Annotated in this window: 58 protein-coding genes and 1 other RNA gene (1 of these 59 cut by a window edge); 25 read left to right on the forward strand and 34 right to left on the reverse strand. The window is 41.1% G+C overall.

Features of this window, described 5'->3' with window-relative positions:
• Window positions 1-160: 160 nt before the first annotated feature.
• Both ppk1 and ppx read left to right on the forward strand, forming a co-directional pair.
• Window positions 161-2,227: a polyphosphate kinase 1 gene (gene ppk1, locus J3L16_RS01075; protein ID WP_207611018.1), complete on the forward strand. Its 2,067-nt coding sequence runs from the start codon at window positions 161-163 to the stop codon at window positions 2,225-2,227.
• A 4-nt stretch (window positions 2,228-2,231) separates the two neighbouring features.
• Entirely contained in the window at window positions 2,232-3,761 is a 1,530-nt protein-coding gene (gene ppx, locus J3L16_RS01080; RefSeq protein ID WP_242698581.1) for an exopolyphosphatase, read from the forward strand.
• 18 nt (window positions 3,762-3,779) lie between these two features.
• On the opposite strand, the gene J3L16_RS01085 is transcribed toward ppx, so the two are convergent.
• From J3L16_RS01085 to tkt, 4 genes are all read right to left on the reverse strand, one after another.
• Window positions 3,780-4,679 (reverse strand): fructose bisphosphate aldolase, encoded by a 900-nt coding sequence (locus J3L16_RS01085; protein ID WP_207611019.1) that lies wholly within the window; start codon window positions 4,677-4,679, stop codon window positions 3,780-3,782.
• Window positions 4,680-4,716: 37 nt separating this feature from the next.
• Window positions 4,717-5,892, reverse strand: coding sequence for a phosphoglycerate kinase (locus tag J3L16_RS01090; RefSeq protein ID WP_207611020.1), 1,176 nt, complete (start codon window positions 5,890-5,892; stop codon window positions 4,717-4,719).
• An 82-nt stretch (window positions 5,893-5,974) separates the two neighbouring features.
• Complete coding sequence (epd, locus tag J3L16_RS01095; protein ID WP_207611021.1) at window positions 5,975-6,979, reverse strand: erythrose-4-phosphate dehydrogenase; 1,005 nt, start codon at window positions 6,977-6,979, stop codon at window positions 5,975-5,977.
• 8 nt (window positions 6,980-6,987) lie between these two features.
• Entirely contained in the window at window positions 6,988-8,979 is a 1,992-nt protein-coding gene (tkt, locus tag J3L16_RS01100) for a transketolase (protein WP_207611022.1), read from the reverse strand.
• 225 nt (window positions 8,980-9,204) lie between these two features.
• On the opposite strand from tkt, the gene metK reads away from it, so the two are divergent.
• On the forward strand, window positions 9,205-10,350 hold the full coding sequence (gene metK, locus J3L16_RS01105; protein WP_207611023.1) for a methionine adenosyltransferase: 1,146 nt from the start codon (window positions 9,205-9,207) through the stop codon (window positions 10,348-10,350).
• A 46-nt stretch (window positions 10,351-10,396) separates the two neighbouring features.
• On the opposite strand, the gene J3L16_RS01110 is transcribed toward metK, so the two are convergent.
• The 7 genes from J3L16_RS01110 to zapE form a co-directional block, all read right to left on the reverse strand.
• Window positions 10,397-10,912, reverse strand: a complete 516-nt coding sequence (locus tag J3L16_RS01110; protein ID WP_207611024.1) for a hypothetical protein — start codon at window positions 10,910-10,912, stop codon at window positions 10,397-10,399.
• A gap of 209 nt (window positions 10,913-11,121) precedes the next feature.
• A complete protein-coding gene (gene yghU, locus J3L16_RS01115) occupies window positions 11,122-11,970 on the reverse strand; it encodes a glutathione-dependent disulfide-bond oxidoreductase (RefSeq protein ID WP_207611025.1) in 849 nt (282 codons plus the stop codon).
• A 99-nt stretch (window positions 11,971-12,069) separates the two neighbouring features.
• Window positions 12,070-12,516 carry a DUF2721 domain-containing protein gene (locus tag J3L16_RS01120; RefSeq protein WP_207611026.1) on the reverse strand — a complete coding sequence of 149 codons (447 nt, stop codon included), beginning with the start codon at window positions 12,514-12,516 and terminating at the stop codon, window positions 12,070-12,072.
• A gap of 253 nt (window positions 12,517-12,769) precedes the next feature.
• A complete protein-coding gene (locus tag J3L16_RS01125) occupies window positions 12,770-14,677 on the reverse strand; it encodes a putative glycoside hydrolase (RefSeq protein WP_207611027.1) in 1,908 nt (635 codons plus the stop codon).
• Window positions 14,678-14,868: 191 nt separating this feature from the next.
• Window positions 14,869-15,218, reverse strand: an RNA gene (gene rnpB, locus J3L16_RS01130) — RNase P RNA component class A.
• Window positions 15,219-15,258: 40 nt separating this feature from the next.
• A complete protein-coding gene (locus J3L16_RS01135; RefSeq protein WP_207611028.1) occupies window positions 15,259-15,981 on the reverse strand; it encodes a YebC/PmpR family DNA-binding transcriptional regulator in 723 nt (240 codons plus the stop codon).
• 61 nt (window positions 15,982-16,042) lie between these two features.
• The gene (gene zapE / locus J3L16_RS01140) at window positions 16,043-17,137 is read right to left on the reverse strand and encodes a cell division protein ZapE (RefSeq protein WP_207611029.1); all 1,095 of its coding nucleotides are present in this window, start codon (window positions 17,135-17,137) and stop codon (window positions 16,043-16,045) included.
• Between the two features lie 150 nt (window positions 17,138-17,287).
• Here zapE and J3L16_RS01145 point away from each other — a divergent pair, with 150 nt between their 5' ends.
• The 3 genes from J3L16_RS01145 (at window position 17,288) to J3L16_RS01155 (ending at window position 20,413) form a co-directional block, all read left to right on the forward strand.
• Window positions 17,288-17,749, forward strand: coding sequence for a DUF1043 family protein (locus J3L16_RS01145; RefSeq protein ID WP_207611030.1), 462 nt, complete (start codon window positions 17,288-17,290; stop codon window positions 17,747-17,749).
• A 107-nt stretch (window positions 17,750-17,856) separates the two neighbouring features.
• Entirely contained in the window at window positions 17,857-19,221 is a 1,365-nt protein-coding gene (locus J3L16_RS01150) for a DegQ family serine endoprotease (RefSeq protein WP_207611031.1), read from the forward strand.
• Window positions 19,222-19,429: 208 nt separating this feature from the next.
• Complete coding sequence (locus J3L16_RS01155; RefSeq protein WP_207611218.1) at window positions 19,430-20,413, forward strand: trypsin-like peptidase domain-containing protein; 984 nt, start codon at window positions 19,430-19,432, stop codon at window positions 20,411-20,413.
• On the opposite strand, the gene murA is transcribed toward J3L16_RS01155, so the two are convergent.
• The 7 genes from murA to J3L16_RS01190 are packed head-to-tail and all read right to left on the reverse strand — an operon-like array spanning window position 20,410 to window position 24,997.
• On the reverse strand, window positions 20,410-21,675 hold the full coding sequence (gene murA / locus J3L16_RS01160) for a UDP-N-acetylglucosamine 1-carboxyvinyltransferase (RefSeq protein WP_207611032.1): 1,266 nt from the start codon (window positions 21,673-21,675) through the stop codon (window positions 20,410-20,412). The two genes, J3L16_RS01155 and murA, sit on opposite strands and share 4 nt — an antisense overlap.
• Window positions 21,676-21,692: 17 nt before the next feature.
• Complete coding sequence (locus tag J3L16_RS01165; protein ID WP_207611033.1) at window positions 21,693-21,950, reverse strand: BolA family protein; 258 nt, start codon at window positions 21,948-21,950, stop codon at window positions 21,693-21,695.
• Between the two features lie 12 nt (window positions 21,951-21,962).
• Window positions 21,963-22,268: an STAS domain-containing protein gene (locus J3L16_RS01170; RefSeq protein WP_207611034.1), complete on the reverse strand. Its 306-nt coding sequence runs from the start codon at window positions 22,266-22,268 to the stop codon at window positions 21,963-21,965.
• A 2-nt stretch (window positions 22,269-22,270) separates the two neighbouring features.
• Window positions 22,271-22,921: an ABC transporter substrate-binding protein gene (locus tag J3L16_RS01175; RefSeq protein WP_207611219.1), complete on the reverse strand. Its 651-nt coding sequence runs from the start codon at window positions 22,919-22,921 to the stop codon at window positions 22,271-22,273.
• Between the two features lie 21 nt (window positions 22,922-22,942).
• Complete coding sequence (gene mlaD / locus J3L16_RS01180) at window positions 22,943-23,410, reverse strand: outer membrane lipid asymmetry maintenance protein MlaD (protein WP_207611035.1); 468 nt, start codon at window positions 23,408-23,410, stop codon at window positions 22,943-22,945.
• 10 nt (window positions 23,411-23,420) lie between these two features.
• The gene (mlaE, locus tag J3L16_RS01185; RefSeq protein ID WP_207611036.1) at window positions 23,421-24,200 is read right to left on the reverse strand and encodes a lipid asymmetry maintenance ABC transporter permease subunit MlaE; all 780 of its coding nucleotides are present in this window, start codon (window positions 24,198-24,200) and stop codon (window positions 23,421-23,423) included.
• Window positions 24,194-24,997, reverse strand: a complete 804-nt coding sequence (locus J3L16_RS01190; protein WP_207611037.1) for an ATP-binding cassette domain-containing protein — start codon at window positions 24,995-24,997, stop codon at window positions 24,194-24,196. The genes mlaE and J3L16_RS01190 overlap by 7 nt, the downstream gene beginning before the upstream one ends.
• A gap of 272 nt (window positions 24,998-25,269) precedes the next feature.
• On the opposite strand from J3L16_RS01190, the gene J3L16_RS01195 reads away from it, so the two are divergent.
• The 11 genes from J3L16_RS01195 (at window position 25,270) to mgtE (ending at window position 33,600) form a co-directional block, all read left to right on the forward strand.
• Window positions 25,270-26,253, forward strand: a complete 984-nt coding sequence (locus J3L16_RS01195) for a KpsF/GutQ family sugar-phosphate isomerase (protein ID WP_242698583.1) — start codon at window positions 25,270-25,272, stop codon at window positions 26,251-26,253.
• Window positions 26,253-26,804 carry a 3-deoxy-manno-octulosonate-8-phosphatase KdsC gene (kdsC, locus tag J3L16_RS01200; RefSeq protein ID WP_207611039.1) on the forward strand — a complete coding sequence of 184 codons (552 nt, stop codon included), beginning with the start codon at window positions 26,253-26,255 and terminating at the stop codon, window positions 26,802-26,804. Before J3L16_RS01195 ends, kdsC begins: the two co-directional genes overlap by 1 nt.
• Window positions 26,801-27,367 carry an LPS export ABC transporter periplasmic protein LptC gene (lptC, locus tag J3L16_RS01205; RefSeq protein WP_207611040.1) on the forward strand — a complete coding sequence of 189 codons (567 nt, stop codon included), beginning with the start codon at window positions 26,801-26,803 and terminating at the stop codon, window positions 27,365-27,367. The genes kdsC and lptC overlap by 4 nt, the downstream gene beginning before the upstream one ends.
• Window positions 27,318-27,884 carry a lipopolysaccharide transport periplasmic protein LptA gene (gene lptA, locus J3L16_RS01210; RefSeq protein ID WP_207611041.1) on the forward strand — a complete coding sequence of 189 codons (567 nt, stop codon included), beginning with the start codon at window positions 27,318-27,320 and terminating at the stop codon, window positions 27,882-27,884. Before lptC ends, lptA begins: the two co-directional genes overlap by 50 nt.
• Window positions 27,885-27,886: 2 nt before the next feature.
• Complete coding sequence (gene lptB, locus J3L16_RS01215) at window positions 27,887-28,612, forward strand: LPS export ABC transporter ATP-binding protein (RefSeq protein ID WP_207611042.1); 726 nt, start codon at window positions 27,887-27,889, stop codon at window positions 28,610-28,612.
• Between the two features lie 72 nt (window positions 28,613-28,684).
• Window positions 28,685-30,178 (forward strand): RNA polymerase factor sigma-54, encoded by a 1,494-nt coding sequence (locus J3L16_RS01220; protein WP_207611043.1) that lies wholly within the window; start codon window positions 28,685-28,687, stop codon window positions 30,176-30,178.
• Between the two features lie 26 nt (window positions 30,179-30,204).
• Window positions 30,205-30,492 carry a ribosome hibernation promoting factor gene (gene hpf / locus J3L16_RS01225; RefSeq protein WP_207611044.1) on the forward strand — a complete coding sequence of 96 codons (288 nt, stop codon included), beginning with the start codon at window positions 30,205-30,207 and terminating at the stop codon, window positions 30,490-30,492.
• A 9-nt stretch (window positions 30,493-30,501) separates the two neighbouring features.
• Complete coding sequence (gene ptsN / locus J3L16_RS01230) at window positions 30,502-30,945, forward strand: PTS IIA-like nitrogen regulatory protein PtsN (RefSeq protein ID WP_207611045.1); 444 nt, start codon at window positions 30,502-30,504, stop codon at window positions 30,943-30,945.
• Between the two features lie 26 nt (window positions 30,946-30,971).
• On the forward strand, window positions 30,972-31,817 hold the full coding sequence (gene rapZ / locus J3L16_RS01235; RefSeq protein ID WP_207611046.1) for an RNase adapter RapZ: 846 nt from the start codon (window positions 30,972-30,974) through the stop codon (window positions 31,815-31,817).
• The gene (locus J3L16_RS01240; protein WP_207611047.1) at window positions 31,817-32,089 is read left to right on the forward strand and encodes an HPr family phosphocarrier protein; all 273 of its coding nucleotides are present in this window, start codon (window positions 31,817-31,819) and stop codon (window positions 32,087-32,089) included. The genes rapZ and J3L16_RS01240 overlap by 1 nt, the downstream gene beginning before the upstream one ends.
• A 149-nt stretch (window positions 32,090-32,238) precedes the next feature.
• Window positions 32,239-33,600 (forward strand): magnesium transporter, encoded by a 1,362-nt coding sequence (gene mgtE / locus J3L16_RS01245; RefSeq protein WP_207611048.1) that lies wholly within the window; start codon window positions 32,239-32,241, stop codon window positions 33,598-33,600.
• Window positions 33,601-33,635: 35 nt separating this feature from the next.
• On the opposite strand, the gene J3L16_RS01250 is transcribed toward mgtE, so the two are convergent.
• The 7 genes from J3L16_RS01250 to rplM all read right to left on the reverse strand — a co-directional run bounded on the left by J3L16_RS01250 (window position 33,636) and on the right by rplM (window position 38,474).
• On the reverse strand, window positions 33,636-34,100 hold the full coding sequence (locus J3L16_RS01250; protein ID WP_207611049.1) for a ClpXP protease specificity-enhancing factor: 465 nt from the start codon (window positions 34,098-34,100) through the stop codon (window positions 33,636-33,638).
• Window positions 34,097-34,729, reverse strand: coding sequence for a stringent starvation protein SspA (gene sspA / locus J3L16_RS01255; RefSeq protein WP_207611050.1), 633 nt, complete (start codon window positions 34,727-34,729; stop codon window positions 34,097-34,099). Before sspA ends, J3L16_RS01250 begins: the two co-directional genes overlap by 4 nt.
• A gap of 72 nt (window positions 34,730-34,801) precedes the next feature.
• Entirely contained in the window at window positions 34,802-35,536 is a 735-nt protein-coding gene (locus tag J3L16_RS01260; protein WP_207611051.1) for a cytochrome c1, read from the reverse strand.
• Window positions 35,533-36,798 (reverse strand): cytochrome bc complex cytochrome b subunit, encoded by a 1,266-nt coding sequence (locus tag J3L16_RS01265; protein ID WP_207611052.1) that lies wholly within the window; start codon window positions 36,796-36,798, stop codon window positions 35,533-35,535. The genes J3L16_RS01260 and J3L16_RS01265 overlap by 4 nt, the downstream gene beginning before the upstream one ends.
• Before the next feature lies 1 nt (window position 36,799).
• Window positions 36,800-37,426: a ubiquinol-cytochrome c reductase iron-sulfur subunit gene (gene petA, locus J3L16_RS01270; protein WP_347564628.1), complete on the reverse strand. Its 627-nt coding sequence runs from the start codon at window positions 37,424-37,426 to the stop codon at window positions 36,800-36,802.
• 214 nt (window positions 37,427-37,640) lie between these two features.
• On the reverse strand, window positions 37,641-38,033 hold the full coding sequence (gene rpsI, locus J3L16_RS01275) for a 30S ribosomal protein S9 (RefSeq protein WP_207611053.1): 393 nt from the start codon (window positions 38,031-38,033) through the stop codon (window positions 37,641-37,643).
• Window positions 38,034-38,045: 12 nt separating this feature from the next.
• Window positions 38,046-38,474 carry a 50S ribosomal protein L13 gene (gene rplM, locus J3L16_RS01280; RefSeq protein ID WP_207611054.1) on the reverse strand — a complete coding sequence of 143 codons (429 nt, stop codon included), beginning with the start codon at window positions 38,472-38,474 and terminating at the stop codon, window positions 38,046-38,048.
• A 332-nt stretch (window positions 38,475-38,806) separates the two neighbouring features.
• Here rplM and J3L16_RS01285 point away from each other — a divergent pair, with 332 nt between their 5' ends.
• Window positions 38,807-39,337, forward strand: a complete 531-nt coding sequence (locus tag J3L16_RS01285; RefSeq protein ID WP_207611055.1) for a hypothetical protein — start codon at window positions 38,807-38,809, stop codon at window positions 39,335-39,337.
• A 54-nt stretch (window positions 39,338-39,391) separates the two neighbouring features.
• On the opposite strand, the gene relA is transcribed toward J3L16_RS01285, so the two are convergent.
• The 8 genes from relA to djlA all read right to left on the reverse strand — a co-directional run bounded on the left by relA (window position 39,392) and on the right by djlA (window position 48,154).
• Window positions 39,392-41,551, reverse strand: a complete 2,160-nt coding sequence (gene relA / locus J3L16_RS01290) for a GTP diphosphokinase (protein ID WP_207611056.1) — start codon at window positions 41,549-41,551, stop codon at window positions 39,392-39,394.
• Between the two features lie 8 nt (window positions 41,552-41,559).
• Window positions 41,560-42,903 carry a 23S rRNA (uracil(1939)-C(5))-methyltransferase RlmD gene (gene rlmD, locus J3L16_RS01295; protein ID WP_207611057.1) on the reverse strand — a complete coding sequence of 448 codons (1,344 nt, stop codon included), beginning with the start codon at window positions 42,901-42,903 and terminating at the stop codon, window positions 41,560-41,562.
• Between the two features lie 2 nt (window positions 42,904-42,905).
• Window positions 42,906-43,280, reverse strand: a complete 375-nt coding sequence (acpS, locus tag J3L16_RS01300; RefSeq protein ID WP_207611058.1) for a holo-ACP synthase — start codon at window positions 43,278-43,280, stop codon at window positions 42,906-42,908.
• A complete protein-coding gene (gene pdxJ / locus J3L16_RS01305) occupies window positions 43,280-44,032 on the reverse strand; it encodes a pyridoxine 5'-phosphate synthase (protein WP_207611059.1) in 753 nt (250 codons plus the stop codon). The genes acpS and pdxJ overlap by 1 nt, the downstream gene beginning before the upstream one ends.
• 49 nt (window positions 44,033-44,081) lie before the next feature.
• Window positions 44,082-44,756: a DNA repair protein RecO gene (gene recO / locus J3L16_RS01310; RefSeq protein WP_207611060.1), complete on the reverse strand. Its 675-nt coding sequence runs from the start codon at window positions 44,754-44,756 to the stop codon at window positions 44,082-44,084.
• Window positions 44,750-46,471: a single-stranded-DNA-specific exonuclease RecJ gene (gene recJ / locus J3L16_RS01315; protein WP_207611061.1), complete on the reverse strand. Its 1,722-nt coding sequence runs from the start codon at window positions 46,469-46,471 to the stop codon at window positions 44,750-44,752. Before recJ ends, recO begins: the two co-directional genes overlap by 7 nt.
• A 7-nt stretch (window positions 46,472-46,478) precedes the next feature.
• A complete protein-coding gene (gene dsbC, locus J3L16_RS01320; RefSeq protein ID WP_347564624.1) occupies window positions 46,479-47,198 on the reverse strand; it encodes a bifunctional protein-disulfide isomerase/oxidoreductase DsbC in 720 nt (239 codons plus the stop codon).
• A 134-nt stretch (window positions 47,199-47,332) separates the two neighbouring features.
• A complete protein-coding gene (gene djlA, locus J3L16_RS01325) occupies window positions 47,333-48,154 on the reverse strand; it encodes a co-chaperone DjlA (RefSeq protein WP_207611062.1) in 822 nt (273 codons plus the stop codon).
• Between the two features lie 139 nt (window positions 48,155-48,293).
• On the opposite strand from djlA, the gene lptD reads away from it, so the two are divergent.
• The 7 genes from lptD (at window position 48,294) to J3L16_RS01360 (ending at window position 57,009) form a co-directional block, all read left to right on the forward strand.
• A complete protein-coding gene (lptD, locus tag J3L16_RS01330; RefSeq protein ID WP_207611063.1) occupies window positions 48,294-50,528 on the forward strand; it encodes an LPS assembly protein LptD in 2,235 nt (744 codons plus the stop codon).
• A 41-nt stretch (window positions 50,529-50,569) separates the two neighbouring features.
• Window positions 50,570-51,883, forward strand: a complete 1,314-nt coding sequence (gene surA, locus J3L16_RS01335) for a peptidylprolyl isomerase SurA (RefSeq protein WP_207611064.1) — start codon at window positions 50,570-50,572, stop codon at window positions 51,881-51,883.
• 1 nt (window position 51,884) lies between these two features.
• A complete protein-coding gene (pdxA, locus tag J3L16_RS01340) occupies window positions 51,885-52,868 on the forward strand; it encodes a 4-hydroxythreonine-4-phosphate dehydrogenase PdxA (protein ID WP_207611065.1) in 984 nt (327 codons plus the stop codon).
• Complete coding sequence (gene rsmA, locus J3L16_RS01345; RefSeq protein ID WP_207611066.1) at window positions 52,865-53,668, forward strand: 16S rRNA (adenine(1518)-N(6)/adenine(1519)-N(6))-dimethyltransferase RsmA; 804 nt, start codon at window positions 52,865-52,867, stop codon at window positions 53,666-53,668. The genes pdxA and rsmA overlap by 4 nt, the downstream gene beginning before the upstream one ends.
• Window positions 53,669-53,680: 12 nt before the next feature.
• Window positions 53,681-54,052 (forward strand): Co2+/Mg2+ efflux protein ApaG, encoded by a 372-nt coding sequence (gene apaG / locus J3L16_RS01350; protein ID WP_207611067.1) that lies wholly within the window; start codon window positions 53,681-53,683, stop codon window positions 54,050-54,052.
• 27 nt (window positions 54,053-54,079) lie between these two features.
• A complete protein-coding gene (locus J3L16_RS01355) occupies window positions 54,080-54,883 on the forward strand; it encodes a symmetrical bis(5'-nucleosyl)-tetraphosphatase (protein WP_207611068.1) in 804 nt (267 codons plus the stop codon).
• Window positions 54,884-54,984: 101 nt separating this feature from the next.
• On the forward strand, window positions 54,985-57,009 hold the full coding sequence (locus tag J3L16_RS01360) for a methyl-accepting chemotaxis protein (RefSeq protein ID WP_207611069.1): 2,025 nt from the start codon (window positions 54,985-54,987) through the stop codon (window positions 57,007-57,009).
• On the opposite strand, the gene J3L16_RS01365 is transcribed toward J3L16_RS01360, so the two are convergent.
• Window positions 57,006-57,671 carry the 3' portion of a glycosyltransferase family 9 protein gene (locus J3L16_RS01365; protein WP_207611070.1) on the reverse strand. It continues 453 nt past the right edge of the window, so only the last 666 of its 1,119 coding nucleotides appear in the window; its start codon lies beyond the right edge, outside the window; the stop codon is at window positions 57,006-57,008. The two genes, J3L16_RS01360 and J3L16_RS01365, sit on opposite strands and share 4 nt — an antisense overlap.

A 57,671-nucleotide genomic window follows, 5' to 3' on the forward strand; every position in this document is an offset into this window, starting at 1 on the left:
ATTCATTGAAATGTCATCCTAGAATGACATTATTAAGGTGTGTTGATATCTCGTGTCTATTCTTGCAGCGCTTGTAAGACCCTGTATATATGCACAAAATATCAACACGCTCTAGTGACTTAAGTACTTAAAATTACCCTGCGAACAAATTAAGAAAATTATGGATTCACAAACACTTTATTTTCCAAAAGAACTAAGCTGGCTATCATTTAACGAACGCGTACTTCAAGAAGCCGCTGATACAAATAACCCAGCGGTTGAGCGATTACGCTTTTTAGGTATTTATTCCAACAACCTTGATGAGTTCTTTAGGGTAAGAGTGGCGGACGTTCGTCGTTTAATCTATTTAGCCAAACAAGAAGGCAATGAAGAGCTTGCCTCAGCTCAAATTCATTTAATGGAAAAAATTCAAGATAAGGTAGAACAGCTGTCGAAGAAATTCGATGTCATTCTTAAAGACATATTAAAAGCCCTAGCTCGATACAATATTCACTTGTGTAGTAAAGACGACTTAAACCCGTACCAAACTCAATGGGTTACGTCTATTTTTGTGAACAAGATTCTTCGCCATATAGCCCCTATATTAATCGACAAAAAAACAGACTTAGTGAGTCGCTTAAACGGCGCATGTTTTTATTTTTACGTGGCGATTAGAAGAGAAAATAAATCACCTAAATTTGCGGTTATCCAAGTTCCTTCACAAGAAATGTCGCGCTTCATTGTGATCCCTCCAGAAAAGAGTCGTAAAAAAAAGCACATCATATTGGTGGATGACATTATTCAGTTGTGTCTGGAAAACATTTTCAAAGGTTTTGTAAAATACGACAGTCTCGAAGCTTATTCATTTAAGATGACACGAGACTCTGAATATTCAATAAACGACGAAATCGATGAAAGCTATGTAGAGAAAATGTCGGAAAGTGTAAAGCAACGTCTAATAGCAGAACCTGTGCGCGTGATCTACGACTCAGGTATGCCCCAAGATATGGTAGAAGACTTGTTTAAGCGTTTAAAAATTCGCTCGTTAGACACCCTTAATCCAGCAGGGCAATACAGAAACTTTAAAGACTTTATCGGGTTTCCAAATGTAGGTCGTGCGTATTTAGAAAATCCACCATTACCAGCATTAAACGCAAAAGCCTTTTCCGAACACGACACTGTATTCGATGCAATAAATCAACACGATATATTATTGTATTATCCGTATTATCGCTTCTTGCACGTTACCGAATTTATACGTCAAGCTGCCTTCGATCCCAATGTCAGATCGATAAAAATCAACATCTATCGAGTTGCCTCTAAATCTCGTATTATCAATTCGTTAATTGATGCCGTAGACAACGGCAAAAAAGTCACTGTTGTCGTTGAGCTACGAGCACGATTTGATGAAGAAGCTAATATCGAGTGGTCAAAGCACATGACTGACGCAGGTATCCATGTTGTGCTCGGTGTTCCTTCTCTTAAAATTCACAGTAAACTCTGTATTGTGAACCGAGAAGAAAAAGGTAAATTGGTGCAATACGCCCATATTGGCACAGGTAATTTCAACGAAAAAACGGCAAAAATATACACGGATTACAGCTTATTCACCTGCAACCAAGAAATGACTCAAGAAGCGGAAAGTGTATTCGATTTAATTCAATATCCTTACCGAAAATACAAATTTCAGCATCTACAAATATCACCGTTAAATGCTCGAACAAAAATACAATCATTAATTAGACAAGAAATTCAATTCTTAAAAGAAGGCCATAAGGCTGGGATTACCTTTAAAGTCAATAATCTTGTAGATAAAGAGCTCATTGATGATTTATATCGCGCTAGTCAAGCGGGCGTTAAAATTCGCGCTATTGTGCGTGGTATGTGTGCATTAGTACCTGGAGTTCAAGGTGTTAGCGACAACATATCAATTATTTCTATTGTTGACCGCTTTTTAGAGCACCCTAGGGTTATGGTTTTTGAAGGGGGTGGCGACAAAAAAGTGATCATTTCTTCCGCTGATTGGATGACGCGAAATATGGATAACCGTATCGAAGTAGGATGCCCAGTCTACGACAGAAAATTGCAAAAACAAATTGTAGATATATTAGATCTTCAGTTTAACGATACAATAAAAGCCCGTATTATCGACAGTACGCAAAGTAACAAGTATGTAAAACGAGGCAATCGCAAAAACCTCCGATCTCAGCATGAAATATATGACTACTTTAAAAAATTAGAAGGCTAATCGTTTGAATCAAGATATTACACAAGCCCTAGAAGAAGCCGATACAAGAGAGTGTAGCCAAATAGCGGCCCTTGATTTAGGATCAAACAGCTTCCATCTTGTTGTGGCAAGGATAGTTGCCGATTCGCTACAAATTGTACATAAAGTAAAGCAAAAAGTACGCCTTGCTGATGGCTTAAGCAGCGAGAACATTTTGTCTGAAGAAGCAATTGAAAGAGGCTTAGAAACCTTAAGAGTTATGGCTCAAAGCTTAAAAGGGTTTGAGCCTGATACCGTCCGTATCGTTGCCACTCATACCCTGCGAAAAGCAATCAATGCCAAACAGTTCATCAAACGTGCAAAAACCATACTTCCCTACCCCATCGAAGTCATTTCAGGAATAGAGGAAGCTCGCCTGATATACAATGGTGTTGCGCACACCCATCACGACCGAGGCCAACAGCTAGTTATTGATATTGGTGGAGGCTCGACCGAGTTTATTATTGGTGATGGAATAAAACCCAAGCTTTGTCGAAGCTTGCAAATGGGCTGTGTAAGTTACACTAATCGCTTTTTCAGTAAAGGCGAGATCAAAGCAAAATATTTCGAAAAGGCCATTACCTCAGCAGAACAAGAATTAGAACTAGTAGAGGCTAAATATCGCAAATTAGGTTGGGTAGAGTGTATTGGTACCTCTGGAACAATACGCACGCTGGTGGCCTTGTGTAACGCTGAATCTGAAAGTAGCGACAACACAATTACATTAAAACAACTTAGACATTTAATGAAACAATGCATCAGTGCAGGTCATGTAGATAAGCTAGACTTCCCTGAGCTTGTTGAAGACAGACGGCCTGTCTTATGTGCAGGTTTAGCCGTTTTAATTGCAGCGTTTGAAGCTTTTGATATTGAGAGCCTTCAATTATCCGCTGCAGCACTAAGAGAAGGCGTGCTGTACCAGATGGAAGACGCCTTAGAGCATGCTGATATTAGAGAGCGTACAGCCAAAAGCTTAGTTGCCCGTTATGATGTAGATACGCCTCAAGCCCTTCGTGTGTTAAACACCTGCATGTCGTTTTGTGATGCCGTTCGAAAACCTTGGAAACTAAACTGTAAAAACGAACACAGTTTGTTGTCATGGGCGGCCATGTTTCACGAAGTTGGATTGCAAATTAACTCTAGAGGTGTGCAGCGTCATTCGGCTTATATTATCCACAATGTCGACATGCCTGGCTTTAATCAAGAAGAACAAGAACTTTTAGCCACGTTAGTTAGGTTTCAACGGAAAAAAATAAAACTCACTGAATTCCCTGAATGGTCACAATTCGAACAAGGAGATGTTGCCAAACTGCTCTGTATTCTTCGTTTATCTGTTTTATTAAATATAAAGCGCCAAGAAGATTTAGTGCCAGACATGGGCATAACAGTATCGAAAAAAGATATCACGCTAACCTTCCCAGAAGGTTGGTTAAGTAAAAAACCCATTATTACAGCAGATTTAGAGCGGGAACAAACTTATTTACAAGCATTAGATCTAAGGTTAATCATTGATTAACCTTAGATGCGATAAAGACTAGGTTAGCGACGCTTGGTAAATACCTTCAATAGCGTCATTTAACATAGCGTCAAACTCTTCGTCGGTCTGCTGGGCAGACGAACCTTGAGTTAGCGCGCGCGAGAAGCTCGCTATCATGCCTTTGTTGTTTGTTAGCTTTTGATTTGCGTCATCACGAGAATAACCGCCAGATAAAGCTACAACCTTAAGTACATTTGCATGGTCAACTAGCTCTTGGTAGAAACCAGCAACTTCTGGTAACGTCACTTTAAGCATAACCACTACGCCGTCATCAAGAGCATCGAGTTCGGCTAAAATAGCCGCTTTCAACAAGGCTTCCGCTTCTGCTTTTTCTGCACTGTGAATATCAACTTCAGGTTCAATAATAGGCACTAAACCCGCAGCCAAAATTTGCTTTCCAATTTCAAATTGCTGTTTAACAACGGCAGAAATTCCTTCCGCATTAGCTAGCTTAACAACAGAACGCATTTTAGTACCAAACACGTCTTGAGCGACTGCTTTGTTTAACAATTCATCTAGACCTGGAATTGGCTTCATTAATTGAACGCCGTTTTCCTCATCTGCAAGCCCCTTATCGACTTTAAGAAAAGGAACAACATCTTTGCTTTTCCACAAATAGTGAGAAGAAGACTGGCCTTCAATTTCTCTGTCTAAGGTGTTCTCGAACAGAATTGCACCTAAAACACGCTCTCCATTAAACACTTTACTGGTAACGATGCGTGTACGCATGGCATGAACCATACCAAACATTTCTTCATCATTACTGTATTCGCTTTCTTCAACGCCATACAATTTCAACGCTTTAGGGGTACTTCCACCACTTTGATCAAGTGCAGCAATAAACCCAGATTGTGCTTTAATTTTTTCTAACATGGCTTGCTGAGCTGCTGATGCCATTTATCTCTCCTTTGCGTGAATGCTTAACTTAAGTTCGCTACTTATTTTTCTGTTCTAGAATTGCTACTGCAGGAAGTGTTTTACCTTCTAAAAATTCAAGGAACGCACCGCCTCCAGTAGATATATATGAAACTTTATCCGCTATTCCATACTTATCTACAGCCGCTAGCGTATCACCACCACCGGCAATTGAAAATGCACTACTTTGCGCAATTGCGTGAGAAAGCGCTTTCGTACCCGCACTAAATTGCTCAAATTCAAAAACACCTACAGGGCCATTCCAAACAATGGTACCTGCATTTTTCAACACGTCTTCTAGCGCTGCAATTGAGTCAGGGCCAATATCAAAGATCATATCATCTTCGCTTACCTCTGAAACATGCTTTAACTCTGCTGGCGTGTTTTCATCAAATGCTTTTCCAGTCACAACATCGGTAGGTACAGGAATATCACCACCACGAGATTTGGCTTGCGCCAATAAGCGATTTGATTCGTCAATTAAATCGTCTTCGTAAAGAGACTTACCAACAGGGTTCCCTGTCGCCGCTACGAACGTGTTTGCAATACCGCCGCCCACAATCAACTGATCTACTTTTTCTGCTAATGATTTTAATACCGTTAGCTTAGTTGATACTTTCGAACCACCAACAATGGCTACTAAAGGACGAGCTGGATTATCAAGTGCCTTACCTAATGCACTAAGTTCGCCTGCTAGCAAAGGGCCAGCTACTGCTTCTGCGGCATATTTTGCCACACCGTGAGTAGATGCCTGCGCTCTATGAGCGGTACCAAAAGCGTCCATAACGAATACGTCACATAGCGCTGCGTATTGCTTAGCGAGTGTTTCGTCGTCTTTCTTTTCACCTTTATTAAAGCGAACGTTTTCTAGTACTGCACATTCACCCGGCGCAATGTCAACGCCATCAAGGTAGTCAGTGATTAATTTCACTTCTATGTCTAATACATTGTTAAGATATTTAACCACAGGGGCTAATGAATACTCTTCCGCTGGTTCACCTTCAGTTGGGCGCCCTAAATGAGACATAACCAATACCGCGGCACCCGCTTCAAGAGCTTGTTGAATTGTTGGTAAAGACGCTCGAATACGGGCATCAGATGTCACTTCACCGTTTTTCACTGGTACGTTTAGATCTTGTCGAATGAGTACTTTTTTACCCGTTAGCGATATATCGCTCATACTTGGAATAGACATAAATTAGTCCTTATAAAACATTAAATTCGAAGAAATCCGTAAACTATTTAATAACGGCCAACGCATTTCTGTTAATTTTTTCTTACTTAAACATTGCTTGTGTTGTGTCGAGCATCCGATTGACGAAACCCCACTCGTTATCACACCACACTAGCGTTTTAACTAACTTTCCATGACTCACTCGCGTTTGAGTACCATCGACAATACAAGAATGTGGATCGTGGTTAAAGTCTACCGAAACCAAAGGCTCCTCAGTATAGCCTAAAATCCCTTCTAGTTGGCCCTGCCTTGCTGACTTAATAGCCGCATTCACAGTGGCAATATCTACATTTTCAGTCAAGGTCACACTCAAGTCCATTGCGGTCACATTCACAGTGGGCACTCTGACGGCAATCGCTTCAAATTTCTTCGCAAATTTTGGCAAAATACGTTCAATACCTGCTGCCAAGCGTGTATTTACTGGAATAATCGATTGTCCAGCAGCCCGAGTTAATCGTAAATCAGTATGATATGCATCGATCACTTGTTGGTCGTGCATAGCTGAATGAATGGTGGTTATAGTGCCGCTTTCTACGCCAAACGCATCATCTAAGGTTTGGATAACAGGGACAATACAGTTAGTAGTACATGAGCCTGCAGATACAATAGCGTGTTCGGGCTTAAGGGTGTGTTCGTTGATACCAAATATGATGGTGTTGTCAACGTCCGGTGGACCCGGTTGTGAAAACAACATTTTTTTCGCCCCAGCATCAAGGTGAGCTTGAGCTGATGCCCTGTCGTTAAATGTTCCTGTGCACTCAAGTACAATATCGACGCCAAGCCCTTTCCAATCGCAGTCAGCAGCCTCGTTATTTTGAGTAATCGCGATAGCATCACCCGCCACAAGCAGCGTATTGCCCTGCAAATCTACAGGGTAACTAAATCGACCGTGGGTAGTGTCGTATTTAAGCAAATGCGCAATACCTTCAGGCTCAGCAATTTCGTTAATTGCCACCACCTTCATATATTCTGAACGCCCTGTTTCATACAGAGCGCGCAGAATATTCCGGCCGATTCGACCAAAGCCATTAATGGCTATGTTAATCATAGTGTGGCTTATAACTTGTTCGCCGCTTCTACCACTGCATCAAGCGTGATGTTGAAGTGTTTGAACAAATCACCTGCTGGTGCTGATTCACCAAAGGTATCCATACCAATCACAGCACCATCTAAACCGACATATTTGTACCACGTGTCTTTCGCTAATGCTTCGATAGCAATCCGCTTGGTCACACTTCTCGGTAATACGGCTTCTTTGTAATCACTAGATTGACGATCAAATACATCAGTACAAGGCATAGACACGACTCTTACTGCTTTACCTTCACTCTTAAGTGCATTAGCTGCATCGACAGCAAGCCCTACTTCAGAACCAGTAGCAATCAAAATAACCTCTGGTTGCCCGTCACTATCAAGCAAGACGTAACCGCCTTTCTCAATACCAGCGACTTGCTCAGCGGTACGAGCTTGTTGCTCACAACCTTGGCGAGTGAAAATAAGCGTGCTTGGGCCATCTTTACGCTCAATAGCACATTTCCAAGACACAGCTGATTCAACTTGGTCACAAGGGCGCCAGTTGTCTAGGTTTGGTGTAGAGCGCAATGACACCAGTTGTTCAACAGGTTGGTGAGTCGGGCCATCTTCACCTAAGCCAATAGAGTCATGAGTAAACACAAATATTTCTGGTAGCTTCATTAATGCAGCCATGCGAATAGCATTACGCGCGTATTCCATAAACATTAAGAAGGTTGCACCGTAGGGCTTAAAGCCACCGTGCAGGGTAATCCCATTCATCATTGCAGACATACCGAATTCGCGCACGCCGTAAAAAATATAATTACCGCTAGCATCATCTTTCTCAACGCCTTTACTGCCAGACCAAATAGTTAAATTTGAACCTGCTAAGTCAGCAGAGCCCCCGAGTAATTCAGGTAACAATGGCCCAAATGCATTCAGTGTATTTTGTGACGCTTTACGGGTTGCAATAGTCGCAGGGTTAGCTTGTAAGTCAGCGATATAGTCATTGGCTTTTTGCGCAAAATCTTGTGGTAATTCATTTTGCTGACGACGGGTAAACTCGGCCGCTAATTCAGGGTGTGCAGCACTGTATTTCGCAAACAATGTGTTCCATTGCGCCTGAGCACTTTCACCTTTGGCTTTTCCGTCCCATTGCTCATAGATGTCCTGTGGGATATGAAACGCGTCATGCTCCCAACCCAATGCTTTACGGGTTTTAGCAATTTCTTCGTCACCTAGTGGTGCACCGTGGCATGACTCAGTGCCTTCTTTATTCGGCGAACCAAAACCAATAACCGTCTTACAACAAATTAACGTTGGCTTATCTGACTGCGCTTTTGCCTGAGCAATAGCATTGCCAATTTGTTCAGCATCATGACCATCAACACCAGAAATAACGTTCCAGCCATAAGATTCAAAACGCTTTGGTGTATCGTCAGTAAACCAGCCTTCAACTTCGCCATCGATTGAAATGCCATTGTCATCCCAAAACGCGATTAATTTATTAAGGCCTAAGGTTCCCGCTAAAGAGCAAGTCTCATGGGAAATACCTTCCATTAAGCAGCCGTCGCCAAGAAAGGCGTAGGTGTAATGGTCAACAACATCAAAATCATCACGGTTAAACTGCGCCGCAAGTGCTTTTTCAGCTAACGCCATACCAACGGCATTACTAATACCTTGGCCTAGTGGACCAGTTGTTGTTTCAACGCCAGGCGCATAGCCGTACTCTGGGTGACCCGGAGTTTTAGAATGAAGTTGGCGAAACTGTTTCAATTCTTCAATGGGTAACTCATACCCAGTTAAATGAAGCAGTGAATACAATAACATTGAACCGTGACCGTTCGATAAGATGAAACGGTCGCGGTTAACCCACGCAGGGTCAGCTGGGTTATGTGATAAGTGGTCGCACCATAATACTTGGGCGATATCAGCCATACCCATAGGCGCACCAGGGTGGCCAGATTTGGCTTGTTGAACGGCATCCATGCTTAGCGCACGAATGGCATTGGCTAACGTTCTACGGGATGACATGTAAACTCCTGCAATTAGATCATTTATAAAGCGAGCTTTATTTTTAGGGCCGCTATTTTTGCGCACTCAGACGGGCAGTGCAATGGATTTTATAGTTTACACTAAAATTTATAGACTTTTAGACGTCTAGAAGTAAAGACTGGTAATTAAAATAAATGTGCACTACACTATCGAATAATATCTATAACTTTATAAACGACAGAATTTTGTATTCGTGGAGAGACCATGACAGTGCAGTTATTTACTTCTGAATCAGTATCAGAAGGACATCCAGATAAAATCGCAGATCAAATTTCAGATGCCGTTCTAGACGCCATTTTAGAACAAGACCCACAAGCTCGGGTTGCCTGTGAGTCATTTGTTAAAACAGGCATGGTACTGGTCGGTGGAGAAATAAACACCAGTGCATGGGTTGATATAGAAGAATTGACAAGAAAAACCGTTAACGATATCGGCTATACCCATTCAGACATGGGATTTGATGGAAATTCTTGTGCAGTATTAAATGCAATTGGCAAACAATCTGACGATATCAACCAAGGTGTTGATAGAGAATCACCTGAGCTTCAAGGTGCCGGTGACCAAGGTCTAATGTTCGGTTATGCCAGTGACGAAACCGACGTATTAATGCCAGCTCCAATTACTTATTCTCACCGTCTTGTTCAAAAGCAAGCCGAGTTAAGACGCTCTGGAAAATTAGATTTTTTACGTCCTGATGCGAAAAGCCAAGTGACTTTTGCCTACGACAACGGAAAGCCTGTTGGCATAGATGCCGTTGTTTTATCTACGCAGCACAGTGAAGACGTTACCACTGAACACTTGCGTGAAGCCGTTATGGAAGAGATCATTAAGCCTGTTTTACCTGCTCAATGGTTATCAGACAAAACTCAATTTCACATTAACCCTACAGGTCGCTTCGTTATTGGTGGCCCTATGGGAGATTGCGGATTAACTGGACGTAAAATCATTGTTGATACCTATGGCGGTATGGCTCGTCACGGTGGTGGTGCATTCTCTGGTAAAGATCCATCTAAAGTAGACCGCTCAGCAGCCTATGCAGGTCGCTATGTAGCAAAAAATATTGTTGCAGCCGGTTTAGCCAAACGTTGTGAAATTCAAATATCTTATGCCATTGGAGTCGCAGAGCCGACATCTATTAGCGTTGATACTTTTGGAACGGGCACCGTAGATAATGCAACACTAGTTACTCTAGTTAGAGAGCACTTCGACTTACGTCCTTACGGACTAATTAAGATGCTTGACTTAGAAAGACCTATTTATAAAGCTACAGCTGCTTACGGACATTTTGGAAGAGAAGAGTTTCCGTGGGAAGCAACGGACAAAGCCGACGCGTTACGCAGTTCACTGTAAAAACACGAAATCAGCTCGGTGTATTTCACGCCGAGCTATCAATCCATCACAAAGCGACTTCACCTGATTTCATAATTTCATTTGTTTTTATATAGGTTGCTTGTACCACTTTTGCGTCGTTGCTTGCGCGATGTCTTTCAATGTTATTTTCTCTTAGCATAACGTGTTTTACTCGATGCCAAATATTCATTTGAGCTTCACATAAAATAAGTTCGAGAGGACTAACACGAAACGTCATTGCTATACCCGCTTCATCAAATAAGCGTCTTACCCAGCTAGAATCCACCGTCCAACCATCTGAATATACTGTGGTATTTTGCAAAAAAGCGTTCAGTTGTAAACATACTCGTTGTGGCTCAACACCAAATTTGTCTAAATGATGTTTGGATATCCCATGTAAGCTTTCAGCAGATTCATCCCAATGAGTCCAAGATTCCAAAGGTTTAATTAAGCGACAAAATCGCCTTCCTTCACTGGTAATCACGCCGACTTCAATGGGGTAGCTATTGTTGCCAAAACCACTTGCTTCAATATCAATAATATTAGGGGAATGTACGGCCATCTTTTTACTCTCCGACGAATTGTACTCTGAATAATCTCTATCTATCTCACGCGCTCTATCAGCACGCTACAACGAGGTTAAACGGTCAATTTCTTTTTATTTTAAAAAACTAGCCAAATACGTATGTAGTTTTACCTATTGTTGATATTTACAGTTTAGTTCAAATTTTGTATTCAACAAGTTAACTCGTTGAATACAAATCTGTTTATTTATAGCTTTCCAATAAAGTCATCCATGCTATGGCGTTCGTGCATTTGTTGACTTTCTTCGCCCCAAGATTTATTCACCAAACATGCACGTTTTGCTGCAGGTCTTGCGTCGATCATTTTAGCCCAACGCTGTAAATTGCTATAGGTTTCCACCTGTAAAAACTCTGCTGCATCATACAAACGACCAAGCACTAGCGCTCCATACCAAGGCCAAATCGCCATATCAGCTATGGTGTAATCTTCGCCGATAATAAAGGTATTTTTTTCAAGCTGCTTATCGAGCACATCTAATTGACGTTTTACTTCCATGGTGTAACGGTCGATAGGATATTCAAACTTTTCTGGCGCATAATTGTAAAAGTGTCCAAAACCACCACCAAGAAAAGGCGTACTTCCCATTTGCCAAAACAACCAATTCATGGTTTCTGTGCGCTTAGCAGGTTCAGAAGGTAAAAACGTATCAAATTTTTCCGCCAAATACACCAGGATAGATCCTGATTCAAACACCCGTGTTTCCGGCGTAGTTGTGGTATCGAGCATGGCAGGAATTTTTGAATTCGGATTGATATCAACAAATTCACTACCAAATTGATCACCGCTAAGAATACTCACTAAATAAGCATCATACTCAGCTTCAACAATGCCTTTTTCGATAAGCTCTTCGAATAATAATGTAGCTTTAACACCATTGGGTGTAGCCATTGAATAAAGCTGAAACGGGTGTTTCCCTCTAGGCAGCTTTCGTTCATCTCGAGCTCCGGCAGTGGGACGATTTATGCTGGCAAATTCACCACCATTTTCAGCGTCGAAGGTCCATACTTTAGGGGGTACATAAGTTACATTAGCCATTTTGATCTCCGCTATATAGAATAGTTCACTATATACCTTGACCGTATAAGTTGAGATTTTTATTCGACAAAATGTAACGTGTGAATGATGAGTGCTTAGTTATCTCAGCGTACTGGGTAATTTCAACGTTGCTGTGGCGACACTAACTTCAGCAAAAAAGGCGATTAATCCACCGGTTATAAAACCAATAGCAGTGAAAAATAACACCAAAATAGCCGTGTCTAAATCTGCTGTGGCTTTACCACTCAACAAAATCACAATGATAGTGCTACAGACCACGACCGCAGCCGCGGTTAAGAAGTTAATCGCCCAATTAGCTAACCTGAGCCGTTTTCCTAAAGACCGTATTTCTCTGCGTTTTCTAGGAGTCAATTCTAACGTTGCGTCTTCAATGTGCTCTTCGAACCAGCGTAGTCTGTCAATAATACGAGCAACACGTCCAGTTACAACATTAAGCATAGTACCTACCCCTACAATCAAAAATACAGGAGTCAATGCTATTTGTATGAGTTGAACAACGGTCTGTTCATCGCCTGGCGTTACCATGTTAATCCTCTAAACCATTGGTACTACGTGATTTTTAAATAAATTTACCCAATGGGCATGTAAGTGATAATAGATAAATTCACACTGAAAGCAAATTAATTAAGGAAAAACAATTTAAGCGTAGGAATTATGAGTACTGAAAGGGTAATTATTAAAACTAACATACGATGCAAGCTCTATATGCTCATAACTCAGAGCATTGCACCGTAATACCTTAATTAAAGTATCAAAGTTGTCAGATCTTATATAGCTATCATTGAGTCGTGCACTCAGAAGTGGTCACTTTAGTTTTGTCTTTCCAATCTAACCTGGCTTCTTTGGTTGTTAGATCTACCCATACATCCACATTTTCATATGATCTTTGATAGATAAATTTATCTTTTGTCGGAGAACCTAATGGCGCGCCTAAACGATAACTAAATTCATCTATAAAGCTTGTATTCCATGCTTCTTGTGCACTGGATTTTGCGTTAACAGATGCTTGATAACTAAAGAATGCGCCTTCTTCGGCCACTATTAGAAAAACGGCTAGCGGATAACTCACATTATCTTTCGCATATTGAACCTTACCTTCAAAATCATCAGGCTCTGCATCACCACCGGTATCATGTGGACTTGTTTGGAAGTGTATTTCCTTTCCTTTTGAAAGCGCTTCTCTCATAGCTTGAATAGATATAGCCGTTGCTTCAGCTTCATTTAATGCCGTACCTGGAAACGACCACCGTTCCAAATAAGAACCATCAGCGACTTCCATCAACCCTCGATTACTATTCGTTCGTTCAGTCCTAATAATATTACCAATGACTTTTTTACCTTCTGGTATTGCATTGTATAGGTCTTCCAACATTCTTACGTAATTGTTCGCTGGCTCTCCGTTAGGAAACACATCTTTGAACGCGCCGTTTACCACTTTGTCAACAAATACACCATCTAATACGTCATAGCTCATAGCGGTTACAGGAGCTTGTATCCACCAGTCTCTTAACGCCTCGACTTCATAGTTATAGGTAAAATACAGGTCCTTGAATAAAATAGGGATACCGTTGTCGTCAAGGTCACTCCATTCATTGGGAATGTAGTTTTCATTGGCTCTATATCCATCGTAATTTATCTCTGAGTTCCAATAAAAAAGCGTCGTTATGCTAGGCTCCTTTTCTTTTAACCTTGTTGCAAAAGAAACCATCCCATCATCAACATAGGTAAAGCCTTGGTTATTCGACTTTTCTAAAAGTACGATTTGATAATGTGACGCTATATCCTCTATTTCATCATCAGTCATTGGCTCTGAATTTCTGACTGCTAGCCAGCGAGGAACATTGTCCCAACAAAAATTAGATTTAGGTACGTTTTTTGTTTGAGCAGGATACGTTTTACCAAAATTAGACGCATTGCTAAACAATGAATAATCACTTAAATCATTAAAGCCACCAGACTCTGTATCGTTAATCAATATCGAAAAACGAATTGAAGATACGGCCCATTCTCTGATATCCGCTAAAACCGTACTACCTGCACCAGTTAAAACAATTTCTTGTTCATCTTCGACACTATAATCTATAGAAAAGTTTGTGGTATAAGATGTTAAACCTTCACCTTGGCCTTTAACGATTTTATGTGAATGGCCTCCATTGGTTTCATAAACGCCAAATAGATTAAAGCCGCCAAATTCTAGTTCAAATTTATCTGCTAGATTAGAAAATGACAGGTTCTCTACGGTGAATACAATGGTTTCACCTTCGTCTATGTCACTAATATCCTCTTGACTATTCACTCCCCAAGTATTATTTCCCAGCGCCACATCTGATTCTGCTCCAAGGCCGCTCATAGACGATGCGTTTTCCTCTTCGCTATAACTGAAAATCGATCCCTCGTAAGCTTTGACCACGAGATCAAAGGTGACTTGATCTAATACTCCATTATCATCGTAGTCATCTTCAATTGCTATTTGGTATGTTTGTGTATTTCCACTGTTCACCGATGTAATAGAAACATTAGATGAAGAAATGTTGTGTACTTGAGTTCCATTAGTGATTTCTAAATCACTTTCAAGTTGAGATGTAGAGCCTGCATTTGCTTTTGCAGTAACCCATAATTTGGTGTTTTGAGCTAAACACGCGAAATGAACGAAGAAAAGAAAGGTAAAAACGGATAACTTTTTCATTTGGATTAACCTTATAACTTTCACAAATATATTTAAATCAAATGATTACATTAACTTTGTGAAAAAAATCATCATGAAATTCAATGCCTACGCCTTAAAAATAAACAGCATAGACTCCGTTTTCGACTGTAACTTAATTAGGATAACGACTAGTTAATTTATAGCTGAACCGCTATTTATTAAAGATGAAAAAGTTGAGTCAGCCGGTAAGCCGGGTTCTGTCTTGGACAATCATTCCTCTAGGTCAATCATTGCTAATTGACTCAAGCAACCTACCCGCTTCCCATATGGGCCATACGTTATGGAAGCCTATTTGGTCTTGCTCCGGGTGGAGTTTACCTTGCCACAAACTGTTACCAGCTGTGCGGTGCGCTCTTACCGCACCCTTTCACCCTTACCGGTACTTGCGTACTTAGGCGGTATACTCTCTGCTGCACTTGTCGTCGGCTCGCGCCGCCCAGAAGTTATCTGGCACCCTGCCCGATGGAGCCCGGACTTTCCTCCCCCACATAAATGTGGCAGCGATTGCCTGGCTGACTCAAGGCAGGATTATACAGCTACATAAGGTACTTTAGGAAGTACTACTTAGGTAATACCGCATTGTGATATACATCTTGTACATCATCGCAGTCGTTTAACATGTCCATAAACTTCTCGAACATGGGTAAATCGTCTTCGCTAATATCAACGTGTACTTGAGGAACAAAGCTAATTTCGTCAGCATCAAGCACAAGATCAGGATAAGCCTGAGCCAATGCAGTTTTTACTGCAAAAAACTCAGTGTGTGGTGCGAAAACAGTGATTTTCCCGTCTTCTTGCTCAACGTCAGTGACATCTACATCAGCTTCCATCAGCACTTCTAAGATTGCATCTTCGTCGTCACCAGAAAATTGGAAAATCGCTTGATGATCAAACATGTGCGCAACCGCGCCCTGTGCGCCAATTTTTGCATTTGTTTTGGTAAAGCAATTACGTACATCAGTAATGGTGCGATTGTTATTGTCGGTTAAACAATCAACAATGACCATGCAATTACCTGGACCAAACCCCTCGTAACGAGCTGGAACGAAATCTTCACCTGCGCCGCCAGCAGCTTTATCAATGGCTTTATCAATAACATGACCGGGTACTTGGTCTTTTTTGGCTTTTTCCATTAACCGCTTTAACGCCAAATTGGTATCGGGGTCAGGTCCGCCATTTTTAGCGCACACATAAATTTCTTTACCGTACTTGGAATAAACTTTGGTTTTTGCACCGGCTGTTTTTGCCATTGATGCTTTTCTTACTTCGAAGGCTCGACCCATTGGGGACTCTCTTATTTTCTATTAATATTTATTACGTGTAAGTTTACCTAACACATGACTTTTAGGGCAAATGCTCTTTTTTCAAATAATCAGTAGACTGCATCTCTTGTAAACGACTTAAACAGCGTTTGAATTCAAAGGAAAGTAAGCCGTCGCTATATAAATCATGCATATTGACCTCTGCCGATATGATAACCTTAACATGCCTTTCATAGAACTCATCAATCATTGCGATAAAGCGCCTTGCCACATCGTCGTTTTTTTCACCCATAACAACTACGTTTGCAATCAACACAGTATGGAAAAGTCGACTCAATTCAATGTAATCTGATTGGCCTCTGGGGCCATCACACAAATCTGAGAATTCAATCATTAGCACACCATCGGAATTGCGAAGTGTATTAATAGAGCGGCTATTTACCTCTATTGGGCTATTTGATGCGCCCGGTTCGCAAGACAATTGCTCAAAATAATTGTGAAGATTTTCTGTGGCTTGGATATCAAGAGGAAAATGGTAAATCTCAGCCTGTTCTAATGTTCTTAGCCTGTAATCTACGCCACTGTCTACATTGACGATATGAGTTCGTTCATTCAATAACGCTATTGCGGGTAAAAACCGCGCCCGTTGTAAACCATTTTTGTACAACTGATCAGGAACAATATTTGATGTAGCAACTAGCACAATATTGTGCTCAAACAACGCCTCAAGTAAGGTGCCCAAAATCATTGCATCGGTAATATCGGAAACAAAAAATTCATCAAAACAAATTATTTTCGTTTCAGCCGCTAAGGTTTTAGCAATTCTTTGTAATGGATCTTGTTGGCCTGCTGCGTGTTTTAGTTCTTCATGGATACGTTGCATAAAGCGGTGAAAATGTGTACGCATTTTGTTTTCAAATGGTAGACAATCATAAAACGTATCAACTAAATACGTTTTACCCCGCCCTACACCACCCCAAAAATAAATGCCTTTAACATTCACATCCTGAGGTTTACTCCACAAGCCTGTTAACTTTGCCTTCCATCCCATAGAGGTTGGCGTTGAAACTAGGTCATCGTAGAGTCGCTGTAGCTCTTTAACTGCGTTTTCTTGCGCTTCGTCGTAACTAAAGTCGTCTCGTTTTAGGTCTATTCGGTACTTTTCTAATGGCGTCATTACGCCTATTCTCCCAAACTTAATGCTAAACTAAATAGCAGGTCATAACGTAATTGGCTACATCGACCGCTTGAATTTTTGATTTGTGGCCTTAATTTAACATGTATTCGCGTTAGAATCGCGCCTACATGGGTATCTTGGAGTAAACAGATGGAAATCGTAATTTCGTTAGGCTTAGTTATTGTTGGTGGTGTTATTGGCTTTTTTATTGGTCGGCATTTTTATGGACAAGGACCATCTCAGGAATCAATTTCTCAGGCACAACAAGATTTAAAAGCGGTATTAAGTGAGCAAACGGAGCGTCATGTTTTTCAATCACAGCAACTCGTGCAAAATATTGAAAAACAATGCTCAGCGCTAAATCAGCAATTAGAAGCATATCAAGATTTATTATCACCAACCTCAAATTCGAATGAAGACGACACTGTGCCTTTTTTCGGCGAACACGCTAGCACTTATCTACGCAATCAGTTGGATACCAGTGACACAAGTAAAAATTCTAGTCAGCATGATACCCAACCTCGAGATTTCGCTGCAGCCGGATCTGGGCTATTTACCGGACAAACTGGTGAGGGAAATAACAAAGAAGAAGGAACCAATTCTAAAACTTAGCGTCTTAAAATTTAGAGTAATAGTGCGTGCTAAGCTCTACTGTATAGTTTTTCAGCAAAGATCAACACGCGCTAATGTAAATGTGAAAATCAGGAGACATTCCGTCAATGAGTTTATTAGTTCGTAGAACCTTAATCGCCAGTAGCCTAGTGCTGAGTACTATGGCTATTTCACTACCGAGCCACTCAGCATTACCGTTTTTCAATACAGCAAAAGGAGAAGTTCCCTCCTTAGCACCTATGCTTCAAGAAGCAACGCCAGCGGTGGTGAGTATATCTGTAGAAGGTACACAAACATCCAATCAACGTGTCCCAGAGATGTTTCGTTACTTCTTTGGAGCACCACAAGAGCAAGTTCAAGAGCGCCCATTTAAAGGGCTAGGTTCTGGTGTCATCATTGACGCTAAAGAAGGCTATGTAGTCACTAATAGCCATGTTGTAAACAACGCAGATCAAATCACAGTAAAATTGACTGATGGCAGAGAGCTTGTAGCGAAGAAGTTAGGTGTCGATGAGCAAAGTGACATTGCGTTGCTTAAGATAGACCCTGAAGACTTAGTGGCGATACCTTTAGCAAACTCTGATGAGCTGTTAGTCGGTGATTTTGTTGTTGCTATCGGAAATCCTTTTGGGCTTAATCAAACCGTTACCTCAGGTATTGTTAGTGCGCTGGGTCGCTCGGGCTTAAACATAGGCGCATTTGAAAACTTTATTCAAACTGACGCTGCTATTAACCGTGGAAATTCGGGTGGTGCCTTAGTTAACCTACATGGCGAACTTGTAGGTATTAACACCGCAATATTTGGTCCCAATGGTGGTAACGTAGGCATTGGGTTCGCTATTCCAAGTAATATGATGAAACGTTTAATTGATCAAATTATAGAGTTTGGTGAAGTACGCAGAGGCCTACTTGGTATCGCGGGTAACGATGTTGATGCAGGACTAGCTGAAGCAATGAATTCCGAAGTTAATAAAGGTGCCTTTGTTAACGAAGTACAACCTGATTCTGCAGCAGATAAAGGTGGTATTGAGGCTGGAGACATTATCATAGCAGTTAATGGTCGAGCACTTGAAAGCTTCCAAGAACTTCGTGCAAAAGTCAGTAGCATGGGAGCCGGCGCAGAAGTAGAGCTGACAGTTTTACGCCACGGCAAAAAAGAAAAACTCACTGTAATACTAGATGATGCATCGGATACTGAAGTTACTGCTGCTGACATTTTACCCGTATTGCAAGGCGCAACATTAGCCCCTGGACAGGACGTGAGAGGCAATGAAGGCGTACAGGTAACTGAAGTTGAAAACAACACCCCTGCAGCTCGATTTGGCCTTAAAGCCGATGATGTGATTGTTGCTGTAAATCGCCAAAGAGTTAAATCCATTGCTGAGTTTAGATCCATTGTTGATGAAGCCAACGGCGTAATTGCAATGAATGTTAACAGAGGCAACAAGAGTCTTTATTTAGTCATTCGTTAAACTTTGACTATTGATTTACCAATAAAAACGCCAACATTTCGTTGGCGTTTTTTTATGGATATATAGAGATAAACTCATTCAGATGCTATCCTTGAGTTATCATCATTAAAAAATTTACCTTGTGAAATCCAGACTATCTTCCACATTTTCTTTTGTTATTCGCTCAGTACTATTAGGGCTACTTGTTGCCGCCATAATTTTGGTTGTAATGCCTAATTTGCGCACAGGAACCAGTTTAAAAAATGGTTGGTTTTCTTCATCTACTCCGCGAGATGGCCGTATCAGTTATTATGAAGCACTTAGTCGCTCAGCCCCTGCAGTGGTAAACATATACACTCGTAGTATTATTAATTCCCAAGGTTTGTTCGGACAACAAACGAGAGAGCGAACTGATTTAGGCTCTGGCGTAATCATGACGGACAGCGGCTATTTACTTACCTGTTACCATGTAGTCGCCAATGCAGATAACATTTCAGTAGTACTACAAGATAGCAGAGTATTTGAAGCTCAAATGATTGGTTTTGACCGGGCAACAGACTTAGCTGTATTAAAAATTAACAGCAACGACTTACCTACTATTCCTCAAGTTGAATCCACCGATTTACGCATTGGCGATACCGTTATGGCCATAGGAAATCCTTTCAACTTAGGACAAACTGTTACTCATGGTATTGTAAGTAGCCCAGGTCGTATTGGTTTATGGAACTTTGTTGACTTTATTCAGACTGACGCCGTACTCAACAACGGTAACTCTGGTGGCGCACTTGTTGACAGCAATGGGATCCTAGTCGGCATAACTAACGCCAATTACCAAATTAGTGATCGCAATGGCCGATTGCAAAATGTAGATGGCATTAACTTCGCTGTACCTTACGAAGTAGCTGCTAATGTTATGGAAAAAATCATTACCAATGGTCGCGTAATTCGAGGACAACTTGGCTTCTCTGGTGAAGCTTTTCCCAACAGGCCGGGTATAGTCGTCACCGCTGTTGCTCAAAATGGTCCAGCTTACATGGCGGGTTTACGTCCTGACGATATTGTATTAGCGATTGATGGTGTTCGACTTGAAAGTGCCTCTGAAGCATTAAACATGATTGCTGAAACACCACCAGGCACTCAATTAGAACTTGAAATCAGTAGAGAAAATGACTTGATCAATATCATTGCCCAAGTCACTGAAGCTGAAGTTTAGTCACCTTTCACTCTAGAAATACAGGCACCCAATTTATTGAGTTTATCTTCGATAGACTCGTAACCTCTGTCTAAATGATAAATGCGATTAACATGGGTTTCACCACTTGCGACCAAGCCCGCAATAACCAAGCTTGCTGACGCACGTAAATCCGTTGCCATCACTGGTGCACCATTTAGTTCAGAGCTCCCTGGAGACACGGCACTATTGCCTTCTAACGCAATACTCGCCCCCATACGCTGTAACTCAGGTACATGCATAAAGCGATTTTCGAAAATAGTTTCTGTAATCACTCCCGTACCTTCTGCAAGGCAATTTAAAGCGACAAATTGAGCTTGCATATCAGTGGGAAAGCCCGGATGTGGTGCAGTTTTTAATGTAACAGCTTTGGCTTTTTTGCCCTTCATATCAAGAGAAATCCAGTCATCGCCGAACTCGATAGCGGCACCTGCTTGCTGTAACTTAGACAACACAGCATCTAAAGTTTCAGGAGCTGCATTTTCGCAACGTATACTTCCACCAGTAACCGCAGCAGCCACTAAGAATGTACCTGTTTCAATTCTATCAGGCAAAACACTATGCAGTGCACCTGACAAGGTCTCAACACCTTCTATATGAATGTTGTCAGTTCCTGCACCCGTTACTTTTGCCCCCATGTTATTTAAACACAAAGCCAAATCGACAATTTCAGGCTCTCTCGCTGCATTTTCTAGAATAGTTGTACCTTCTGCCAGCGCCGCCGCCATCATGAGGTTCTCTGTCGCACCCACACTAACAATATCCATGAAGATACGCGCACCTTTCAAACGACCGCTAACAGAGGCTCGAATATAGCCTTCATCAACTTCAATTTCTGCACCCATTTGTTTTAAGCCTTCAAGATGAAGGTTCACTGGACGAGCGCCGATTGCACATCCGCCAGGCAAAGATACATTTGCTTGCCCTTGTTTTGCTAACAAAGGCCCAAGCACTAAAATAGAGGCCCGCATAGTGCGCACAAGGTCGTAAGGAGCAGTCACACTGTTCAACGTATCAGCTGAAATAACCACAGTGTTTTTTTCAGGTAAAGATACAGCAACACCTAAGTGCTCAAGTAACGAACAGGTAGTATTTATGTCTCTTAATGCCGGTACGTTAGTGAAAGTACAAGCTTGATCCGTTAACAAGCTTGTCATCAGTAGAGGTAAAGCCGCATTTTTCGCGCCCGAGATCTTCACTGAGCCTTTTAGCGGACCACATCCCTTAATTACTAATTTATCCATTTAACAGGGCCTCGCCTTTAAAGAGGTTCGTGAAACTGGCGCTCTTTTTGCCAGTCACTAACAGTAAATGTTTTTATCGTTATCGCGTGGAGTGTTCCGTCAGCTACTTTGTCAGACAAACAGCTGTAAATAGCCTGTTGTCGCTTAACTCGACTCATTTCGGCAAAAATATCGCTTACCGCAATAATCAAATAGTGTGAACCGTCGCTTTTAACGTGAACTTCTTCGAGGGAAAGCGATTGTGTCACAAGCGCTTTTATATCTTCGTTGGTCATAATAATTATTTATCACTTGGATATCAGCAAATGATCGACACCAGATAACGCAGCCAGTTGCGTCAATTTTTCAGGCGCCGAAGTATAGCTGACAACTACAGAATCTAGACTGGCATCTTTCTTAAAGTTTAACAGCCAAGCCAGTCCAGCGCTATCTATATGATCAATACTAGCCAAATCGAATTGAACCTTGGTCTCGACAAGTGACGACCTAGTTGTTTTATCAACCAATAACCACCCATCAGACTTTAGCGTTTCTAATGTCAAATCACCAGCAACAGAAAAACGTGATAATACAGTATCAAATTCTGGAGTCATAATTATTCGCCTGAGGCACTTTCATCTTCACCGTTATCTAGCTCAAGTGGTTTTTCAATACGCTCATTCATAATACCAATGACTTCATCTATTCCGCCTTTGCGAAGGATTGACTCAAATTCACTGCGTTTGCTATCGATTAAACTAATCCCTTCAGCCACCATATCATAGGCTTTCCATTGGTTAGTTTTACTGTTCTTTCTGACTTTAAACGCAATTTTTATATCTGGTCTTGCATTGTCTTTAATGACAGCTCGAACCGTTACTGCCTTTTTGTCTTCGATATCAGATGCAGGTTCAAAAACCACTTCTTGATCATCGTAATACGACATTGCTCCCGCATAAGTAGTGATTAGGTACTTTCTAAATACTTGAACGTATTCTGATAATTTCTCTTTGGGAACGGAACGAAAGTGTTTACCTAATACTTTAAACGCAGCAAATTGATAATCGATATGAGGTAAAAGTTCCTGTTCCATAATAGTTCGTAACACTTCTGGATCAGCGTCGATTTCTGGTTTTTCATTTTTAATACGCGCAAATGTCTTTTCCGCAACATGTTGTACAGTTTCATACGGGTTTTCATTTTTCTCTTGAGCTAGCGCGCTCAAGCTTAATGTTACTGTAAATACAGCGGCCAAAAATCGATTCACCAAGTTATTTATCTCCATTTTTTATTCGCCCTTGTCGTTAAACAAGAATTGACCAATAAGGTCTTCAAGTACTAAAGCTGATTTAGTATCTTGTATATAATCGCCGTCACCTAGATTATCAATACCGTCGATTGAAAATCCGGGCTGTAATCCTAGGTATTGTTCTCCGAGTAGCCCTGCAGTTAACACAGATACAGAACTCGTTTCAGGAAAACCACTATGTTCAGAAGAAATACTTAATTTTACCACGGGTGAAAAATCTTCTTCGTCCAATGAAATTGACAACACACGACCTACGGTCACACCACCAACTTTTACCGCTGAGCGCGCCCTTAAACTACCTATGTTGTCGAATTTCGCATATAGAGTATACGTTTCACCTTCAGTAGACAGGTTTTGATTTGCTACTCTTAATGCAAGTAACATCAGTGCCGCCACCGTAAGTAGGACAAAGAAACCAACTAACAGTTCCGCCTTTGCTTTATTCATAATATGAGTCCTATTGTATTCCAAACATAAGTGCTGTAAGTATAAAATCGAGTCCAAGTACTGCTAACGAAGCATATACAACGGTTTGTGTCGTCGCAGCACTGATACCTTCCGACGTAGGTACTGCGTCAAATCCTTTAAATATCGCTATCCAAGTCACAACGAGTGCAAAAACAATACTCTTAATAACGCCGTTCATTACGTCAACATTCCATTCAACTGACGCTTGCATAACTGACCAGTAACTACCAGAGTCAACGCCTAGCCAGTCTACTCCAACTAAATATCCACCAAGAATGCCAATCGCACTGAAAATAATTGCCAACATAGGCATAGACATCACCCCGGCCCAAAAACGTGGAGCAACCACTCGACGTAAAGGGTCAACGGCCATCATTTCTAAACTACTCAGTTGTTCTGTTGCTTTCATCAAGCCAATTTCTGCGGTCAATGCTGAGCCTGCTCTACCTGCAAATAATAAAGCGGTAACTACCGGACCAAGTTCTCTTAATAATGATAATGCCACCAAGGGGCCTAAACTTCCCTCTGCGCCATATCCGACAAGTATGGTATAGCCTTGAAGTGCCATGACCATTCCAATAAAGAGCCCAGAAACAATAATTATAAGTAGCGACTGAACACCCACTACATAAATTTGCTTAATGGTAAGTCGCATATTTTGTAAGGTCGGCAACGCAAATAATGCTCCAGCCAGCATTAAGCCAGCACGACCAATAGTTGCGATAGTTTCAATAACTGACGCACCTACACTTTGAACGAACCTTAACATGAGCCACCACCGCAAAAATCGTCATTGATAGAAACAGATGGGTAATGAAAAGGAACCGGCCCGTCGGCTTTGCCATTTAAAAACTGTTGAACCAATTCTGAATCCGATTGTTGAATTTCTTGCGGCGTACCTTCACCAATTATTTTTTGATTTGCCAAAATATAAACATGATCCGCAATTGTTAGTACTTCTGATACATCGTGGGTGACAACAATACTGGTTAGCTCTAACGCTTGATTCAATGACTTAATAAGCTTAACTAATACCCCCATTGAAATAGGATCTTGCCCGGCAAAAGGTTCATCGTACATAATTAAATCAGGATCTAACGCAATCGCTCTAGCAAGAGCTGCTCGCCTAGCCATACCGCCACTTAATTCACTCGGCATCAAATGCGCTGCGCCTCGTAAGCCAACCGCTTCAAGTTTAAGCTTTACCACTGTTTCTATTAGTGACTCATTTAATTGAGAGTGTTCACGTAACGGAAAAGCAACGTTGTCAAACACACTCATATCGGTAAATAAAGCACCGCTCTGAAACAACATACTCATTCTACGACGTGTTTTATAAAGCGCTTTGCGAGACATTTTTGGGATAGATTCTCCCGCGAACAGAATGTCGCCTTGAGACGGCATTAGTTGCCCACCAATAAGTCGTAATAAGGTTGTTTTCCCTATACCACTAGGACCCATAACCGCAGTAATTTTACCTTTAGGAACGCGCAGCGTAATGTCTTCATAGATGGTTTTAGAACCTCGACGAAAATGCATATTATTAATGTTAACTAACGTATCCACGTTTCAACCCCATAACTCAATTTATCTTTCGCCTTTCGTTGTCCAAATCCATGAAGACGTTAAAGTGGTGATACAAACTCACATTTTCAACCACTATTTTAACTATGATTACATATAAATAGACCGGATAAACGCAAATGTTTGTATCAGTTTGTGTAAATATTTTGTCAACACTAAATTATTGATCGTTAAATAATCAAACAGCTAAAATTTCATGTTAAATTTGCGAGGATTCACGCATAATTACACGACTTCTATTTAGTATGAATGATATGACTTCAAAATCATCAGAAAGTGCGTTACTGGATTCAGCGAAACGCGTTATCGATATCGAAAGTGACGCACTAGCTAATTTGCGAAATTGCATCAACAGCGCCTTTATTTCAGCATGTCACACTTTGCTTAATTGTAAAGGGAAAGTCGTTGTTACAGGTATGGGCAAGTCTGGGCATATTGGTAATAAAATAGCCGCTACGTTTGCCAGCACAGGTACCCCAAGCTTTTTTATGCACCCAGCTGAAGCGAATCACGGTGATTTAGGCATGCTTGGGAGCGATGATGTATTAATCGCCATATCAAATAGTGGAGAAACCGCTGAAGTAATCAATTTACTACCAGTAGTTAAACGCCTTGGCGTTCCTATTATTACAATCACCAACGCCGTTTCTTCAACACTTGCACAGCATGGCGATATTGTTTTAGATATAGGTGTAAATAAAGAAGCTTGCTCTTTAGGCTTAGCGCCAACCACGAGTACAACCGTTACTTTAGTCTTAGGGGATGCACTAGCTGTATCTTTACTGGATGCTCGAGGCTTTACCTCCACCGATTTTGCATTGTCTCACCCTGGCGGTAGCTTAGGTAGAAAGCTATTGTTACAGGTGAGTGATATTATGCTCGAAGGAAACGAAGTTCCTATCGTGCAGCAAACCACCTTAGTTTCTGATGCGCTCATTGAAATATCGAAAAAAGGGTTGGGTTGTACTGGTGTTATCGACAACAATGGAGTTTTGATTGGTATTTTCACCGACGGTGATTTACGTAGAATTATCGATCAGAAAATAGATATGCACCAAACTCACATTAATACCGTTATGACTCGAAATTTTGTCAGTGTAGAATCCAGTGATATGGCAGTAGATGCGTTAAACCTAATGGAGCATAAAAAGATATCATCACTTATGGTACTCAACGATGCAAAACACGTTATAGGCGCATTTAATATGCACATGTTATTAAAAGCGGGAGTAGTCTAATGGCATATCATACTTTGTATGCCTCTATCGATGAGCAATTAGTAACCAAATTAAAGAAAATAAAACTTCTTGTATGCGATGTGGATGGTGTCTTCTCTGACGGTAACATTTATTTAGGGAATAATGGCGAAGAACTAAAAGCCTTTAATACCAAAGACGGTTATGGCATAAAAGCATTGGTAGACACAGGTATAGATGTTGCGGTTATAACAGGAAGACGCTCTGATATCGTAGAACAGCGCATGAATAGCTTAAATGTAGCTCACCTTATTCAAGGTGAAGAACAAAAAAAAGCCGCATTAGAAAAGTTAATCACTCAACTAGGCTTGCAGAAAGATGAAGTAGCTTCTTTAGGTGACGATATTCCTGACACTGGCATGTTTGAAGTTTCAGCGGTGAAAATAGCCGTATCTGACGCCCACCCATTAGTAAAAAAACAGGCCAACTGGGTAACTACACTTAATGGCGGAAAAGGTGCAGTTAGAGAAGTTTGTGATACCATAATGCAAATAAATAACACGCTATCAGGTATACAGGCGTCTAGTATATGAATCGCTTAGGCCTGAGTATTGGCACATTGTTTTTAGCAGCACTGTTACTTTATCTTCCAGTTTGGTTAGAGGAAGAAGAAGAACAGCAAGCTTCGCCTAACATTGATGCGTTAGTTGCAACCTATCAAGCAAAAAATTTAACGACTAAATTGTACGATGAAAATGGCAATCTGAGCCACCAAGTTTTTGCTCAAGGCATGCAACATTTTGATTTACTAGGGTTTGTTGTTTTTGAGCAACCTGAATATACACTTTACCCCGATGGCGGAACTGCGAGTTGGAAATTAACGGCGTCAGAAGGTACGCTTTATAACAGTGATCTATTACAATTAGAGAGTGACGTTCGTATTTTAAGTTTGCAACCTGATGAGTTTATTAAATCGGTTCAGACTGAGTTCATCGAAGTGAAGTTAAATGAAAAAACCGTAAACTCAGATCAAGCTGTCACCCTTTTAGGTGATCACTATACAATCATCGGCAATGGTTTCAGCGCTGACTTAGAACAGAAGTATTATGAATTACAAAATCACGTACAAACAGTTTATTCTCGCAGCGACAATTAGTGTTGTTAGTGCCGCTACTACGCAAAGCTTAGCTGGTGAAGACGATTTTACGCAGCCTATTACGGTCGACTCAAAATCGCAATTTGTTGATGGCAAAAATAAATCATCAATATTTTCAGGTAACGTGAATATTACTCAAGGTAGCTTAGTCATTGATGCAGATGAAGTAGAGGTAGATGCCAGCTTGGGTGAAGGTAAAGAGATCTTTATCGCCCGAGGCACACCTGCAAAATACTCTCAAGAGCTTGATGATAAACAACGGGTGATCGCAACAGCAGAAGAAATTCGCTACAACGTCAGTAAAAAAATGATCTCTCTTTCCGGTGCCGCTGAGCTACAACGAGAAGCCAGCTCTGTAAGTGGGAGCTCTATTGTATATGATATGGTCAACGAGCAACTACTCGCAGAAAGCAATGACGGCAATGACACACGTGTTACTACTGTCTTTCGCCCTGAAGCAATAAAAGATATTACTGATGGCGAAAATTCAGGTCAAGACAACAAGGGTACCCCTTAATTATGAGTACTTTGGTAGCCAGCAACCTAGCAAAGTCTTATAAGTCAAGGCAAGTTGTACGAGATGTAAGTCTGGAAGTTTCATGCGGGCAAATTGTTGGTCTGCTTGGCCCTAATGGCGCAGGCAAAACGACGACGTTTTATATGATTGTCGGTTTAGTTCCCTCAGACAAGGGAAGCATCTGCGTTGGCCAAACAGATTTAACCACTCAGCCTATGCATGAAAGAGCTCGTCAAGGTATTGGTTATTTGCCGCAAGAAGCCTCTATTTTCAGAAAGCTAAGTGTGTACGATAATATTATGGCAATATTACAAACACGCAAAGAGCTCACTTCTATGCAGCGAGAACAAGAGGCCGACGCTTTACTCGACGAGTTTAATATCAATCACATACGCAAAAGTTTGGGAATGGCACTATCTGGTGGTGAGCGGCGAAGAGTTGAAATTGCCAGAGCCTTAGCCGCAAACCCCAAATTTATATTATTAGACGAACCCTTTGCGGGCGTAGATCCAATATCAGTAAATGATATAAAAAAAATAATCACACACTTAAAAGACAGAGGTCTGGGAATACTAATTACCGACCATAATGTCAGGGAGACGCTTGATGTATGCGAGATGGCCTATATAGTTAGTCATGGGGAATTAATCGCGCAAGGAGATGCGGAAACCGTTTTAGCGAATCAAAAAGTAAGAGATGTATACCTAGGTGAGCAATTCAAGCTATAGTTAAGGTATGACGTAACTGCTTTTCGCATTGAAACACTTAACAAAGCGATACACAAAAGACCAATAACTTAAATGAAACCGTCGTTACAGTTAAAATTTAGTCAGCAGCTCACTATGACGCCGCAGCTACAACAAGCTATTAAGCTTTTGCAGCTGTCTACGCTTGACTTACAACAAGAAATTCAAGAAGCATTAGACGCAAACCCTCTTTTAGAGCGGGATGAAAACGATCAACCTAATGCAGAAGAAAGTTTGGACAACATCAAGGAACCCCAAAAACCAGAAGAATTGGAATCTACTCCTACCACATCAGATTCCATTGAAAGTGGCGATGCGTTAGAAAAAGATGCATTACCCGATGAGCTTCCTATAGACAGTACTTGGGATGAATATTACTCAGCTTCATCGGCACCTGCACCATCGTCTTCTTCAGCAGAAGATGATTCGATTTACCAAGGTGAAACTACTGACAATATTCAGGACCATTTACTCTGGCAAATGAGCCTAACACCTTTTTCTGATACCGATACAGCGATAGCCATAGCAATTATTGATAGCATAGCCCCTTCAGGTTATTTAACTGTATCTCTTGATGACATATACGCTTCAGTAAATAACGAACTCGATACAGACGATCCTATCGAAATGGATGAAATCGAATGCGTTAGAAAACGCATCCAAATGTTTGATCCAATAGGCTCAGGCTCTATATCTCCGCAAGAGTGTTTGATGGTTCAACTTAGGCAATTTGCACCCGATACCCCTTGGCTAGACGAAGCAAGGCTTATCATCAATGAATTTAGTGATTTATTGAGCAGTAAAGATTACCGCACCTTGATGCGTAAATCTAAGCTAAAGGAAGATGAATTAAGAGAAGCAATGCGATTATTGCAAACACTAAACCCTCGTCCTGGCAGTGCATTAATTACAGAAGAACCCGAATATGTTATTCCTGACGTATCGGTAATCAAAAAAAGTGGACGTTGGGTTGTGGAACTAAATCCAGATAGCCTACCCAAACTAGGTATAAATCAACAATATGCCGCGATGTCAAAAAGCACTAAAAATAGTAGCGATGGACAATTCATTCGATCTCATATGCAAGAAGCAAAGTGGTTTATTAAAAGTTTAGAATCTAGAAATGATACCTTAATGAAAGTCGCAAGTTGCATAGTGCAGCAGCAAATTGGCTTTTTTGAGCATGGCCCTGAAATGATGAAACCCATGGTACTCAATGATGTAGCAGAAATGGTTGATATGCACGAGTCAACTATTTCCCGAGTCACTACACAAAAATACATGCACACGCCAAGGGGCATTTACGAGCTTAAATATTTCTTTTCTAGCCATGTTTCAACTGATTCCGGTGGTGAGTGTTCATCCACTGCGATACGCGCGTTAATAAAAAAATTAGTGGCCGCTGAATTACCCAGTAAACCACTAAGTGACAGTAAGATTGCTCAATTGCTTGCCGATCAGGGTATTAAAGTTGCTCGGCGAACAATAGCAAAATACCGGGAATCTTTGTCAATCCCGCCGTCAAACCAACGTAAAAGCCTGTTGTAAGGCACAAACCTAAAAGGAAGACGTTTATGCAAATAAACCTAACTGGTCATCACGTAGATATTACCGATTCTCTTCGCACTTATGTTGACACCAAGTTTTCCAAGTTGGAGCGACACTTCGATCACATATCCAATGTGCACGTGATCTTGAATGTCGAAAAACTCAATCAAAAAGCAGAAGCCACTGTTCACCTTAGTGGTGCAGAAGTTTTTGCTTCTTCAGAAGACAGCGACATGTATGCCGCTATTGATAAAATGGTTGATAAACTCGACAGGCAAGTCATCAAGCACAAGGAAAAAATTAAACGCCACTGATATTTAACAATGGATATTCAAACTTTAATTAGCCTGGACCACACTCAATGTGGGGTCCAGTGCAATAGTAAAAAACGCATTCTCGAAATCATCAGCAATATTGCGGCCGATAATAACGAGCACATCAGTGCAACGACTGTTTTTGAAAGCTTAATGAGCCGAGAAAAGAAGGGAAGCACAGGTATAGGCAATGGTATCGCTTTACCTCATGGTAGGTTAAGTGAACTAACATCTGTCGTTGCCATTGTGGTAACTAGCACTCCAGCAATAAATTTTGATGCAATTGATGATAAACCTGTAGATATATTTTTTACATTACTTGTACCTGCAGAGCGAACTGACGTACATTTAAAAACACTCTCGTCGGTCGCAAAGAAATTAAACGACAAGCAAATAGTAAAAGCAATCCGTAACGCCACCACAAGTGATGATATTATTGCCGCGCTTGCATAAATAATAAGGTAAATGGAGGTACAAGGGTGAATCTAATTATTATCAGTGGTCGCTCAGGCTCTGGGAAGTCAGTTGTACTTAGATCCTTGGAGGATTTGGGTTATTATTGCGTTGACAATATACCCGTGAATCTTCTCCCCACTCTCACTCATACCGTTGCAGATGAATACGATCAAGTTGCTGTGAGCATCGATGTTCGAAACCTCCCAAAAGAGCCTAACGAATTACATGAAATTCTTGACTACTTGCCTTCATCTTGGCAAATGACCATAGTGTATATCGACGCCAGCGATGATATTTTGGTTAAACGGTTCAGTGAAACACGTCGGCTCCACCCATTGACCAAACAAAACATATCACTGGTCGACGCTATAAAAACAGAGCGTGATTTACTTGCACCTATTACGGAGAGAGCTGACTTATATATTGATACCGACTCCCTATCAGTGCATCAGCTAGCAGAGCTTATTCGCGAACGGGTGCTTGGTAAAAAGAGCAGCCGCCTAGTCTTGGTGTTTGAATCTTTCGGATTCAAGCACGGTATCCCCAAAGACGCCGACTATGTTTTTGATGCACGCTTTTTACCTAACCCTCATTGGGAACCGGATTTAAAACATTTAACTGGATTAGATGCCCCCGTAGAAATATTTTTAGGGTCGCAGCCTCTTGTAACTAAATTTATCTGGCAAATACAAAATCTTGTAACCACTTGGTTGCCTCATTTGGAACGTAATAATCGCAGTTACGTAAGTGTTGCCATCGGTTGTACCGGAGGACAACACCGTTCAGTCTTCGTAGCTCAATCCCTCGCAAAAACCTTTGGTGATATTCATCCCGATGTGCAACTTCGTCATAGAGAGCTAAATCGCTAATGCAGGTAGAAAAAACAATAAAGATAGTCAATAAATTAGGGCTTCACGCGCGAGCTGCAACTCAGCTGGTAAAAGTAGCGCAAACTTTTAACGCTAAATGCACTATATGCAATGGCGAAAAACAGGCTGATGCGTCCAGTGTTTTAGGACTAATGATGCTAGAAAGTCACCAAGGGCAAGATATTCAAGTTGTCTGTGAGGGCAATGACGCTAAAGACGCCCTTGAAGCCATTGAAAATCTTATCACAGGAAGGTTCAACGAAGGCGAATAACACAAAATGACCAAAAACACCTAACAACGCTCAATTATTACTCAAACACTTTCTTTTAAAGCCTTTAAATAAGGGTTTTGGTTGACCAAAGTAGGCAACTTCAACTACTCTGTTCTTAACTAAATTCAATTACTTGCGTGGTATTTGTCATGGCTGAAGCACTTGCTACAAAACATACGCAAATTCAATTAAATAAAATTAACGAAGCCTTGGCCGAAGGCCGCTTTGTCTCCGTTCGTAAAACCCTTCATTATCTTCCCCCAAGTGACGTTGCCTTGTTACTTGAATCAAGCCCTACTCGTGCTAGAGATGAGTTGTGGGAATTGATGGACAGCGACTGCCATTCCGATGTCATTGAAGAATTATCGGAAGAAGTAAGAAATGGCATCATTAGTAAGATGATGCCTGATCAAGTGGTTGATGCATTAGAAGAGATGGATACCGATGACTTAGCCGAAACCCTAAGCACGCTTCCTGACACCGTCCTTCAAGACATACTTCAATCAATGGACGAACAAGACCGCCAACGAGCAGAACAAGCTCTGGCATATGGCGAAAATACCGCTGGTTTTATAATGAATACCGACACAATTACACTCCGTGCAGATGTTACTGTAGATGTTGTGTTGCGCTATTTAAGGTTAAAAGACGATTTACCTGATAATACCGATACCTTGTATGTTGTAAATCGTGCAGATAATTTAGTCGGCTTAGTGTCGGCAATAAAGTTGCTTGTCGCGGCACCTGAGCAATCAATCAATGAAATAATGGAAGACGACGCCGAAGCCATTCCCGTTGATATGAACGAAAGGGAAGTCGCCAGCTTGTTTGAACGTTACGACTGGCTATCAGCACCCGTAGTTGACGACAAGAACAAACTCGTTGGTCGAATAACGATAGATGACGTAGTTGACATTATACGAGAGGAAGCCGAACACTCAATGATGAGTATGGCTGGTCTCGACGATGAGGAAGACACCTTCGCACCGGTATGGCAAAGTACAAAGCGCCGCAGTATATGGTTAGGTGTAAACCTGTTTACCGCACTCATGGCAGCAGCTGTTAGCGATATGTTTGAAGCGACCTTAAGCCAATTGGCTGTTCTCGCCATTCTCAATACTATAGTACCCAGCATGGGTGGTGTTGCGGGTAACCAAACATTAACCTTAGTTATCCGAGGAATGGCCCTTGGCCATGTTAATCCAGGAAACTCTCGTTGGCTTATCAGTAAAGAACTGGCGATCGGCTTTTTAAATGGCATGTTGTGGGCTGTGCTTATTGCCACCGTTATCGGCTTGTGGAAGCATAATTTGGAGCTAGGACTGATTATTGCGTTTGCAATGATGATAAATATGGTTGCCGCCGCCTTATCTGGGGCTACCTTACCTATAATTATGAAAAAGTTGAAAATTGATCCTGCACTAGCGGGTAGTGTAATACTAACAACGATCACTGACGTGGTAGGTATTTTTGCGTTCTTAGGAACTGCAACACTATTTCTAGCACACTAGCAGTATGTAAACCGCCAAGTGCTAGAACAGTATAATTATTTAATAACCTTTAAAGAAGGTCGTCCCGTAGGGCGTTTAGCTTTATCTTGAGGTGCACGTTCGATATCAGAACTATCAACAGACTCCAAAGCAGTTGCCTCAGATTCAGATGAGGTAGACTCTTGAAATTCAAACGATTCTGTTGACTCATTTACAAATACCGTTCCAGCACCATTTTCTTTTGCATAAATTGCAGAAATAGAATGGCATGGCATAGACAACACTCTTGGTGTGCCTCCAAACCGCGCTTGAAACGATAAGGATTCAATATCCATGTGCAAATTGACACAGGCGCCAGGAGAGATATTCAGAACAATTTGACCGTTTTGAACAAACTCACGAGGTACATCTACACCTTTGTCATTGGCATTGACGACAACGTAAGGCGTCAGCCCATTGTCGACAATCCAATCGTAAAATGCACGTAACAAATAGGGTTGATTAGAGGTCATATCGCTCATAGCGGGTTATGGATCTCTCTTTCTTGATCGGTTAACGATGCTTTAAATGCTGCACGATCAAAAATACGTGTCATATAGTCGTGAATTTCTTTACTGCCAGCACCTGTTAAAGATATGCCTAACGCAGGTAAACGCCATAACAGAGGTGCTAAGTAGCAATCAACAAGGCTAAACTCTTCACTCATAAAAAATGGAGTTTCCGCAAAGATAGGAGCAAGGCTTAATAAGGCTTCACGTAGATCGTTACGAGTACTTTCAACATTGCCTTCACCACGGAAAATACGGCCCGCTAACGAATACCAATCTTGCTCAATACGATGCATCATCAAACGGCTTTGGCCACGAGAAACAGGATAAACAGGCATAAGAGGTGGGTGAGGAAAACGCTCGTCTAAATATTCCATTATGATATGAGACTTATAAAGAACAAGCTCTCTGTCTACCAATGTAGGAACCGTACCATATGGATTCAATTCAAATAATTCTTCAGGCATGCTACCTGGATCGGTATAACTAATTTCAACGCCTACGCCCTTTTCAGCAAGCACTATGCGAACCTGATGGCTATAAATATCGAGTGTATCTGAGAAAAGCGTCATTATAGAACGTTTATTAGTGGCTACCGCCATGAATCGATCTCCTAAAGCTAAAAGTGTGGCCTTTATTTAGGCCACAAAAAAATTGTATAAATTATATCTATATTAATGTACTTCGCGCCAATAATCTTTTTTAAGAAGATAAACTAAAACGCCAAACACCGAGATAAATGCCAATACCCACCGCCCTATCCTTTCGGAAACAAGCCTTGTGGGTTCTCCTGTGTACTCCAAAAAATTCACAAGATCTAAAACAACTTGGTCGTATTCTTCTGAAGATAGTGAGCCACTGCCATCAGTGATTACACCTTTGACCTGTTTTTCTGTGTCACTGCCTTTAAATTCTTCATTATACGTGACTATGGGCGTTCCTTGAAGCGGTTCCAAAACATGAGGCATCGCAACGTCAGGAAAAACTAAATTATTAACACCAAATGGGCGGCTATCATCTTTATAAAACGTTCGAAGATAAGTATAAATCCAATCCGTTCCTCTGACTCTTGCGACTAAAGTAAGGTCGGGAGGCTCCACACCAAACCAAGCCTCAGCATCTTTAGCATCCATAGCTCGAACAACATAGTCACTGGCCTTTGCCCCTGAGTATTGCAAATATTCCTGAGCCAGCTCTTCATCAATACCAATATCATCAAAAGTACGCTGATAACGTTGATATTGCATACTGTGGCAGCCCAAGCAGTAATTCATAAATACCTTTGCCCCACGCTGCAAGGACGCTTTATCTTTCAAATCTATTTCTGCGTGGTCTAAACCATATTCACCCGTTGCAGAAAACCCAAAAGGGTGAAAACACATCACCAAAATAAAGACTAACTTTTTCATCTTGTTATTCTCGCTGGTAAAGGCTTTGTCCACTCATTTTTACTGTACAAAAACAACAGAACAAAAAAGCTAAAATACAAGAGTGTTAGTACTTGCGACGCAATTAACTTCCAAGCTTCTTGCGGTGTTCCTCCTAAATAGCCAAGAGACACAAACACCAATGCAAAAACTAAAAGGTTAACTTTATGAAAACCAGACCGATAACGCCATGAGCGAACATGCCCTCTATCAATCCAAGGAAGTGCAAACAAGGCAACAATTGCGCTAAACATCGCCATTATACCAAACAATTTGTCAGGTACGGCCTTTAAAATTGCATAAAATGGCGTGAAGTACCATACGGGGAAAATATGTTCTGGAGTTTTCAATGAGTTAGCAACTTCAAAATTAGGATGCTCTAGAAACTTCCCGCCCATTTCTGGAGCAAAAAACAATACATAACAAAACCCAAACAAAAAAACGCTTAATGCAACGAAGTCTTTTAACACCATATAAGGAAAGAAAGGCACCACATCATCAGAATAGTCATGTTTATTTGTATAGTATTGGTGAATTTTAAACGGTGTTTTATCCTGCTTAGATAAACTGTCTTTTTTAAATTTAACAGACACACCATCGGGGTTATTTGAACCCACTTCATGCAGAGCGCATATATGTAGAAACACCAAAATGACAATAACCAGCGGTACCGCAATAACATGTAAAGCAAAGAAGCGATTTAGGGTTGCGCCTGAAACAACATAGTCACCCTGTATCCAAATCACTAAATCTGGGCCAATAACAGGAATAGCACCAAATAGTGACACAATCACCTGTGCCCCCCAATAAGACATTTGCCCCCAAGGCAACACATAGCCCATAAAGGCTTCAGCCATAAGAGCGAGGTAAATCATCATACCAAATATCCACAGTAGCTCCCTTGGCTTTTGATACGACCCGTACATCATGCCGCGGAACATATGTAGGTAAACAACAATAAAAAACGCTGATGCGCCAGTAGAGTGCATATGGCGAATAATGTAACCATAATCCACTTCGCGCATAATAAACTCAACTGAAGCAAATGCCCCTTCCGCTGTGGGGGTGTAATGCATAGTGAGCCAAATTCCTGAAATTATTTGATTAACCAAGACCACCATGGACAAAAAACCGAATACATACCAGAAGTTCATATTCTTAGGTGCGGGATATTGCATAGCATGCATATCGGCTACCCGTTTTACTGGCAAGCGCTGCTCTATCCAATTCATTAGCTTTTGCATATTAGCTCACCTCAGCTTCTGAGCCGATAACGACAGTAGTGTCATTGATAAAGTGATAGCGAGGAACTACTAAATTTAACGGCGCAGGGACATTTTTAAAAACTCTTCCAGCCATATCAAATTTAGACCCATGACAAGGACAAAAGAAGCCATTTCTTACACCTTCAACATACTGTTCCATTGCACCATTTTTTAAATGTTTGGGAGAACAACCAAGGTGAGTACAAATACCTACGAGAATAAGGTATTCATCATTTAATGAACGGCCGCGATTTTTGGCAAAAGCAGGTTGTTGTTGCTTTTCTGAATTAGGATCTCTTAATTTATCTTCAGCAATGGTAAGTTCAGCAAGTATTTCCGGCGTTCTTCGTACTATCCACACAGGTTTACTTTGCCATCGAACTAAAATTAACTGCCCTGGCTCCATTGAACTAATGTCAACTTCAACATCAGCTGCATCTGCCTTTGCTTTAGCGCTTGGGCCTAGAGAACCAATAAATGGCACTGACGCGCCTAAAACACCCACTCCTCCAACAACAGATGTTGCAATCGTTAGGAATTTCCTACGCCCCTTACTTTGAGGTTGTTCTGCTCCCGACTGTTCAGAATGATTTTCATCCACTGTCACGGTAATTCTAACGACACACTCATCATTCACATGTCTCCCAATCTGGTGCTTACTTTCACATAGTAGATATTTATTATGTTAAAAAGCCCTATTAAACACAAGGAATTAAAGTAAGTCGCTACGCGCTTTAAATCAAGAGAAACAGGATAGGTAACCCAAATAAGCTACAAATAAAAAACCCGGCAAAAGCCGGGTTTTTTTCGAAAACGAAAAATTAACGTTTTGAAAATTGAGGACGCTTACGCGCTTTGTGTAAACCAACTTTCTTACGTTCAACGCGACGTGCATCACGTGTAACGAATCCGGCTTTACGAAGTGATGGGCGTAATGCTTCATCATATTCCATAAGCGCACGTGTAATACCGTGACGAATTGCACCTGCTTGACCACTAATACCGCCACCTTTAACAGTAACGTATAGGTCAAATTTTTCTGTCATTTCAACAAGCTCTAAAGGTTGGCGAACAATCATTCGTGCTGTTTCGCGACCAAAAAACTCGTCAAGAGGGCGTTTATTTACAGTAATCGTACCTGTACCTGGGCGCAAGAAAACACGAGCTGTTGAACTTTTACGACGGCCAGTGCCGTAATATTGCGTATCTGCCATGTGATTAGCTCCTTAAATATCCAGTACTTGGGGTTGTTGTGCAGAGTGATTATGCTCAGTACCTGCATAAACTTTCATTTTGCGGAACATTGCACGGCCTAAAGGACCTTTTGGCAACATACCTTTAACTGCTTTTTCAAGAACCATTTCTGGTTTTGCAGCAATTAGCTTTTCGAAAGTCGTTTCTTTCAAACCACCTGGATATCCAGAGTGAGCGTAATAGATTTTATTTTTAGCTTTATTGCCTGTAACGCGAACTTTCTCAGCGTTAATAACAATAATATAATCACCAGCATCAGTATGCGGTGTATATTCTGGCTTGTGCTTACCACGAAGGCGGTGAGCGATTTCAGAAGCTAGACGACCAAGCGTTTTTTCTGCGGCATCTACCACATACCAATCGCGCTGTACCGTTTCGGGTTTGGCTACAAAAGTTTTCATTTAAAATACTCGAAATTAATTCGTTGTTACTGAGTTAAAAAATAGTTCCTAACTCGCCAATTTAACGCTGCTTACACCCCTTCGAGTGTGGCTTCGTTGGCTGATACTCAGGGAAATGAGCACAGTCATAACTGGGCAGGGCGCGAATTATACAGAAATTAATCAAAAAGCGAAGCCCTAAACGCGAGTTTTTTCATCAATTGTATTGCCATTGATGCTAAAGCAGAAAATGAACGCGAAATGAACACTAAACACTAGGTATATTATCAAAAATAAGTGTCTGATAAACTCTATGACTTTGTTATCTATAAAATTTTGAAAAAGGAACTTTAATGAAAAATGTTATCACAATAGTAGTACTAACTTTCCTGATCTCCGGTTGTACTAGCATTAATTTTAATAAACGCTACAAGAACGCGAACTGGGATACTGTGCTCATTGCACCACTTACAGGCCCAAATGCACAAATAGTGGACGAAGAAATAGAACATGCCCTTGCTACATCAGATAAAATAACGGTCGTTTCTTCAAACCTTGTGAAATTAAAATTAAAAGAATTTGCTTTAATGGATGAATACAATACAAACCCAACAGCGGCCATATTACAACTTGCAAAAGAAATGAATGCTGATGGTATTGTTATCGGCTCAGTTGAAACTCAACCTTCGAAAAGTACAGATCAAATGACCCCTTCTTACTCTTCAATTTATGTAAAGCTACTCGATACAAAAGACATGAGTATTGTTTTTTCTAGTCGCCATGAATCACACTCATTCTTTTCAACACCAAAGTCACTGTTACAATACGTAAGCCATAAAACTATTGATGAGCTGGAAAAGGCCTTGTCTAAGTTAGATAAATAAATTCACTAATAACGGCGAGTAATTCATCTAATGTCGATAACCCTACTCGCCAAACTAACCTTCTCGTTTGACATCAACAATACCTTGAATTTGCCTTAACTTATTCATTACTTTAGATAAAATCGCCGCATTTTTAACTTCTACTGATAATTTAATTGTCGCACTCAATGATTTAGTGTCACTAAGGCTATTTACCCCTAATAAACCCACATTATCATTAGCAAGAACAGTAGTAATATCTCGAAGAAGGCCGCTTCTATCGCTGCAGAAAATCGCTAAGGTTGTTTCAAACCCCGCATCTAATTCAACAGACCAATGCACTTCTATTTCTCTTTCTGGCGCTACATGTAGTAAGTGTTGTAATTGATTACAATCTTCTTTGTGAACACTGACCCCTTTGCCTTGAGTTATATAGCCTAAAATTGCCTCACCAGGTACCGGCTGACAGCAATTCGCTAATTGGCTCATTAAGTGTCCTACACCTTCAACAACAATACTGTCTTGTTTACTATTGCCTTTGGCTTCGCGCTTCTTACGAGGAATTGTCGGTACTTCAGGTTTTGTAGCGTACTTCTGCATTAAGAAGTTCACAACTGATAACACCCTAACATCACCAGCGCCCACTGCTGCATATAAGTCTTGCAGACTATGGAAATTGAATTTCTCTACTGCATCGGCTGCCAATTTGAATGCCAAATGAGCACGAGATAGCTCTCGTTCCAACAACTCCTTACCCGCAATTTGGTTCTTTTCTTTGTCTTGTTTCTTAAAGAAGGAATGGATTGTTGCGCGAGCTCGTGAAGAATGTACATAACCTAACCCTGGGTGCATCCAGTCTCGACTTGGTTGTAATTGCTTACCGGTTAACACTTCTACTTGGTCACCATTCGCCAATTGATAAGTAAAAGGCACAATCCTGCTATTCACTTTCGCGCCAATACATCTGTGGCCGACATTAGTATGCACGTAATAGGCAAAATCTAGCGGTGTTGAGCCTTGTGGTAGGTCAATGATGTCGCCTTTGGGTGTAAAAACATAAACCCTATCATCAAACACCTGACTACGTAGTTCTTCAACTAAATCGCCATCGCCAGCCACTTCTTCTTGCCACAACAAAATGCGACGTAACCAGTTAATGCGTTCATCAAAACCAGATATTGCGCCAGTTTTATCTTCTTTGTACTTCCAATGAGCCGCAACACCCAGCTCTGCATCTTGATGCATTTGCTGTGTGCGAATCTGAATTTCAACCGACTTACCCTCTGGCCCCAAAATAACCGTATGAATAGATTGATAACCATTGGGTTTGGGTGTTGCAACGTAATCGTCAAACTCTTTTGAAATATGAGTGTAATTAGCATGCACAGCACCAAGAGCGGCATAACAATCTTGCAATTCATCTGCAATAATACGCATCGCGCGAATATCAAAAAGCTGATCAAAAGACAGGTTTTTTTTCTGCATTTTTTTCCAAATGCTATAAATGTGCTTAGGTCGTCCATGCACCGCAGCATTGACCCCCTGCCCGTCCATTAATTCTTGAATATCATTAACTATATTGTCTACATAATCAGTACGTGCTTGACGCTTCCCGTCGAGTTGCTTAGCAATAGACTTATAGGTTTGTGGGTGTAAATAACGAAAAGACAGGTCTTCCAGTTCCCACTTTAACTGGCCAATACCGAGCCGGTTTGCCAAGGGGGCGTAAATTGTTGAACATTCTCTGGCTATCATAACCCGAGTCTCTTCATCCGCTTCTTTCGCTAAATGAAGTGCACAAATACGCTCCGCCATTTTAATAACAACAGCGCGAGGGTCTTCAACCATAGACAGCAACATACGCCGAATACTGTCTACGTTTTGTTCACTCATTTCGGTTTGGGAGCGATTTCGCCCATATAGAGTACGAATTGCATCCATTCTTCGCACACCGACAATTAACTGTTTTATATCACTACCAAATGACGAGCCTATATCGTCTTCAGATAGGTTATGCATTTCACTATAGGGATAAACTAACGCGGCTTGTAAGGTGGTATCGTCCATATTGAGTTCGTGTAAGATCTCAACCATTTCCTGCCCCACCAACAATATCTCTGGATGATCACTGATAGTTCTGAGTTTACTTCGCGTATTCTCAGACATTGAAAGAGAGGATAACCAATCATTAAATTCAGGGCGTGTTTCTTGATGAACTGTCCGCGTAGATACCATATACGTGCCTAGCCGTAGGTGAAAACCGAAAATAACTCAGAATGGGGAGTATAAGGAAACATATCCATCAACGTAAGCTGTGAAAGTGAATATCCATTATTTAATAGTACCCGAGAGTCACGTAACCATGTTTGAGGGTTGCAAGAAATATACACAATTTTAGCCACATAATTGTTTGCTAATTGCTCACACACTGCAAACGCCCCTTCCCGCGAGGGGTCTAGGAACACTAGGCTAGGGACATTCTTTAACAAATCAGTAATACTTGAGACTTCATTCAGATTTCTAGCGATAAATTCCGTGTTATCTACGCCATTTTGCTGTGCAACGGCTTGGGCTGTTTGCACCATGGCCTCGCTTCCTTCGACTCCGATTAACCGCTGTGCTTGCTCTGCTAATTTAAAACTAAAGTTCCCCAAGCCACAAAAAAGCTCTAATACATAATCTAGTTTGTCGTTTTCGATAGTCTGAAGAACCAAATCAAGCATTTGTTCATTCACGCTGGCATTCACTTGAATAAAATCCGTCGCGGCGGGCTTGTTCACCGTCTTTGAAGGAAAAAAACACGCAATAGATTCATTGTTCGCTACCAAGTTCACTTCAGCGTTTTGCCTTTCCTTGGTATTAATCTCGTCTGCAAATGCTTTCCACCAATTCACTGTATCGGAAGAAGCCGAGCGAGTAAATGAGACTGTAACAGACACACAGCCGTTTACTTGCATTAACGTGATGTGTCCAACAAACCGCAGCGCTTTATAGGCATCACCTTTTTGCTCGATACGCCTGTGCAACGCAAGCATAATATATTGAAGTTCTGGCTCTAACACTAAGCAGGTGTCAATCCCGACAATCTTTGAGGAACCTTGGGCTCGAAATCCGACTTTTATCGATTTAGGGTTTCGAGCGTCTACAGCAAGTCGCGCTTTGCGCCTGTAACCTCTGTGCGTTGTTTGTATTGCATCACGCCAAGGCAAATTATCTATTTTTAACTTAGATTTAAATTGCTCGTCTAACGCAGACTGTTTAAATGCCAGCATAGCTTTAGGATCACAATATTGAGTTGTACACCCACCACATTTTTCAAAGTAGCGACAAAATATATCTTGTCTACTTGCATGAGGGTTTTGAATGGATTTAGAAGAAGTAACCTCAGCATTCCAATAGTCTTTTTTAGCTTGAGTAACGCGTATGTCTAGGGTTTCGTTTAACAATGCACCTTTCACATAAATAGGAGGACGATGTGAGCTACAAACCCCTTCGCCTTGGGTGCTCATTTTGTCAATCAATACAGACTTAACAAGTTTCTTTTCATTGTTTTTCTTGGTTTTTTGAGCCTTATATATTTGCACCATAATTAACGACTTAATATCACCGTAGCAACCGCATAGTGCTGTTCATCTGCAATACTAATCGCGGCATGTGTTGCACCTAGTTCATTGGCTTTATCTAATGCACCAAGAGAAAAGTGTATTTCCGGTTTGCCGAGTTGGTCATTGCTAATTTCAATATGCTGCCAGCTTATTCCTCGGCCAATCCCAGTACCAAGGGCTTTAACAGCAGCTTCTTTTGCTGCAAAGCGTTTTGCAAAATACCGAGCAGGCATAGTATGAGTATAAAATACCGAAAGCTCTTTCTCCGTAAGCACTCTTTTCGCCAAACGTGTGAGTGCATCGCCCTCGCCAATACGCTCAATCTCGACAATATCTGTGCCCAGCCCAACAACGCTCATTAGTTAAAAGAAACTCCTGAAAAACGCGCTTCTACCATCAGCGCTCTCATATCTTTTACTGCTTGCTCTAAACCCACAAGTGCAGCACGAGCAATAATAGCGTGACCAATATTCAGTTCTTCTAGTTCAGGAATAGCCGCAATAGGCTGTACATTGTGATAATGCAGCCCGTGACCTGCGTTCACTTTTAACCCTTTGCTATGAGCATAACGAATGCCTGATTTAAGCCTTTCTAATTCGCTTGTTTGCGCATCAGTATCTGCCGCATCAGCATATTGCCCAGTATGAATTTCAATATATGGCGCATTGCATTCAACAGCGGCATCTATTTGGGCCTTGTCGGCATCAATAAACAAGGAAACCAAAATACCTGCTTTCGCCAGTTGTTCACACGCGTGTTTCACTGTTTGAAGCTGACCCACTACGTCTAAGCCACCTTCAGTGGTTAACTCTTCTCGTTTTTCTGGTACTAAGCAGCAAAATGTAGGTTTGGTTTTCAGCGCAATGGCAAGCATTTCTTCAGTTACGGCCATTTCTAAATTCATTCGCGTATCTAGGGTTTGGCGCAGTACCTCTACGTCGCGATCATTAATATGCCGTCTATCTTCTCGCAGATGCACTGTTATACCATCAGCTCCAGCGCGTTCCGCTATGCCCGCTGCTTGCACTGGATCAGGATAATGGGTTCCTCGTGCATTTCTTAAGGTAGCAATGTGGTCAATATTAACCCCGAGGTAAATAGGATTAGGCATAACAGGAAATTCTCAAAGTAATAAAAAAGAAAGAAGATAAAAGAGTATATCACGCTCTTTTAAATAACGCCCTGCTGTGAAGGGGTTTAGAGCCTAAAAATGGATGTAATGCTTGACGACAAATAAGCTTTGCAGTGGCCCGACTTTCATCGTTCCATTCTTCATTTGCTATATCTATTAAACTTTGTCCTAAAAACGTATTTTTACCTTTATCAATCGGCACAATACCAATATCGGTATGAAAACAATACCTGTTACCCAACGATAGCGGCTCTCCCTCACTTGTCACAGTAATATCGGGTAGAACGCCCAGTTCATCTAAAACACCAAATTCAAAATGCCGTAAAGAAATATCCAATGCGGTCCTGGTAACTAATTGATCTAAACAATGGATATATCTGTGGTACAAGGTGTCAGCCACCAAACCTTGAGGCAGTACCCGAGTGAGTAATTCATTAATGTAAAAACCACAGTACAAAGCGTCTCCGGTTAAAGAAATTCGTTTGTCGTTTGCCTCAACATGAGCAAGGGTTTTAAGTTCCGATTTACCGGCAAGTTGCAGCTGCAAAGATTGAAACGGTTGAAGCAAACTTTTTCTGTCAGATTTGGCTTGCCTCATGCCCCTTACCACAGCGCTAACTCGGCCTTGTTCAAGGGTGAAGAAATCCACAATAACGCTGGTTTCCCGATAAGGCCTGCGGTGCAATACGACGCCGTTTAACATGGCTCTATATGGTGCACCATTAATTGCAACGAAGTATTATTGCGAAATACATTGATATCGGGACTATAAACAGCATGGACTTGCTGAACACTATCATTTGGCCACTGCTGGGTATCCACATTAAATGCAATAGCTTCAATAGGTTGACCTCCGTCGAGAGCCAAAACCAATTTCAAATGCTGTTCACCTACAATCCGTTGTGAAACAAGATTAAAACGATTATCAAATGCAGGTGCTTCGAAACCTTGCCCAAAGGGCCCTGCTTGCTTTAATGCTAACGCAAAATCTAACGTATAATCATGAGCCGACAACTCACCGTCAGTCATCAGTGTGCTTTGAGGCTCAATCCCTTTAAAAATTTCGCTCAACGTATCGTTAAAGGCCTTGGTAAAAACAGATAGTTGTGACGAATGAATCGATAACCCCGCAGCCATCGCATGACCACCAAATTTATCAATAACATTTGGGTAAGCTTTATCTATGGTTTCAAACACATCTCGAATATGAACCCCTGGAATTGAACGTCCAGACCCTTTTAATGTGTCATCATCTTGCCGAGCAAAGGTTACAGTAGGCCGATTAAACTTTTCCCGTAATCGCCCTGAGACAATACCAATAACCCCTTGGTGAAATGACGAGTCGTATACTGTTAATCCCGAAGGAACAGCCGATGTTTCAGCAACGAGACGTTCAACGATGACTTCTGCATCTTCACGCATTTCTATTTCAATTTTCTTACGGGACTGATTCAAATCATCTAATTTGGCGGCCAGTTCACGTGACTGATAGACGTCATCAGATAACAAGCATTCTATGCCTAACGCCATATCTTCAAGGCGACCTGCCGCATTCAGCCGAGGGCCAATAACAAAACCTAAATCCGAAGCCGTTAAATAGGTTGCAGTGCGGTTAGCGATAGCCATTATTGCAGAAATCCCTGGTCTGCATTTTCCCGCTTTAATGCGCTGAAGGCCTTGGTGAACAAGAATTCGATTATTTTTATCTAACGGCACTACATCAGCCACAGTGCCTACTGCAACAATATCGAGAAAATCAGCCATATTAGGCGCGGTAATATTGTGTGTTGAGAACCATTCATCGGATTGCAATGCCGCTTTCAACGCCGACATCAAATAAAACGCCACGCCAACGCCAGCTAAATTTTTTGATGAAAAATGGCAGTCAGCTTGGTTCGGATTAACGATTGCATCAGCTTCTGGCAAAGTTTCGCCTGGCAAATGGTGGTCGGTAACAATGACATCTAATCCCAGTTCTTTGGCTCGTTGAACGCCGTCAAAACAAGCAATACCACTATCTACGGTCACAATGACTTCAGTGCTTTGCTGATGAGCAAGTTCAACAATTTTAGGGCTCAACCCATAACCAAAATCAAATCGGTTAGGCACCAAATAATCTAGCTGAGTCACTCCCATAGCCCGAAGTGCTAAAATGCACAAAGCGGTACTGGTTGCGCCATCAGCGTCAAAATCACCGACAATAGTTATTTTTTTATGGTCTTTAATCGCACTAACCAATAGCGCACACGCGGTATCAATGCCTTTTAAATCTTTAAAATGCAAAAGTCCCCTAGCTGCATTTTCTAATTCAGCAGAAGATTGAATATTCCTAGCGCGGTAAATACGGTCAATAGCGGGGTGAAGATTGGGGTCGATTACGTCGCCCAAGACAGGGCGACGTTGAATAGAAGGATTCACTCAACAATTAACTCGCGTTTTCTAGCGACAATAAAAGCTGTGGTGCAGGTTGGTATCCAGGAACTAAGCTGCCATCAGGTAATACAATACTTGGTGTACCGCCCACTCCAACTTTTTGACCAAATAAATATTGCTCTTCTATCGTATTAGCACAGCTCGAAGACGCTATCTCAGAATCTGATTTTGCATCAGTGAGTGCCTTTTGAGGATTTTCAGCGCACCATACTGAAACCATATTGCTGTATGTTGGACTTTGAATACCCGCTCTAGGAAAGGCCATGTAACGCACTGTAATACCTGCGTCATTATAGTCTTGAATTTCATTGTGAAGTTTACGGCAATAACCACAAGTAATATCAGTAAAGACCGAAACAACATATTTTTCGTCTTTCGCTTTAAACTCAATCATATCATCTTGAAACTTCTTAACGCCATCGAGTCTTATTGACGATAAAGCTAATTCAGTTTCATTTGCCATACCATTATTAGTATTGAAAATACGGGCTTGAAGTAAGTAACCACCATCTTCACTTGCGTAAAAAATACCCCGTGCAGTGGTCAGCTGTAACAAACCTTTTACGGGTGCATCGGCAACAGATTCAACATCCCACCCCATGATAGATTCAAACTTATCAATAAGAGCCTGATGCTGCTCGTCTTCAGCAAAGGACATAAACGAGGCCAATACCATAGTGGCCGATAAAATAGATTTAATGAATGGTTTCACATACTTCTCCAATTCTGTGTGACATCATACAGACCGAACGATTGAATATTAAGTTTCACTATCAGTAAATCGTTTCTGTAAATAGATAGACACATACTAACTCGTTCGTTGCTTTAAAATAAACAATTAGATGGTCACTTTAAGCTACTTTTTATCATTTCGTACGCGGCTTGAATAGCTTGGGTCTTTTGTTTCGCCATCTCCATAGCTTCAGCAGGGAGCCCTTTCGCGGCTAATTTATCAGGATGATGCTCAGACATTTGTTTTTTATATGCACGTTTGATGGTTTTTTCATCTGCGTTTTTTTGTAAACCTAAAATTTTATACGCATCATCTATTGAGGATTGTTCTGGAGCGGCATTTTTGTTGCTCCCTGTTCGCTCTTGTTGAAAACGTTGCTGGGCTTTGTGAGCAGAAATAAGGAAATCCAACTCCCGTTTAGAAAAACGCAGTTGTTTTGCAGTTTTTTCCAAAACCACGTACTCAGCTGAAGATAATGTGCCATCGGACAACGCCGCTTGTATAACAATCTCCAAAAACATTTGAAGAAGATCTCTACGTCCATGGCAAGATGCAAACAAATCTTTCAGACTCATGTTAAGAGGAAAGTCTGAGGCTTTTCCTTCATTGAATGCAGTTTGCGCCTCTTTTCGGGCATCACCGCTTAAATTCAATGTATCCATAAGATGGGTAGCAACTGCAATTTCGGCTTGAGTGACTCTACCATCAGCTTTGGCAATATGCCCAAGAACAGCAAACAGGCTGTGAAAAAAAACAGCATTTTTTTGAAAACTCTCAGGATCAGTAAAGAAACGAGCAAAGCCCCCCGAACGAGCAAAACTCTGACCATAGCTCCGGTCAAAGTAGTGACCAATAACCAAACCTATTATTGCCCCAGGTACTTTCAATGCCATAAACCCGAACACAAAACCTAACAACTTACCCCAAAACAACATACAAAAACGCTCAAAAATACACACAAAGACATACTATATATAAAGTTCATATCTAATTTAAGGTTGGTTATTGTTGGTTAACCGTCTAAAATAGGGAATCGTCTCAATTTTCCTCTCTGTGTGTACGCATTTTTGCTCAATGGATAAGTTTGTAAAGTCAGTCAAAATAAGTGTGATTTTCACACTACTCGCTCTTTTATCGAGCGAACTAAACGCATCTCAATATACGGCTGTGTGCGAAAACACCATAACTGTATTCAAGTCTAATCAGCTCATGCCTGATGGAGAAGTGAAGGTATCTTCTGATCGCGCATCGTTGACAACAAATCAAGAAGCGAAATTCGAAGGAAATGTCGAAATTGTATCTGATACCGCTGCCATAACGGCCGATTCAGCCACAGTGCTCAATAATGGCAATCGAGTGATAGCTCAAGGTGACGTAGATTACAAAGATAACTTACTTAACGTAACAAGCACCAGCATCGATGTAGATTCTCTCAATCGAACTTTAGAAATCATTGATACCGAATATCAACTCACTGAGTTTGGTGGGCAAGGCGTCGCTAAGTCAATTGATATAAGTGAAAGTGATGGTGTTGCACTCAATGGTGTCACCTTTACTACCTGCCCACTCACAAACGTTGATTGGCAAATAAAAGCCTCTCAAATTAGCTTCGAAGAAGGCTCAACCGTAGCCGAAGCAAAACATGCGCGATTTTATGTAAAAGACGTGCCTGTATTTTATTTACCTTATTTTGCATATCCAGTGGGAACGGAACGCCAAACAGGTTTACTTTTCCCCAATATATCCAGTTCAAGCCAAACAGGTATTGATATCGAACAGCCTTTTTATTGGAATATTGCGCCGAACTACGATTTAACGCTCACTCCCAGACTAACAACCCTTCGCGGCTTTCAATTAAAAACAGAGTTTCGTTATTTAACTGAGTCGAGCAGAGGCTCGATTAATTTAGATTTTTTGCCTGAAGATGCTGACTTAGAAGACAGAGACAGCCGATATTTCTATCGCTTTTTCCATGAGCAACAACTGTCTAATAAGTGGTTTATTAATGCCGATTTCAACGGTGTAAGCGACAGTAATTATATCATCGACTTAGGTTCAGATTTTTTTAATCGCGCTGACACACATTTATCTCGAACCTTAGGTCTCGATTTTTTAGGAGATAACCTGAACGCAAGTTTCTATTTAAGAGACTTCGACATCATTGCCGAAGATATCACGACCTATCGTGCGTTGCCTGAAATTAAAGTTGAAGGCATCTATCCTCTCGCTCGCTACCTTGAGTTTCAATTTAATTCAGAATTCGCGTATTTTGACAATGCAGCTGAAAGTGAACCTAAAGCTCTGCGTTTACACCTTGCACCTACATTACGACTACCAGTTATACGTCCTTGGGGAGAATTGAGCGCGGAAGCAACCTTGTATAACACAATATATCGCCAAACCGATTTGGAGTTTTCGCCAGAGCTTGAAGAAGACGTAACTCGCACCATAGGCCAAGGCCGACTTTTTGGTACCTTATATTTTGAAAGAAATGGAAGCTGGCTTGGCAAGCATTCGAAAGTAACACTAGAACCTAAGTTCCAATACTTATACACCTCGTTTGAAAGCCAAGATAACATTGGCCTTTATGACTCAACGGTATTATTCACTGATTTTAATGGATTGTTCCGAGGACGAGAATTTACGGGTTTAGACCGAATAAGCGACAACAACCAAGTTACATTAGGTGTGACTTCAAGAATTATCGATTCTTCAAGTAGAGAGAAATTTGTGTTTAGCTTAGGCCAAATTTTTTATTTTGATGACAGTCGAGTTTCCATTTTCCGAGGTGATGACAATCGCTCGGCATTAGCTGGCGAAATCGATTGGCGTATAAATAAACGCTGGTTACTTCACGGTGACACGTTACTTTCTGCAAATTCACAACAGGTAGACAGAAGTAGTGTTACTTTAGGCTATCAAATTAGTGCTCAGAAACTGGTCCAATTGTCACACAGATACGTTAGAAACTTATCCGATGAAACTATTGACCAATTAGGGTTGTCTATAAGCTGGCCATTAGCAAAAAACTGGCAATGGGTAGGACGAGTTTATAGAGATTTAGAATTAAATCGCAGTATTGAAACCTACACAGGTATAGAATATGAGTCTTGTTGTTGGTCATTGCGTGTTGTCGCACAACGCTACTTAACAAACCGCTTTGATACATCCGGCCAGCAAACCCTGAACGAATACGATTCTGGGGTTTCATTTCAATTTTCATTTAAAGGGTTGGGAAGTAAAAAAGCCAGTCGTCAGCTTTTGGAAGACGGAATATTTGGCTATCGCCAGCCCTATAGTTTAAATTAGTCTCAAATAAGAGACAAAACAGTAAAAATAAAAGAGTGTTTATGAAATTCGCAAATCAATTTTTTGTCACATGGTTGGTTGCCACAGGGCTTGCCTTACCAATACACGCCGAAGAAATCACCTTAGACAGCGTCGCTGTTATTGTTGATCAAGGGCTAATTCTAGAATCGGAAATATCAGACTTAGTGGTTGATGTAAAAAAAACAGCCAAAGAGAATAACCAATCATTACCCTCTGAAAAAGCACTCAGAACTCAAGCTATCGAACGACTAATACTGAATAATTTACAGATGCAAGTCGCTGATAGATTTGGTATTCAAATTAGTGACCCACAACTCGACCAAACCATACAAAATATTGCCCAACAGCAAAATGTCACGATTTCGCAAATCCAGCAGCAATTAGCCTCTGAAGGTGTTAGTTACGAGAAATACCGAGAATCAGTAAGGCAAGAAATGATCTTAGGTGAAGTTCGCCGAGCCAGTGTAAGGCGTCGTGTTTATATCACTGAGCAAGAAATTGGAAACCTTGTTGAACTCATAGACGAACAAGGTGCAGAACAAGCGGAATACCGCTTAGGTCATATCTTAGTAGGCCTACCAGCCAACCCTACCGACGAAGATATTACTCAAACAAAAGAAAGAGCCGATAAAGTATTAAGTTTACTGAACTCAGGCTCAGATTTTGCGAGAATTGCAATTGCATCTTCATCAGGTTCAGAAGCATTGGAAGGTGGAGATATGGGTTGGAATAACATTAACTCAATGCCGACACTATTTGCTGACGTTGTAAAAAATCAGCCTAAAGATGCTTTATTCGGACCAATTAGAAGTGGCGCGGGATTTCATATACTCAAAATACTCGACACACGAGGTGTAGAGCGAATTGAAGTTGAAGAAGTCAGAGCTCGTCATATCCTTATTCAGCCATCTATTATATTAAGTGATAACAAAGCCCAATCCATGCTAGCTGAATTTAAAGAGCAAGTCATAGCAGGTGAGGCAGATTTTGCTGAACTAGCAAAAGAATTTTCTGATGACCCTGGCTCAGCTCTCAGAGGTGGCGAGTTAGGTTGGGCTGACCCTACTGTGTACGTGCCTGCCTTTAGAGACGCAATGGCAAGCCTTGAGCCTGGCCAATACAGTGAACCTGTGCGCTCAACTCATGGATGGCATTTAATTCAGTTGGAAGAAAGACGCATGGATGACGCCACAGAAAAACGCAAACAAGACCGTGCTCACCAATTAATTTTCAACAGAAAGTTTGCTGAAGAAACCGAAAACTGGTTAAGAGAAATACGCGACGCAGCTTATATTGAAGTCCTCGCCTCAAGCGGCGTGGACGCAGCACAATAATATGGCTATTCATAAATTAGCAATTACCCCCGGAGAACCTGCGGGTATCGGCCCTGACTTGGTCATAAAGCTTGCACAAAGAAAATGGAATGCGGTCGTTGTTTTATTTGCAGATAAAAACATGATCCTTGAAAGAGCAAAGACCTTAGGCATCGACGTCAAGCTACACGATTATGACGACTGCATCGATAAGCCGTTGCCTATTGGTGAAATGTACATTAAGCATATAGCCTGTACAGGCAGGGTAGAAGCCGGAACATTGAATCCAGATAACGGCCATTATGTAGTTGAAACCTTAAAGCAAGCTTGTGAAGCCAATATTCAAGGTGAATTTGACGCGGTTGTGACCGGTCCTGTTCATAAAGGGATTATTAATAAAGCAGGTATTTCATTTTCAGGTCATACCGAATTTTTTGCATATCAATCCAATACAATGGATGTGGTTATGCTACTTTCTACAGAAGGCTTAAATGTTGCTCTTGCAACAACCCACATCCCTCTCGAATTTGTTTCAAGAGCCATTACCCGAGATCGCTTACATAAAGTCATTCACATCATTAATACCGATTTAAAACTGAAATTTGGTATTGAGAACCCGCATATTTTTGTATGTGGTTTAAATCCTCACGCAGGAGAAGATGGTCATATAGGCAAGGAAGAAATCACAACAATGATCCCTGCTCTTAATGAATTGCGAGAAGAGGGAATAAGGATTACTGGTCCACTCCCTGCTGACAGCATTTTCCAACAGAAATACTTAAATGACGCCGACGTAGTACTAGCTATGTATCACGATCAAGGTTTGCCTGTGCTCAAGTACAAGGGGTTTGGCTCCGCAGTAAATATTACATTAGGCCTTCCTTTTGTTAGAACCTCAGTGGATCACGGTACCGCTATAGATTTAGCCGGCACTGGTGACATTGATGAAGGAAGCTTTGCCGTAGCCATTGAAAAAGCGATTGTATTGGCAGGAAATAAACAATGAATAAAACTCATTTAGGCCATACTGCTCGCAAACGTTTTGGCCAAAACTTTCTTAATGATCCCTTCGTTATTGATAATATCATTAATGCAATAGGCCCAACTTCAGATCAAGCTTTAGTTGAAATTGGGCCAGGCTTAGGCGCTTTAACGGAACCCATGTGCGAACGCGTTGATGCACTCACCGTCGTAGAGCTAGATAGAGATTTAGCCAAACGATTGCGCCATCACCCTTTTCACGGTAAAAAGCTCACTGTTATAGAAAAAGACGCCCTCTCATTTGACTTTGCTGAACTTGCTCGAGAAAGAGGAACCCCACTAAGGGTATTTGGAAACTTACCCTACAACATATCAACGCCGTTAATGTTCCACCTGTTTGCACACAAGGAAAACATTAAAGACATGCACTTTATGTTGCAAAAAGAGGTTGTTCAACGCTTGGCCGCCTCCCCTGGAAGTAAACAATTCGGTAAATTGTCAGTCATGGCACAATATTATTGTCAAGTTATCCCTGTACTTACTGTTCCTCCTGGTGCTTTTATTCCTCCTCCCAAAGTCGAATCCGCAGTCGTGAAGCTAGTGCCTCACGCAACGCCACCGGTTCAAGTAAGCAAAGTAGCAACATTAGAAAAAGTTGCTGCTGCTGCATTTAACCAGCGACGAAAAACCATTCGCAATAGCCTAAGTGCCTTTGCTGATGCTGAAACCCTAGAGTCTCTTGGGATCAAACCTACTTTACGAGCAGAAAATCTAAGCTTAAGCGACTTCGCACGTATTGCAAATTCTGTAAAAGAAGAACAATAGCGATATCAAAACATGGATATCCCTATCGCAATAAGCGTCGTCACACAGTATTTACCCGAACATGAGAACGCCAATAATGGAAAGTTCATGTTCGCTTACCAAATCAGTATTCACAATAAAAGTACAGTGCCTGTGACCCTAATGAATCGATATTGGCTTGTTACCGACGGCAATGGCAAACAAACGGAAGTAAAAGGCCCCGGTGTAATCGGCCAACAACCTAACATTAAACCCAATGCAACATTCACTTATACCAGTGGTGTTGCTTTGGATACTCCGGTTGGCACCATGCAAGGAAAATATGAAATGGCACTGCAAGACCAGACAATGTTTAACACAAACATTGACGTGTTTAGCTTATCTGTGCCTAAATCTATTCACTGAAATTTTCCATTATAAGGCTTATGAAATGTGAATTATGTTGTTGGTGATATACAAGGTTGTTATCAGGGGCTAAAAAAGCTTCTAAAAACCATCAAATTCAATTCAAGCAAAGACACCTTATGGGCTGTGGGTGATTTAGTTGCACGAGGTGATGATTCATTGTCAACTCTACAGTTACTATATGATTTGGAAGATAATTTCAAAACCGTGCTGGGTAACCATGATTTACATTTATTATCCATTATCAACGGTATCAAACCAGCAAAGCCCCAAGACAAGCTAGAATCATTACTAGCAAGCTCAGACATCGAACGATATGCAAATTGGTTAAGACAGTTTCCCCTTGCTACAATGATAGACCAACACAGCTTGTTAGCTCACGCAGGACTTTTTCCTGAATGGTCTTTCAAAAAAGCGATACGCTTATCTGCGGAAATCGAAAGCGAACTGCAAAGTGATCACTATGCAGGTTTTCTTGCAAAAATGTACCAAGACACGCCAGATACATGGAACAACACCAAAAAATCGCAACTGAGGCTCACCTTCGTAGTCAACGCATTAACCCGAATGCGCTACCTAAATACCTATAATCAACTCGATTTCAAAGAAAAGAATTCTCCTCTACAGACAGCATCTAAGTTCATACCTTGGTATGAAATTAACAATACACACCAGCTTCCCGATCAACGTATCATCTTCGGACATTGGGCCAGCTTAAATGGACGCACCAATCACCCTAACAAAATAGCACTTGATACGGGTTACGTTTGGGGCGGACACTTAACTTGCTTATGTTTAGAAACCAAAAAGCTAATTAAAATCAAGGAATAAAAAGTTTACACAGGGTTTACGGTAGATTTTTAGCATCTTGTGCTTTTTGTACTAAAATTGGATCAATCGTCTCTGTAGTAAAGCAATTTTTTGGAGCTTAAATGAATATAACTGTAGCAACTCGCATTATCAGCGGATTTGTTATTATAAGCGTGTTACTAGTAGTAAACAGTATCTTCGCAGTAGTAAATTTAAAAGCAATTAGCTCAAATACCAATCAGGTAAACCAAGTAACTATCCCAGTTCTATCAAAAAGTAACAGTCTAAAAGCGAGCTTTTTAGATATGGGTCGTATTACGTTTGAGGCTTATATAGAAGAGTCAACAGACGGACTAAACGACAAAAAATCCGCCTACCATTCAAGTCAAGGCGTGTTCAAGTCAGATTTAGAAATACTCAAAGGCGTTGCTATGGAAGATGAAGCTCTTCTATCTAAGATCGCCATGATAGAAGAATCGTTTAACAATTACAGTGCAAACGTCGATGAAATGTTGAAGAGTAGAGAAAACTACCTTTCACTTAGACAAACTATTGCATCTGTACTAGAAGAAGTTGAATATGGTGCTGACGATGCCTCTACACTCATTCTCGATTTCTCAGATTTAGACGAAGTTTCAAGTAATCGGGATTTACAAAAAGCGTTGGAAGTTGGTACATCCTTAGAAAACCGTTTGCTAACCTTATTGACTGTATCAGGCGAATACGTAAAAACTCAAACTTTAGCGAGAGCTGAAACTGTAGGAAACGAATTATCATTAGTAGTTAACCAAGTAAAAACGCTGAGAGACGACATGTTGACAGCAGCCGATGGTAATGATGACTCAGGTACTCTAGAGGAAATAGATGAACTCATTAGTTCCGCAATAAATTCTGTTAATACAGAATCAGGAATAACCTCATTGCATGTAAAGCGCTTAATAGAAAGAAACCAAGCTACTGAAGCATTAAAATTATCCGACCAAAATAGTCAACAAGGTATTACTAACTTAGAAGCTCTTCTGTCCTTGGCAGATAAAAACGTCGAGGCGGTGGAAGAAAAGGTCAATAGTAGAGTATCGAAAAGTACTACGGGGTCTATTATTGTTGTACTTATTTCATTAGCACTTGCAGGCGTTATTGGCTATTTCACCGTAATTGCAATAACTCGCCCATTGCGTAGAGTAAACAATTTATTAAACATTGCTTCCTCTGGTGATTTGACTCATAGCTTGGACGACAGTAGTACTGACGAATTTGGCTTATTATCACGTAACTGCAATCGTTTAATTGACAACTTGAAAAGTTTGATTAGCGGTATAAACGAACGAGCAGAGCAACTTGCTTCGGCCTCAGAACAGACATCAGCTGTCACAATACAAACAACTGCATCAATTCAAAATCAAAAGTCGCAAATAGCTCAAGTTGCTACAGCAACAACTGAAATGCATTCTACCGCTCAGGTTGTGACACAAAGTGCTGAAGACACCCTCGCCCAAATTAAAAATGCAGATGGCGAAGCACAAAAAGTCAGGGATATTTCCGTTCAAAACAAGAGCACTATTGAAGTGCTGGCAAAAGACGTACAAGAAGCATCGGATGTCATAAATAAACTACATGAAGACAGCACTAGCATAAGTAGTATTTTGGACGTTATTCGAGGTGTTGCAGATCAAACAAATCTACTCGCTTTAAACGCAGCAATTGAAGCAGCACGAGCAGGTGAGCAAGGACGAGGTTTTGCCGTTGTAGCCGATGAAGTACGAACACTGGCAAGTCGTACTCAACAATCAACGCAAGAAATTAATGCAATGATTGAAGTTCTTCAAGCTGGGGCAGAAAAAGCAGTTGCCGTAATGGAACAAGGTAAAGACCAAACAAACGTCTGCGTAGAGCAGACCGAAAAGGTCACCTCTGCAATTGATTCCATATCTGGCGCAGTGCGTCACGCCTTTGATGTGAGTTCGCAAATAGAGCAATCTGCAAGAGAGCAAAATGTTGTCTCTGAAGAGATCAGTGAAACCTTAGAAACGATTGTAGGTATAGCGGAAGAAACCTCTATTGGTGCACAGCAAACCTCTGACTCTAGTCACGAGGTTGCTCGCCTTGCTGAAGAGCTACAAGGCTCAATACAGAAGTTTAGAGTTTAATTTTTTGCGTCTAAGGTCTCAGATAGACTTTCGAGGGCCTTGGACGCTAAATCAGCTCCATCACAATCTTTAATATCACCTTCACACCAATATATTTCGGATGCTCTAAGGGGTTTCCATTTTTTTGCTTTTTTGCGCACTATCGCTAGCTGAGGCACATTCAACACAGCAGCAATGTGCATAACGGAAGTTTCCACCGTGACAATGAAGTCGCATTGAACCATTAAAGCAGGAAGTGTGTAAAAATCATCTTCAGCGCTAAATATCGATATTTTTTGCTGATCACTTATTTTATTCAGGTTAGGCGCAATTAAGGCCTTAATTCCTACAATAGAAGAAGGCGGCACATTGACGACTATATGTATAGACGGATTTCTCGCGAGTAAACTCACAATCAAATGCGTTAAAGTATCGCCGTTTAAATCTCGCTTATGAGACGTAGATATAGGGTTAATCATTACAAACGGAGAAAAATTGTCCGTCTTCTCATTGCGACACCATTGCTTCACAAAATCAATCGAGTCTTGGGGTAGTGAAATCCCTACTCCGTACTTATCAGACTCTGCGATCTGTAATGGTCCAAAGCAACGCTCATAATAGCGCTTATATTTATCAAAAATATGAGTTGATGAATCATGCAAATTCAACTCAAAACGTCGCTT

This window comes from Alteromonas sp. 5E99-2, assembly GCF_017368475.1.
Lineage (GTDB): Bacteria > Pseudomonadota > Gammaproteobacteria > Enterobacterales > Alteromonadaceae > Alteromonas_F.

Excerpts from the sequence above, each read along its gene's own strand:
- J3L16_RS01285 (WP_207611055.1), top strand. The coding sequence starts at position 38,807 with ATGAAAAATGTTATCACAATAGTAGTACTAACTTTCCTGATCTCCGGT.
- J3L16_RS01170 (WP_207611034.1), bottom strand. The coding sequence starts at position 22,268 with ATGACTCCAGAATTTGATACTGTATTATCACGTTTTTCTGTTGCTGGT.
- J3L16_RS01265 (WP_207611052.1), bottom strand. The coding sequence starts at position 36,798 with ATGCAAAAGCTAATGAATTGGATAGAGCAGCGCTTGCCAGTAAAACGG.
- metK (WP_207611023.1), top strand. The coding sequence starts at position 9,205 with ATGACAGTGCAGTTATTTACTTCTGAATCAGTATCAGAAGGACATCCA.
- lptB (WP_207611042.1), top strand. The coding sequence starts at position 27,887 with ATGAGTACTTTGGTAGCCAGCAACCTAGCAAAGTCTTATAAGTCAAGG.
- epd (WP_207611021.1), bottom strand. The coding sequence starts at position 6,979 with ATGATTAACATAGCCATTAATGGCTTTGGTCGAATCGGCCGGAATATT.
- J3L16_RS01250 (WP_207611049.1), bottom strand. The coding sequence starts at position 34,100 with ATGAGCGATATGACCTCTAATCAACCCTATTTGTTACGTGCATTTTAC.
- J3L16_RS01090 (WP_207611020.1), bottom strand. The coding sequence starts at position 5,892 with ATGTCTATTCCAAGTATGAGCGATATATCGCTAACGGGTAAAAAAGTA.
- J3L16_RS01195 (WP_242698583.1), top strand. The coding sequence starts at position 25,270 with ATGACTTCAAAATCATCAGAAAGTGCGTTACTGGATTCAGCGAAACGC.
- ptsN (WP_207611045.1), top strand. The coding sequence starts at position 30,502 with ATGGATATTCAAACTTTAATTAGCCTGGACCACACTCAATGTGGGGTC.
- ppk1 (WP_207611018.1), top strand. The coding sequence starts at position 161 with ATGGATTCACAAACACTTTATTTTCCAAAAGAACTAAGCTGGCTATCA.
- djlA (WP_207611062.1), bottom strand. The coding sequence starts at position 48,154 with ATGTTGTTTTGGGGTAAGTTGTTAGGTTTTGTGTTCGGGTTTATGGCA.
- pdxA (WP_207611065.1), top strand. The coding sequence starts at position 51,885 with ATGGCTATTCATAAATTAGCAATTACCCCCGGAGAACCTGCGGGTATC.
- mlaD (WP_207611035.1), bottom strand. The coding sequence starts at position 23,410 with ATGAATAAAGCAAAGGCGGAACTGTTAGTTGGTTTCTTTGTCCTACTT.
- mgtE (WP_207611048.1), top strand. The coding sequence starts at position 32,239 with ATGGCTGAAGCACTTGCTACAAAACATACGCAAATTCAATTAAATAAA.
- rlmD (WP_207611057.1), bottom strand. The coding sequence starts at position 42,903 with ATGGTGCAAATATATAAGGCTCAAAAAACCAAGAAAAACAATGAAAAG.
- acpS (WP_207611058.1), bottom strand. The coding sequence starts at position 43,280 with ATGAGCGTTGTTGGGCTGGGCACAGATATTGTCGAGATTGAGCGTATT.
- tkt (WP_207611022.1), bottom strand. The coding sequence starts at position 8,979 with ATGTCATCCCGTAGAACGTTAGCCAATGCCATTCGTGCGCTAAGCATG.
- recO (WP_207611060.1), bottom strand. The coding sequence starts at position 44,756 with ATGTTAAACGGCGTCGTATTGCACCGCAGGCCTTATCGGGAAACCAGC.
- J3L16_RS01125 (WP_207611027.1), bottom strand. The coding sequence starts at position 14,677 with ATGAAAAAGTTATCCGTTTTTACCTTTCTTTTCTTCGTTCATTTCGCG.
- lptA (WP_207611041.1), top strand. The coding sequence starts at position 27,318 with ATGAATTACAAAATCACGTACAAACAGTTTATTCTCGCAGCGACAATT.
- pdxJ (WP_207611059.1), bottom strand. The coding sequence starts at position 44,032 with ATGCCTAATCCTATTTACCTCGGGGTTAATATTGACCACATTGCTACC.
- lptD (WP_207611063.1), top strand. The coding sequence starts at position 48,294 with ATGGATAAGTTTGTAAAGTCAGTCAAAATAAGTGTGATTTTCACACTA.
- yghU (WP_207611025.1), bottom strand. The coding sequence starts at position 11,970 with ATGGCTAATGTAACTTATGTACCCCCTAAAGTATGGACCTTCGACGCT.
- rpsI (WP_207611053.1), bottom strand. The coding sequence starts at position 38,033 with ATGGCAGATACGCAATATTACGGCACTGGCCGTCGTAAAAGTTCAACA.
- J3L16_RS01110 (WP_207611024.1), bottom strand. The coding sequence starts at position 10,912 with ATGGCCGTACATTCCCCTAATATTATTGATATTGAAGCAAGTGGTTTT.
- J3L16_RS01120 (WP_207611026.1), bottom strand. The coding sequence starts at position 12,516 with ATGGTAACGCCAGGCGATGAACAGACCGTTGTTCAACTCATACAAATA.
- hpf (WP_207611044.1), top strand. The coding sequence starts at position 30,205 with ATGCAAATAAACCTAACTGGTCATCACGTAGATATTACCGATTCTCTT.
- J3L16_RS01135 (WP_207611028.1), bottom strand. The coding sequence starts at position 15,981 with ATGGGTCGAGCCTTCGAAGTAAGAAAAGCATCAATGGCAAAAACAGCC.
- J3L16_RS01240 (WP_207611047.1), top strand. The coding sequence starts at position 31,817 with ATGCAGGTAGAAAAAACAATAAAGATAGTCAATAAATTAGGGCTTCAC.
- kdsC (WP_207611039.1), top strand. The coding sequence starts at position 26,253 with ATGGCATATCATACTTTGTATGCCTCTATCGATGAGCAATTAGTAACC.
- mlaE (WP_207611036.1), bottom strand. The coding sequence starts at position 24,200 with ATGTTAAGGTTCGTTCAAAGTGTAGGTGCGTCAGTTATTGAAACTATC.
- zapE (WP_207611029.1), bottom strand. The coding sequence starts at position 17,137 with ATGACGCCATTAGAAAAGTACCGAATAGACCTAAAACGAGACGACTTT.
- murA (WP_207611032.1), bottom strand. The coding sequence starts at position 21,675 with ATGGATAAATTAGTAATTAAGGGATGTGGTCCGCTAAAAGGCTCAGTG.
- J3L16_RS01260 (WP_207611051.1), bottom strand. The coding sequence starts at position 35,536 with ATGAAAAAGTTAGTCTTTATTTTGGTGATGTGTTTTCACCCTTTTGGG.
- lptC (WP_207611040.1), top strand. The coding sequence starts at position 26,801 with ATGAATCGCTTAGGCCTGAGTATTGGCACATTGTTTTTAGCAGCACTG.
- J3L16_RS01145 (WP_207611030.1), top strand. The coding sequence starts at position 17,288 with ATGGAAATCGTAATTTCGTTAGGCTTAGTTATTGTTGGTGGTGTTATT.
- relA (WP_207611056.1), bottom strand. The coding sequence starts at position 41,551 with ATGGTATCTACGCGGACAGTTCATCAAGAAACACGCCCTGAATTTAAT.
- sspA (WP_207611050.1), bottom strand. The coding sequence starts at position 34,729 with ATGGCGGTAGCCACTAATAAACGTTCTATAATGACGCTTTTCTCAGAT.
- J3L16_RS01085 (WP_207611019.1), bottom strand. The coding sequence starts at position 4,679 with ATGGCATCAGCAGCTCAGCAAGCCATGTTAGAAAAAATTAAAGCACAA.
- apaG (WP_207611067.1), top strand. The coding sequence starts at position 53,681 with ATGGATATCCCTATCGCAATAAGCGTCGTCACACAGTATTTACCCGAA.
- J3L16_RS01360 (WP_207611069.1), top strand. The coding sequence starts at position 54,985 with ATGAATATAACTGTAGCAACTCGCATTATCAGCGGATTTGTTATTATA.
- J3L16_RS01220 (WP_207611043.1), top strand. The coding sequence starts at position 28,685 with ATGAAACCGTCGTTACAGTTAAAATTTAGTCAGCAGCTCACTATGACG.
- J3L16_RS01165 (WP_207611033.1), bottom strand. The coding sequence starts at position 21,950 with ATGACCAACGAAGATATAAAAGCGCTTGTGACACAATCGCTTTCCCTC.
- rsmA (WP_207611066.1), top strand. The coding sequence starts at position 52,865 with ATGAATAAAACTCATTTAGGCCATACTGCTCGCAAACGTTTTGGCCAA.
- J3L16_RS01155 (WP_207611218.1), top strand. The coding sequence starts at position 19,430 with ATGCCTAATTTGCGCACAGGAACCAGTTTAAAAAATGGTTGGTTTTCT.
- rplM (WP_207611054.1), bottom strand. The coding sequence starts at position 38,474 with ATGAAAACTTTTGTAGCCAAACCCGAAACGGTACAGCGCGATTGGTAT.
- surA (WP_207611064.1), top strand. The coding sequence starts at position 50,570 with ATGAAATTCGCAAATCAATTTTTTGTCACATGGTTGGTTGCCACAGGG.
- J3L16_RS01150 (WP_207611031.1), top strand. The coding sequence starts at position 17,857 with ATGAGTTTATTAGTTCGTAGAACCTTAATCGCCAGTAGCCTAGTGCTG.